General features: G+C 69.2%; 49 protein-coding genes and 1 tRNA gene (1 of these 50 only partly in view). 24 read left to right on the forward strand and 26 right to left on the reverse strand.

Annotated elements, in window-relative coordinates:
• The 4 genes in view from DDE23_RS22205 to DDE23_RS22220 are tightly spaced (at most 14 nt apart) and all read left to right on the forward strand, a layout consistent with a single transcriptional unit that may run on beyond the window.
• Positions 1–196: the 3' end of an ABC transporter ATP-binding protein gene (locus tag DDE23_RS22205; protein WP_107751784.1), read on the forward strand. The gene continues 518 nt to the left of window position 1, outside the view; the window shows 196 of its 714 coding nt (coding positions 519–714); its start codon lies off the left edge, out of view; the stop codon is at positions 194–196.
• Positions 196–900, forward strand: coding sequence for an ABC transporter ATP-binding protein (locus DDE23_RS22210; RefSeq protein WP_337589840.1), 705 nt, complete (start codon positions 196–198; stop codon positions 898–900). Before DDE23_RS22205 ends, DDE23_RS22210 begins: the two co-directional genes overlap by 1 nt.
• Positions 897–1,760: a branched-chain amino acid ABC transporter permease gene (locus tag DDE23_RS22215; protein ID WP_107751785.1), complete on the forward strand. Its 864-nt coding sequence runs from the start codon at positions 897–899 to the stop codon at positions 1,758–1,760. Before DDE23_RS22210 ends, DDE23_RS22215 begins: the two co-directional genes overlap by 4 nt.
• A 14-nt stretch (positions 1,761–1,774) precedes the next feature.
• Positions 1,775–2,842, forward strand: coding sequence for a branched-chain amino acid ABC transporter permease (locus DDE23_RS22220; protein WP_107751786.1), 1,068 nt, complete (start codon positions 1,775–1,777; stop codon positions 2,840–2,842).
• A gap of 16 nt (positions 2,843–2,858) precedes the next feature.
• On the opposite strand, the gene DDE23_RS22225 is transcribed toward DDE23_RS22220, so the two are convergent.
• Both DDE23_RS22225 and DDE23_RS22230 read right to left on the reverse strand, forming a co-directional pair.
• Complete coding sequence (locus tag DDE23_RS22225) at positions 2,859–3,923, reverse strand: maleylacetate reductase (RefSeq protein WP_107751787.1); 1,065 nt, start codon at positions 3,921–3,923, stop codon at positions 2,859–2,861.
• 136 nt (positions 3,924–4,059) lie between these two features.
• Positions 4,060–5,817: an FAD-dependent oxidoreductase gene (locus DDE23_RS22230; protein ID WP_107751788.1), complete on the reverse strand. Its 1,758-nt coding sequence runs from the start codon at positions 5,815–5,817 to the stop codon at positions 4,060–4,062.
• 224 nt (positions 5,818–6,041) lie between these two features.
• Here DDE23_RS22230 and DDE23_RS22235 point away from each other — a divergent pair, with 224 nt between their 5' ends.
• The gene (locus DDE23_RS22235) at positions 6,042–6,989 is read left to right on the forward strand and encodes a LysR family transcriptional regulator (protein WP_107751789.1); all 948 of its coding nucleotides are present in this window, start codon (positions 6,042–6,044) and stop codon (positions 6,987–6,989) included.
• Positions 6,990–6,992: 3 nt separating this feature from the next.
• Here the strand turns inward: DDE23_RS22235 and DDE23_RS22240 are convergent, their stop codons facing one another.
• The 9 genes from DDE23_RS22240 to DDE23_RS22280 all read right to left on the reverse strand — a co-directional run bounded on the left by DDE23_RS22240 (position 6,993) and on the right by DDE23_RS22280 (position 16,403).
• Complete coding sequence (locus tag DDE23_RS22240; RefSeq protein ID WP_107751790.1) at positions 6,993–7,325, reverse strand: hypothetical protein; 333 nt, start codon at positions 7,323–7,325, stop codon at positions 6,993–6,995.
• 7 nt (positions 7,326–7,332) lie between these two features.
• A complete protein-coding gene (locus DDE23_RS22245; protein WP_107751791.1) occupies positions 7,333–8,169 on the reverse strand; it encodes an intradiol ring-cleavage dioxygenase in 837 nt (278 codons plus the stop codon).
• 226 nt (positions 8,170–8,395) lie between these two features.
• Entirely contained in the window at positions 8,396–9,109 is a 714-nt protein-coding gene (locus DDE23_RS22250; protein WP_107751792.1) for a GntR family transcriptional regulator, read from the reverse strand.
• Positions 9,110–9,200: 91 nt separating this feature from the next.
• Positions 9,201–10,151 (reverse strand): LysR family transcriptional regulator, encoded by a 951-nt coding sequence (locus tag DDE23_RS22255; RefSeq protein ID WP_107751793.1) that lies wholly within the window; start codon positions 10,149–10,151, stop codon positions 9,201–9,203.
• Positions 10,152–10,243: 92 nt separating this feature from the next.
• On the reverse strand, positions 10,244–11,179 hold the full coding sequence (locus DDE23_RS22260; protein ID WP_157958102.1) for an NAD-dependent epimerase/dehydratase family protein: 936 nt from the start codon (positions 11,177–11,179) through the stop codon (positions 10,244–10,246).
• 10 nt (positions 11,180–11,189) lie between these two features.
• A complete protein-coding gene (locus DDE23_RS22265) occupies positions 11,190–12,005 on the reverse strand; it encodes an SDR family NAD(P)-dependent oxidoreductase (protein ID WP_107751795.1) in 816 nt (271 codons plus the stop codon).
• Positions 12,006–12,036: 31 nt separating this feature from the next.
• Positions 12,037–13,974: a TRAP transporter large permease gene (locus tag DDE23_RS22270; RefSeq protein WP_107751796.1), complete on the reverse strand. Its 1,938-nt coding sequence runs from the start codon at positions 13,972–13,974 to the stop codon at positions 12,037–12,039.
• Positions 13,975–14,102: 128 nt separating this feature from the next.
• Positions 14,103–15,128, reverse strand: coding sequence for a TRAP transporter substrate-binding protein DctP (gene dctP / locus DDE23_RS22275; RefSeq protein WP_157958103.1), 1,026 nt, complete (start codon positions 15,126–15,128; stop codon positions 14,103–14,105).
• 96 nt (positions 15,129–15,224) lie between these two features.
• Positions 15,225–16,403: a cytochrome P450 gene (locus DDE23_RS22280; RefSeq protein WP_107751798.1), complete on the reverse strand. Its 1,179-nt coding sequence runs from the start codon at positions 16,401–16,403 to the stop codon at positions 15,225–15,227.
• 423 nt (positions 16,404–16,826) lie between these two features.
• Here DDE23_RS22280 and DDE23_RS22285 point away from each other — a divergent pair, with 423 nt between their 5' ends.
• Both DDE23_RS22285 and DDE23_RS22290 read left to right on the forward strand, forming a co-directional pair.
• The gene (locus DDE23_RS22285; RefSeq protein ID WP_107751799.1) at positions 16,827–18,191 is read left to right on the forward strand and encodes an MmgE/PrpD family protein; all 1,365 of its coding nucleotides are present in this window, start codon (positions 16,827–16,829) and stop codon (positions 18,189–18,191) included.
• Positions 18,188–19,510, forward strand: coding sequence for an MmgE/PrpD family protein (locus DDE23_RS22290; RefSeq protein ID WP_107751800.1), 1,323 nt, complete (start codon positions 18,188–18,190; stop codon positions 19,508–19,510). The genes DDE23_RS22285 and DDE23_RS22290 overlap by 4 nt, the downstream gene beginning before the upstream one ends.
• Positions 19,511–19,542: 32 nt before the next feature.
• Here DDE23_RS22290 and DDE23_RS22295 read toward each other — a convergent pair whose 3' ends face one another.
• Both DDE23_RS22295 and DDE23_RS22300 read right to left on the reverse strand, forming a co-directional pair.
• Positions 19,543–20,727: an FAD-dependent oxidoreductase gene (locus DDE23_RS22295; protein ID WP_107751801.1), complete on the reverse strand. Its 1,185-nt coding sequence runs from the start codon at positions 20,725–20,727 to the stop codon at positions 19,543–19,545.
• A gap of 113 nt (positions 20,728–20,840) precedes the next feature.
• Positions 20,841–21,512, reverse strand: coding sequence for a TetR/AcrR family transcriptional regulator (locus tag DDE23_RS22300; protein WP_107751802.1), 672 nt, complete (start codon positions 21,510–21,512; stop codon positions 20,841–20,843).
• 167 nt (positions 21,513–21,679) lie between these two features.
• Between DDE23_RS22300 and DDE23_RS22305 the strand changes: the two genes are divergently transcribed.
• Positions 21,680–22,147, forward strand: coding sequence for a DUF6326 family protein (locus tag DDE23_RS22305; protein ID WP_107751803.1), 468 nt, complete (start codon positions 21,680–21,682; stop codon positions 22,145–22,147).
• On the opposite strand, the gene DDE23_RS22310 is transcribed toward DDE23_RS22305, so the two are convergent.
• The 5 genes from DDE23_RS22310 to ribB all read right to left on the reverse strand — a co-directional run bounded on the left by DDE23_RS22310 (position 22,122) and on the right by ribB (position 27,638).
• A complete protein-coding gene (locus DDE23_RS22310; RefSeq protein ID WP_107751804.1) occupies positions 22,122–23,102 on the reverse strand; it encodes an ABC transporter permease in 981 nt (326 codons plus the stop codon). The two genes, DDE23_RS22305 and DDE23_RS22310, sit on opposite strands and share 26 nt — an antisense overlap.
• A complete protein-coding gene (locus tag DDE23_RS22315) occupies positions 23,099–24,655 on the reverse strand; it encodes a sugar ABC transporter ATP-binding protein (protein WP_107751805.1) in 1,557 nt (518 codons plus the stop codon). The genes DDE23_RS22310 and DDE23_RS22315 overlap by 4 nt, the downstream gene beginning before the upstream one ends.
• A 76-nt stretch (positions 24,656–24,731) precedes the next feature.
• Positions 24,732–25,751: a sugar ABC transporter substrate-binding protein gene (locus DDE23_RS22320; RefSeq protein WP_107751806.1), complete on the reverse strand. Its 1,020-nt coding sequence runs from the start codon at positions 25,749–25,751 to the stop codon at positions 24,732–24,734.
• Positions 25,752–25,849: 98 nt separating this feature from the next.
• Entirely contained in the window at positions 25,850–26,944 is a 1,095-nt protein-coding gene (locus tag DDE23_RS22325; protein WP_107751807.1) for an LLM class flavin-dependent oxidoreductase, read from the reverse strand.
• Between the two features lie 46 nt (positions 26,945–26,990).
• Positions 26,991–27,638 (reverse strand): 3,4-dihydroxy-2-butanone-4-phosphate synthase, encoded by a 648-nt coding sequence (gene ribB, locus DDE23_RS22330; protein WP_107751808.1) that lies wholly within the window; start codon positions 27,636–27,638, stop codon positions 26,991–26,993.
• Between the two features lie 242 nt (positions 27,639–27,880).
• Here ribB and DDE23_RS22335 point away from each other — a divergent pair, with 242 nt between their 5' ends.
• The 5 genes from DDE23_RS22335 to DDE23_RS22355 all read left to right on the forward strand — a co-directional run bounded on the left by DDE23_RS22335 (position 27,881) and on the right by DDE23_RS22355 (position 31,882).
• Positions 27,881–28,390, forward strand: coding sequence for an NADPH-dependent FMN reductase (locus DDE23_RS22335; protein ID WP_107751809.1), 510 nt, complete (start codon positions 27,881–27,883; stop codon positions 28,388–28,390).
• Entirely contained in the window at positions 28,387–28,944 is a 558-nt protein-coding gene (locus DDE23_RS22340) for a flavin reductase family protein (protein WP_107751810.1), read from the forward strand. Before DDE23_RS22335 ends, DDE23_RS22340 begins: the two co-directional genes overlap by 4 nt.
• Positions 28,945–29,043: 99 nt before the next feature.
• Positions 29,044–29,463 (forward strand): RidA family protein, encoded by a 420-nt coding sequence (locus DDE23_RS22345; RefSeq protein ID WP_107751811.1) that lies wholly within the window; start codon positions 29,044–29,046, stop codon positions 29,461–29,463.
• The gene (locus DDE23_RS22350; RefSeq protein ID WP_107751812.1) at positions 29,456–30,337 is read left to right on the forward strand and encodes an alpha/beta hydrolase; all 882 of its coding nucleotides are present in this window, start codon (positions 29,456–29,458) and stop codon (positions 30,335–30,337) included. Before DDE23_RS22345 ends, DDE23_RS22350 begins: the two co-directional genes overlap by 8 nt.
• 483 nt (positions 30,338–30,820) lie before the next feature.
• Entirely contained in the window at positions 30,821–31,882 is a 1,062-nt protein-coding gene (locus tag DDE23_RS22355; RefSeq protein WP_107751813.1) for an AraC family transcriptional regulator, read from the forward strand.
• A gap of 296 nt (positions 31,883–32,178) precedes the next feature.
• Here DDE23_RS22355 and DDE23_RS22360 read toward each other — a convergent pair.
• A tRNA-Met gene (locus DDE23_RS22360) sits at positions 32,179–32,255 on the reverse strand.
• Between the two features lie 152 nt (positions 32,256–32,407).
• Here DDE23_RS22360 and selD point away from each other — a divergent pair.
• Both selD and doeB read left to right on the forward strand, forming a co-directional pair.
• Entirely contained in the window at positions 32,408–34,570 is a 2,163-nt protein-coding gene (gene selD, locus DDE23_RS22365) for a selenide, water dikinase SelD (protein ID WP_107751814.1), read from the forward strand.
• 460 nt (positions 34,571–35,030) lie between these two features.
• The gene (doeB, locus tag DDE23_RS22370; RefSeq protein WP_107751815.1) at positions 35,031–36,023 is read left to right on the forward strand and encodes a N(2)-acetyl-L-2,4-diaminobutanoate deacetylase DoeB; all 993 of its coding nucleotides are present in this window, start codon (positions 35,031–35,033) and stop codon (positions 36,021–36,023) included.
• Between the two features lie 82 nt (positions 36,024–36,105).
• Here the strand turns inward: doeB and DDE23_RS22375 are convergent, their stop codons facing one another.
• Together DDE23_RS22375 and DDE23_RS22380 are read right to left on the reverse strand one after the other, a co-directional pair.
• On the reverse strand, positions 36,106–36,543 hold the full coding sequence (locus DDE23_RS22375) for a hypothetical protein (RefSeq protein WP_420330177.1): 438 nt from the start codon (positions 36,541–36,543) through the stop codon (positions 36,106–36,108).
• Positions 36,544–36,653: 110 nt separating this feature from the next.
• Positions 36,654–37,700, reverse strand: coding sequence for an alkane 1-monooxygenase (locus DDE23_RS22380; RefSeq protein ID WP_157958104.1), 1,047 nt, complete (start codon positions 37,698–37,700; stop codon positions 36,654–36,656).
• A 148-nt stretch (positions 37,701–37,848) separates the two neighbouring features.
• On the opposite strand from DDE23_RS22380, the gene ftsY reads away from it, so the two are divergent.
• Both ftsY and DDE23_RS22390 read left to right on the forward strand, forming a co-directional pair.
• Entirely contained in the window at positions 37,849–38,883 is a 1,035-nt protein-coding gene (gene ftsY, locus DDE23_RS22385; protein WP_107751816.1) for a signal recognition particle-docking protein FtsY, read from the forward strand.
• An 81-nt stretch (positions 38,884–38,964) separates the two neighbouring features.
• Positions 38,965–39,864, forward strand: a complete 900-nt coding sequence (locus tag DDE23_RS22390) for a DMT family transporter (RefSeq protein ID WP_107751817.1) — start codon at positions 38,965–38,967, stop codon at positions 39,862–39,864.
• Between the two features lie 306 nt (positions 39,865–40,170).
• Here the strand turns inward: DDE23_RS22390 and DDE23_RS22395 are convergent, their stop codons facing one another.
• The 3 genes from DDE23_RS22395 to DDE23_RS22405 all read right to left on the reverse strand — a co-directional run bounded on the left by DDE23_RS22395 (position 40,171) and on the right by DDE23_RS22405 (position 43,443).
• Positions 40,171–41,166 (reverse strand): LLM class flavin-dependent oxidoreductase, encoded by a 996-nt coding sequence (locus DDE23_RS22395; protein ID WP_107751818.1) that lies wholly within the window; start codon positions 41,164–41,166, stop codon positions 40,171–40,173.
• 84 nt (positions 41,167–41,250) lie between these two features.
• Positions 41,251–42,177, reverse strand: coding sequence for an ornithine carbamoyltransferase (argF, locus tag DDE23_RS22400; protein WP_107751819.1), 927 nt, complete (start codon positions 42,175–42,177; stop codon positions 41,251–41,253).
• A 93-nt stretch (positions 42,178–42,270) separates the two neighbouring features.
• Positions 42,271–43,443 carry an aspartate aminotransferase family protein gene (locus tag DDE23_RS22405; RefSeq protein WP_107751820.1) on the reverse strand — a complete coding sequence of 391 codons (1,173 nt, stop codon included), beginning with the start codon at positions 43,441–43,443 and terminating at the stop codon, positions 42,271–42,273.
• Positions 43,444–43,890: 447 nt separating this feature from the next.
• Here DDE23_RS22405 and DDE23_RS22410 point away from each other — a divergent pair, with 447 nt between their 5' ends.
• The gene (locus DDE23_RS22410) at positions 43,891–44,508 is read left to right on the forward strand and encodes a hypothetical protein (RefSeq protein WP_107751821.1); all 618 of its coding nucleotides are present in this window, start codon (positions 43,891–43,893) and stop codon (positions 44,506–44,508) included.
• A gap of 11 nt (positions 44,509–44,519) precedes the next feature.
• Here DDE23_RS22410 and DDE23_RS22415 read toward each other — a convergent pair whose 3' ends face one another.
• Entirely contained in the window at positions 44,520–45,416 is an 897-nt protein-coding gene (locus DDE23_RS22415) for a DMT family transporter (RefSeq protein WP_107751822.1), read from the reverse strand.
• 353 nt (positions 45,417–45,769) lie between these two features.
• Positions 45,770–46,213 (reverse strand): Lrp/AsnC family transcriptional regulator, encoded by a 444-nt coding sequence (locus tag DDE23_RS22420; RefSeq protein ID WP_337589841.1) that lies wholly within the window; start codon positions 46,211–46,213, stop codon positions 45,770–45,772.
• Positions 46,214–46,328: 115 nt separating this feature from the next.
• On the opposite strand from DDE23_RS22420, the gene rocF reads away from it, so the two are divergent.
• From rocF to truB, 6 genes are all read left to right on the forward strand, one after another.
• Positions 46,329–47,261: an arginase gene (rocF, locus tag DDE23_RS22425; RefSeq protein WP_107751823.1), complete on the forward strand. Its 933-nt coding sequence runs from the start codon at positions 46,329–46,331 to the stop codon at positions 47,259–47,261.
• Positions 47,261–48,307 (forward strand): ornithine cyclodeaminase, encoded by a 1,047-nt coding sequence (locus tag DDE23_RS22430; protein ID WP_202863311.1) that lies wholly within the window; start codon positions 47,261–47,263, stop codon positions 48,305–48,307. Before rocF ends, DDE23_RS22430 begins: the two co-directional genes overlap by 1 nt.
• Positions 48,308–48,410: 103 nt before the next feature.
• The gene (locus DDE23_RS22435; protein WP_107751825.1) at positions 48,411–49,715 is read left to right on the forward strand and encodes a tetratricopeptide repeat protein; all 1,305 of its coding nucleotides are present in this window, start codon (positions 48,411–48,413) and stop codon (positions 49,713–49,715) included.
• A 98-nt stretch (positions 49,716–49,813) separates the two neighbouring features.
• On the forward strand, positions 49,814–50,818 hold the full coding sequence (locus DDE23_RS22440) for a tetratricopeptide repeat protein (RefSeq protein ID WP_107751826.1): 1,005 nt from the start codon (positions 49,814–49,816) through the stop codon (positions 50,816–50,818).
• A 25-nt stretch (positions 50,819–50,843) separates the two neighbouring features.
• Positions 50,844–51,950, forward strand: coding sequence for a tetratricopeptide repeat protein (locus DDE23_RS22445; RefSeq protein WP_107751827.1), 1,107 nt, complete (start codon positions 50,844–50,846; stop codon positions 51,948–51,950).
• A gap of 71 nt (positions 51,951–52,021) precedes the next feature.
• The gene (truB, locus tag DDE23_RS22450; protein ID WP_107751828.1) at positions 52,022–52,927 is read left to right on the forward strand and encodes a tRNA pseudouridine(55) synthase TruB; all 906 of its coding nucleotides are present in this window, start codon (positions 52,022–52,024) and stop codon (positions 52,925–52,927) included.
• Positions 52,928–53,692 lie beyond the last annotated feature (765 nt).

Consider the following 53,692-nt stretch of genomic DNA (forward strand, 5'->3'; position numbering starts at 1 on the left):
GCTGGTCGACACGATCCGCACCATCCATGCGGGCGGGACCACGATCATCTGGATCGAGCATGTGCTGCACGCGCTGACCTCGGTCGTCGAACGCCTCGCCGTCCTCGATTTCGGGCGGCTGATCGGCGTGGGCGAGCCCGAGGACATCATGGCGTCCCGCGAGGTGCGCGAAATCTATCTGGGGATCGAGGTCTGATGCTGCTGGAAACCCGTTCCCTCGACGCGGGCTATGGCCGGTTCCGGGCGCTGTTCGGCGTCGATATCCGGGTCGATGCCGGCGAATGCGTCGCCATCATCGGCGCGAATGGCGCCGGGAAATCCACGCTCATGCGTTCCATCGCCGGGGTCCTGCCCAACGCGCCCGAGATGATCCTGCATCAGGGCGAGCCCATCGGCGCGCTGAGTGCCGCCGCCATCCTGCAGCGCGGCATCGCCATGGTGCCCGAGGGGCGCAGGCTCTTCCCCTCGCTTTCGGTCGAGGAGAACCTGCTGATCGGCGGGCAGAAGCGGCGCGGCAACGGGCAATGGACGCTGGACAGTATCTATGCCCTGTTCCCGATCCTGCGCGAGAAACGCTCCATGCCGGGTACGGCGCTGTCGGGCGGGCAACAGCAGATGGTGGCCATCGGCCGGGCGCTGATGTCGAACCCCGAACTGCTGCTGTGCGACGAGATCAGCCTCGGCCTCGCCCCCGTTGTCATCCGCGACATCTACGCCGCCCTGCCCCGCATCCGCGAGACGGGCGCGGCGGTCATCGTCGTCGAACAGGACATCACCCAGGCGCTGCGCGTGGCCGACCGGGTCTATTGCCTGATGGAGGGGCGCGTCACCCTCAGCGGCACCCCGGCGGAGCTGACGCGCGAGGCGATCCACAGCGCCTATTTCGGAGGCCACGCATGATCTGGCTGGATACCATCGTGCAGGGGATCCTGCTGGGCGGGCTCTATGCCCTCTTCGCCACCGGGCTCAGCCTGGTCTTCGGCATCATGCGGCTGGTCAACCTCGCGCATGGCGACATGATCGTGCTGGCCGCCTACCTTATCCTCGTGCTGGTCACCGGGCTGGGTCTGTCGCCCTGGCTGGCGGTGCTGATCGCGGCGCCCCTGATGTTCGCCCTCGGCTGGCTGTTGCAACGCGTTGTGCTGAACCGGGTGCTGGGCCCCGATATCCTGCCGCCGCTGCTGGTCACCTTCGGGCTGTCGATCGCCATCCAGAACGCGCTCCTCGAGGGTTTCTCGGCCGACAGCCGCCGCATCCCGAACCCGGATCTCGAGGGCGCCTCGGTCGCGCTGGGGCCGGTCACCGTGGGGGTGATGCCGGTCCTCACCTTCGCCTCGGCGGTGCTGGTGATCGTGATCCTGAACCGGGTGATCTATGGCACGCCCTTGGGCCGGTCGTTCCGCGCCACCTCGGACGATCCGGTGACGGCGGGGCTGATGGGGATCGAGCCGATGAAGGTCTTCGCCGTCGCCACCGGCATCGCCATGATGGTCGTGACCGTCGCCGCGCTCTACCTCGGCACGCGGGCCAATTTCGACCCGGCCATCGGCCCCGCCCGGCTGATCTATGCCTTTCAGGCGGTAATCATCGGCGGGCTCGGCAGCCTCTGGGGGACGCTGGCGGGCGGCGTCATCATCGGCGTGGCGCAGACGCTGGGCGCCGCGGTCAATCCCGAATGGCAGATCCTCGCCGGGCATCTCGCCTTCCTTCTGGTGCTGCTGATCCGGCCGCGCGGGCTCTTCCCCCGCGCCCGAGACTGAAACGGAGCTTGCCGATGTCCTCCCCCTCCGCCCCCTGGCGCGCGACGACGCGGACCCGCACCGGAACTCTGGTGGCGCTGCTGGCCCTGGCGCTGATCGTCGCCGGGCTGGTGCTGCCCGCCTTCGCCTCGCGCCGGCTGATCCAGGACCTGTTCTATATCCTGACCATGCTGTCGCTGGCCCAGATCTGGAACCTGCTCGCGGGCTATGGCGGTCTGGTGTCGGTCGGACAACAGGCCTTTGTCGGGATCGGCGCCTATGCCCTCTTCGGCGGTGTGATCCTCGGCGGCATGGACCCGCTTCTGGCGATCCTGTTGGGCGGTGCCGCGGGCCTCGTGCTGGCGATCCCGATGGCTTTCTTCGCCTTCCGCCTGCACGGCGCCTATTTCGCCATCGGCACCTGGGTGATTGCCGAGACGACGCGGCTCCTGGTCGCGCAATGGAAGGCTTTGGGCGGCGGCACCGGCACCTCGCTGCCCCGCGCGGCGACCAGCGACATGATGGGCGTGGCGCAGGTGGCCGAGCTTTTCGGCGTCCGCGACGCGGCGGCGCGGGACATTCTGGCCTATTGGATCGCGCTGCTGCTGGCGGTGGCGCTGATCGCCGGGATCTACGCCCTGCTGCGCAGCCGTCTGGGTCTGGCCCTGATCGCGGTCCGCGACAATGCCGAGGCCGCGGGTTCGGTCGGCGTCGATGTGCGCTGGCTGAAATGGGCGGTGTTCCTGATCGCCTCGGTCGCGACCGGGCTCACCGGCGCGCTGATCTTCCTGCAGACCGCCCGCATCTCGCCCGACGCGGCCTTCGCCATCACCGACTGGACGGCCTATGTCATCTTCATCGTGGTGATCGGCGGGATCGGCACCATCGAGGGGCCGATCCTGGGGGTGCTGGTGTTCTTCGCCCTGCGCAGCACGCTGGCCGATTACGGATCGTGGTATCTGCTGACGCTGGGCCTGACCGCCATCGTGGCGATGATCTTCGCGCCGAAGGGCCTCTGGGGGCTGCTGTCGGCGCGGACCGGCTGGCACCTGTTCCCGATCCGCCACCGGCTGATCGGCCCGACCGAGGGGGGCGAGCGCTGAGCGCCCGCCCGCCCTGTCACGCGCCGGGGCGGGTGCCGTCCCAGGCCTGCTGCAACAGCGCGCGGATATCGGCGCGCTCGAAGGGGCGCGGGTTGGAATAGCGGTTTTCGACCGCCAGATCCGCCGCGCGGTCCAGATCCGCCTCCGTTATCCCCACCTCCTTCAGGCTGAGGGGCGAGCCCACCTCGCGCGCGAAATCCCACAGGCCGCCACCGGCCGAGCCACCGCCGAAAGCCTCGGCAATCGGCGCCAGCGCATCCGGCACCGCGACCTCGTTGAAGGCGGTGGTATAGGGCAGCAGGATCGCGTGCGTCTCGGCATGCGGCGTGTCGAAGGAACCGCCGAAGACATGCGCCAGCTTGTGGTGCAAGGCCATCGAGACATAGCCCAGCGCCGTCGAACAGCACCAGGCGGCGTAAAGCGCCCGGGCCCGCGCCGGTTGCGAGCGGGGATCTTCGATCAGCGCCGGGATGCCCGCCTTGAACGCCTGCATGGCATCGCGGCACATCAGCTCGATCACCGGCGAGCGGTCGGGGGCATAGAACGCCTCCATCGCGTGGGCAATCGCGTTCATCGCCGAGGTGACGGTCAGCCCGACCGGCAGGGTCAGGGTCAGGTCCACGTCATAGATCACGGTTTCCGGCCGGATCGCGGCGTCGCGGCGGGTGGTCTTCCGCCCGTCTGCCGTCTCGCCCAGAATATCGGTCATCTCGGAGCCCGCATAGGTCGTGGGGATCACCACCTGATCGGCCCCGGTGCGCAGCGCGATGGCCTTGCCGAGGCCGGTGGTCGACCCGCCGCCAAGGCTGACCACCGCCCCCGCGCCGCTTTTCTCGAAGGCGGCGATGGCCTTTTCGGTCACCTCGACCGGCGTGTGCATGGCGGCCCCGGCAAAGACCCCGACCGCGCGTCCGCCCAGCGCCTCGGCCAGTTTCTGCGCGTCGGCTTCCTGATGCGGGGTCGAGAGGACCAGCGCCTTGCCCTGCCCCAGCCGGTCGAGTTCATCCCCGGCCTGCGCCAGCGTGCCCGAGCCGAAGACGACCCGCGTCGTCATGCCGGGAAATACGAAGGAATCCATCATGATCTGTCCTTTCAGCCCCGAGGGGCGTGGGTTGCTGCCCGCCCGGCCTGCCCCACCAGAGGGCGCCAGACAGGCCAGCGCCCGCCCGCTGCGGTGAGGCGCGGACGGGCGGGATATGCGGTGCGCGCGGCGCCTGTCAGCGGGCCAGAACCTGCCGCAGCACGCGGAACAGGTCGCCCTCGGGATCCTCGGTCATCGCCGTCGCGCGCCAGGCGACATGCTGGTCGGGGCGCACCAGCAGACAGCCGCTGTCGCGGATCTCGCAGATCCGCGCCCAGTCGCCGCCATGGTCCACATAGGGCTGACGCGGGCCGATGACATGGGTCACGAGGTCGATCCCCAGCCGATCCGCGACCCTGGCCGCCGCGTCGGCCCAGGCCTCGCCGCCCAGACCGGTGAGGAGGGTGAACCGCCCCTTGCCGCAGAGGTCCAGCGTCGAGGTCTCGGCGCCGGTATCGCGCCGGTAGAGCCAGGCATGCGGCAGTCGCGCGCCGGGCCAGGTGGTCGGCTGGTAATAGAGGTCGGCGTCCAGCTCCAGCGCCGGCTCCATCTGCCCGTCGGTCACCACCGCCGAGGAGCGGTAGCGCTGGTTCATCTCCACCCCATGGGCGTCGAATTCGTATTTCTTGAAGGCGATGGCCTTGCGGATCGCCTCGCGCTGGGCCTCGGCCGCGGGCGTACCGTCGCAGCGCGCCTCGAGGTTGGCCTGCATCTGCGCCGGGTCCACCCCCTCGGCCATGCCGAGCGCGGCGAAGATCGGCCCGGTCTCGGCGATCGACTGGTTGGCGCGGGTGACGATCTGCTTGGCGATCGGCGCGCGCTCGGCGTCGTAGCTGTCCAAGAGCCGCTCACCCGCCTGCCCCTTCAGCACCATGGCCAGCTTCCACGCCAGGTTGAACGCATCCTGGATCGAGGTGTTCGACCCCAGCCCGTTCGACGGCGGATGCCGGTGGATCGCGTCGCCCATGCAGAAGACCCGGCCGTTCGAGACCCGGGTCGCGTAGTAATTGTTCACGGTCCAGGTGCTGACCGACAACAGCTCGATATCCAGGTCGGGATCGCCGATCAGCTGCCGCGCCACGCCGGTGGCGAATTCGGGCGTCACCTCGGGCTCGGGCCCGTTGATGTCATAGCCCCAGACGATCAGCCATTCGTTCCAGGGCCGCACCATCCGCACCAGCCCCATGCCGATGCCGCCGACATCCGCGCCGGGCTGCATCACCCAGTAGAGGACCGAGGGCCGGTGCGCGACATAGCGCGACAGATCCGCCCGGAACAGGATGTTCATCGAGCCGCCGACGCCCATCTTGCCCTCGAAGGGCAGCCCCGTCTGTTCGGCGACCAGCGATTTGCCGCCATCGGCGCCGATCAGGTACTTCGAACGGACGGTCAGTTCCTTGCCGGTCAGCCGGTCGCGCAACACGCTGGTCACGCCCTCGGCATCCTGCGTGTGGGACAGGTATTCGGTCGACATCCGCGCCTGCGTGCCGCGCGAACAGGCGGTCTTGAAGAGCAACGGCTCCATGAAGGTCTGCGGCAGGTCGTTCATCCTTGTGGGCGAGGCCATCTGATGCGCGGCGCGCGACAAGGGATGGTTGCCCCAGGCCTTCATCCGGCCGATTTCCTCGCCCGCGAGGCTTTCGCAGAAGATATTCTCGCCCATCAGCTCCTGATGCGTGGCGAAGAGATAGGCCTCGTCCTCGACCTCGCGCCCGAGGTCGCGCAGGACCTCCATGGTGCGCTGGTTGGTGATATGGGCGCGCGGCGTGTTGGCCAGCCAGCGGTAGCGGTTCACGGCCATCGTCTCGATGCCATAGCTCGACAAGAGCGCGGCCGAGGCCGCCCCCGCCGGGCCCGTCCCGATAATCAGCACATCCGTCGAAATATCGGCCATGAGCCCCTGTCCTTTCGCTTCTTCCTCTGCGCGGACGGCCCGCCCTGCCCCGGTTCAGGGGCGAAGAAAGGCCGCATCGGAGGCGGAGGCAGGCCACGCGGCCCGGCGCCCCCGGGGGCTCGGGCCTTTGCGCGGTCGGACTCCTCCCGTTCCGACAGACCAAAGGTAGACCGACAAGCAGACAATATTGATCGCATCCTGCCCAGCTTATATAGCTTGTCGGCATGAAACTCAGCGCCGAACACCTCGAAATCCTGGCCGTCATCGTCGATAAGGGGGGCCTGACCGAAGGCTCCGAGGCTTTGGGCAAGTCGCAGCCCTCGGTCTCGCGCAGCATGGCCCTGCTGGAACAGCGGGTCGGCATGCCCTTGTTCGAGCCGGGACGCCGCCCGCTCAGGCCCACGGAACTGGGTCTGAGCCTGGCCAAGGCGGGGGCACGGATCCGGGCCGCCGGGATCGAGGCCGGGCAGATGGTCCGCCGCTTCCAGCAGGGGCAGGCCGGGCGGCTCAGGGTCGGCGGCACGCCCGTGTTCATGGATGGCGTCGTCTCGGGCATCATCGCCGATTTCCAGTCGCGCAACGCCGATGTGCAGATCGAACAGGTCTATGGCTATCTCGACGCGCTGGCGACCAGCCTGCGCAACGGCACGCTGGATCTGGCGATCCTGCCGCTGCACCCGACGCAGGTCCCGCGCGAAATGACCTTCACGCCGCTGCTGGCCGGGCACAACGTCATCGCCTGCCGGGCCGGGCATCCGCTGACCCGGCGCAAGGGCCTGACCATGGCCGATATCGAGGATTTCAGCTGGATCGCGCCGCCCAGCGACAGCCCCCTTTACCGCGACCTGCAACGCGCGCTGCGCTCCATCGGGCGCGATGATTTTCAGGTCAGCTTCTCGGGCGGGACGCTGTCGTCGATCCTGGCCGTGCTTTCGGCCTCGGACGCGCTGACGGTCCTGCCCTATTCGGTGGCCTTCCTCGCCGGGCGGACGACGCCGCTGGAGATCCTGCCGGTGCGGATCGAACACCCCGACCGGCAGCTTGGCATCCTCACCGCCGCCGAGGGGCGCGAGGCGCGGACGCTGAAGGCCTTCGCGGGCTTTGTCGGGGACGAGCTGCACCGGCTGCAGAACCGCATGGATCACGAGCGGCAGGTCCGCCGCCGGGGCTGAGGCCTATTTCGTCGCCAGATAGGTGCCGCCGTCGAGCGCGGTGAAGCGCACCGCCGAATGCAGCCCGGTGGCCTGCCGCACCGCGTCGCGCAGCAGCCCCGCCACCTGCTCCATCCGGTCGCGGGTCCGGGCCGGGGCGGGCAGATAGCTCATCTCCAGATTGACGGGCGGCTGGTCGGCCAGGCCCGCCACCTCGATGGCGGCGAGCTGGCAGGCGGCTTTCTGCACGCCCAGGGTTTGCACCACGATGTCGCGCAGTTCCGCCATCAGCGCCGGCATCTGGCCGCGGGCCTCGGGATGGCGCTGCATGTCGACATAGAGCTTGATGTTCGGCATGGCGGGATCAGGCCGGGACCAGCACGAAATCGTAATCCGACCGCCAGAGCGTTTCGGCCCCCTCGAGCCGCTCATAGGGCGCGACGAGCGAGCTTTTCACGCCGAAAACCGCGTCCGAGGTGAGGTAGGTGTCGTCGCCGACAAAGGTATGCGTGACCAGCTTCTGAAAGCCCGGCGCGGTGACGAGGTAATGCATATGCGCGGGGCGGTAGGGGTGGCGGCCCAGCTGCCCCAGCATCTGGCCGACCGGGCCGTCATCGGGGATCGGATAGGCCACCGGCTTGATGCCGACGAAGGCATAGCGCCCGTCCGGGCCGGTATAGAAACGGCCGCGGTTGTTCCATTTCGGCTGGATGCCGGGCTGCTGCACGTCATAAAAGCCGTCCGCATTGTCGGACCAGACATCGACGCAGGCGCCCTCGACCGGGTTGCCGTCCAGATCGCGGACCTCGCCCTGAAACAGGCAGCTCTCGCCCTTGCCGTCGAGCGAGATGGTCTCGCCCATCTGCCGGACCGGCGCGTCGGCGACGTGGAACGGGCCGAACACCGTGTTCTCGGTCGCGCCCTTGGGGCGGCGGTTGTTGATCGCATCGACCAGCATCGAGAAGCCCAGCACGTCCGACAGCAGGATGAATTCCTGCCGCTCGTCCGAACACATCTGCCCGGTCCGGGTCAGGAAGCCGATGCCGTATTCCCATTCCTCCTGCGTCAGCGAGACATCGACGGCGAAGGCGTGCAGATGGCGCACCAGGCTTTCCATGACCTGCCGCAGGCGGGCGTCGGTCCCGGGCCCCATCCGGCTGTTGACGGTCTCGGCCGAACGGGATTCATCGAAATAGCTCATGGTCTCAGGGCCCCTGGACTGCGGCCCGGGCGTGGCGCCGGGCGTGGACGGATCCGACCCCGGCAGACCCGCGGGACAGGGCCCCTGCCCCGCCCCGGCACGCCACCGTGTCGTCCCGGCCCTTATCCGGGATCGCCCCCGTTCAGGTCAAATGCGCATCCCGTGCAGCAATATACCCTTGGGGTATATTGCACCGGGACGCGGCCCGACGGGCATGAGCGCAGGGTCAGGACGCGTCGGGCGCGGGCTCTTCCAGACGGCCCAGAGCGGCGATGGCGGCGTTGCGGACATGCAGCGTCACCGCCTCGCGCGCGGCGGGGGCGTCGCGGCGCTTGATCGCGTCGATCACCGCGCCCAGTTCCGCCAGGCTGTGCTCGGTCCGCCCGGGGGCGCTGAGGGACGCCGAACGCAACAGCGTGATCCGCGAATTCAGCATGCGCAGCGTGTCGCCCACCGCCTGATTGTCGGCGGCCTTGATGAGCACGTCGTAGAAATGGTTCTTCGCCACCAGCCGGTCCAGCACATCGGCGCTCTGCATCGCCACGCGCAGCTGGTCGAAAGCCGCGGCGAGCCCCGCCACGGCGGCGTCATCGGCCTCGGTCGCGACCAGCTCGGCCGCCAGCCCCTCGAGCAGGCTGCGCACGCGGTAGATGTCCTCGGCCTGCTTGCGCGAGAGCTTGGTCACCATCGGGCCGCGGTTGGCGTGAACCTCGATCAGGCCTTCGGTCTCCAGCTGGCGCAGGGATTCACGCACCAGGGTCCGGCTGACCCCGGCCATCTCGCACAATTCGCGCTCGCGCAGGCGCTGGCCGGGCTTGAAATGCCCCAGCGCAATCGCGTTGCGGATGCTGTCGGTCACCTGCTGGCGCAGGGGCGCCGCCACTCTCTCGACCAGAAACGTCACGTTCACTCCGGCTTTATCAACGTCGGCCTTCAGCATGACAGATCCCCTGACATGCATGACGGTAACACAATCCATAGCGCATGGTTGGCCAACATGAAAGGGAGCGTGGCGGGCCACCGCCCCGGGGTCAGCGGCCCCAGACCACGGCATTCTCGTGCCGCTGGATGATGTGGCGCAGGTCGTTGAAGGCGGCCATGATGTATTGCGCCAGCCGGTCGGCGGCGGGCGAGCGCGGCGCCCCGGCCAGCCGCAGGATCCCCAGCGAGCGGTTGGGTTGCGGAATGTCGAAGGGCAGCACGGTGACCCGGTTCTCCTTGCGCTGGGCGAAGACCACCGAGAAGGGCAGCACCGCCAGCGCGTCCGAGCCCGACAGGAAGCTGATGACGCTCATCAGCGAGCCGCCCGCGTAGCGGATGCTCAGGTCGGAGACGCCGATGCTCATGAGGATCATCTGCAGGTCCGACATCAGCGGCGAGCCGGGCAAGGGCGCGATCCAGGGATAGGCGGTCAGGTCCACCGCCTGCAGCCGGGTGCGGCGCATCAGCGGATGGCCGGGGCGGCAGGCGACGATGTTGCGCCCGGGCAGCAGTTCCACGAAGTCGAAGGCGGGGCCGGGATGCGCCGAGCCCACCGGCACGATGGCGAGGTCGATCATCCCCGCCTCCAGCGCGACGGTCATCTCCGGCAGGTTGCCATAGCTCTGCTCGACCGTGACCTCGGGCTCTTCGCCGTGGAAGCTGGCGATCATCTGGCTGATCATCGCATCCATGAAGAAGGGCACGCCCCCCACGCGCACCACGCCCCGCGCCCCGGTCACATAGCCGCGCACCGCATCGGTGGCATGGCGCGAGGCGGCAAGGATGGCGCGGCCGTGGATCGCCAGCTGCTCGCCCAGGGGCGTGGCCTTCAACGGCCGTCGCCCCCGCACGAAAAGCGGCTGTTCGACCCGGGCTTCCAGCATGCTCAGCGAGCGGCTGACCGCCGATTGCGTCATGCCCAGAAGCGCCGCGCCCTCGGACACGCTGCCGGTGTCGAGGACGGCCGCCAATTGCATCAGATGGCGCTCGTTCAGCTTCATGGGGCAATCTATAGGCTCCGCTCAGAGACCCGGCAATGCAGATTGTCCGACCGGCGGGCGATCGACCGGGGCCCCGCCGGGCAGAGGGGCGCTCAGGCGTATTGCGCATGCACCCGGTCGACCAGCGCGTCGCAATCGGCATCGGCGCGAAAGCCCAGCCGCACCGCCATCTCGGCCTTGAGCGGGGGTTGCCAGAACATCGCCTCGATCTTCGGATCGGGGGCAAAGGTCACGCGCTCGGTCACATCGGGGCCATAGCGCCGCGCCAGCGCCGCCACCAGATCGCCCATCCGCGCGGTCAGCGCGGGCAGCGCCCAATGCCGCCGCGCGGGCAGGGCCGAGGCCGGCAACCGCGCCGCCAGTTGCAGGTTGAAGACCATTTCCTGCCGCGAAATCAGCCAGCTGGTCATGTCGGGGCTGCAAGGCATGACGATCTCGCCCCCCTCGCGCGCGACATGGAAGACGTTGTTGAGAAAGGCCGAGGAGGTGCTGGAAAACCCCGGCGTCCGCGCCATCACCCCCGACAGCCGCAGCGACAGCCCGTCGACATGGCCGCGCCGGGTGAAATCGTCGAGCAGGATCTCGCTGACCAGCTTCTGCGCGGCATAGCTGCTGTTGGCGTTGGGCAGGGTGTAATCGTTCACCTCGGAGGGCACGGGCGAGCCGTAGACCGCCACCGAACTGGCGTTGACGATGCGGGCGCCCGGGGCCTTGTCGGTCGCGGTCTCCATCACCGTGAGGATGCTGTGCAGGTTGGCGTCGAGGCCCGCGTGCAGGTCAGGCTCGGCCACCATGCCCAGCGCCGCCGCCAGATGCCAGACGACATCGGCGCCGCCCGCCATCGCCTCGGCCATCAGCGAGCGGTCGCTGGCCGAGCCCTCCAAGAGCCGCACCCGGCCCCGGCCCTGCACCGGCTCCAGCTGCCGGTCGATCAGCACCAGCTCGTCCGTTTCGGCCATCAGGGGCGCCAGCGCGGCGACAAGGCCCCGCCCGACAAAGCCCTCGGCCCCGGTCACGATCATCTTCATGGTCTTCCTCTCACTCCTGCTCGAAGGCCGCCAGCAGCGCGCCCATCCGCCGTTCGATCCGGTCGCGCTGTTCGGGGTGGGTGATGGCATAGAGCGCCCCCTGACGCAGGGCCCGGACCACCGCCTCGGCCGCGTCCTCGGGCGGGCGCCAGGGGATCGCGTTGCGGTAATGCGCCATGGTCGAGACATCGACATCGGCCAGACCGCCCGGCGCGGCCTCGCCCTGCCGGTGGCGCATCGAGCGGCCGATGTTGGTGCGGATCGGCCCGGGACAGAGCAGCGTCGCGCCCACCTTCGCCCCGTCGCTGGCCAGTTCCAGCGCCAGCGTCTCGGTCAGGCCCGCCACGCCGTATTTCGCGGTGACATAGGCACCCAGCCCCTCGACCGGGCTGAGGCCCCCCATCGAGGCGGTGTTGACCACCCAGCCGCCCCGCGGATTGGCCTTCAGCAGCGGCAGGAAGACATGCAGGCCATGGATCACGCCCCAGAGGTTGACCTCGAGCATCCATTTCCAGTCCGCCAGCGTCAGATCCGCCAGCCGCCCGGCCGGGCCCACGCCCGCGTTGTTGCAGACCAGATCGACGCTGCCATGAGCGGTTAGCACCGCCTCGGCCAAGGCCTCGACCTCGGCGATGCGGCTCACGTCGGTCCTCACCGCCAGCGCGCCGATCTCGGCGGCGGCGGCCTCCAGCGCCACGGGGTCGATATCGGCGATGACCACATTCATTCCCTCGGCCCTCAGGCGCCGGGCGATGGCCAGTCCGATCCCCGAGGCCCCGCCGGTGACAACCGCCGTCCGGCCCTCAAAACTGCCGAATCCGGCCATGTCCCACTCCTTGTTTTCGATGGACCGCCGCTCAGGAGAGCAGCAGCAGGGGCAGCCCCGGCAGGGCGATCAGCAGCGCGACTTTCAGAAGGTCCGCCACGACAAAGGGGATCACGCCCCGGTACATCTCGGTCAGGCTGAGTTCCGGCGCGACCGAGCGCATCATGAACAGGTTGATGCCAAAAGGCGGGGTGATGACGCCGATCTCGACCACCACGACCATCATCACGCCCCACCAGATCAGGTCATAGCCCAGACCCTGCATCAGCGCCCCGGTGGTCGAGGCGGTGATCATCATGATGGTCATGCTGTCCATGATCGTGCCCAGAAGGATGAACAGCACCGCGATCAGCGACACGATCACCCAGGGCGCCAGCTGCGTGTCGAGCAGCATGCGCGACAGCTCCTGCGCCACCCCGGTCGAGGACATGAGGAAGGTCAGCGTCAGCGCCCCGATGATGAGGAAATAGATCATCGAGGTGGATTTGGTGGTGTCCGACGCGACCTGCAGGAAGTTCTGCCGCGTCAGCCGCCCGCGCAGCAGCGTCACCACCACTGCCAGGATCGCGCCCAGCGAGGCCGCTTCCGTCGCGGTGAAGACGCCGAAGAAGATCCCGCCGATGACCAGCCCGAAGAGGATGAAGGCCGGGATGCAGCGCAAGGCCGCCGCGCCGATCTCGCGCCGGTCCCAGGGCTCGCCGGCCGGACCCGCCGCGCCCAGCCGCACCGACAGCACGATGGCGACCATGTAGAGCGCGAGCGTCACGGCGGCAGGGATCAGGAGCGCCATGTAGAGGGACCCGATCGATTCCTCGACCAGGAGCGCATAGACCACGATGGCGGTCGAGGGCGGCGTGAGCTGCCCCAGCGTGCCACCCGCGGTGATCGTCCCGGCCGAAAGCGCCGGCGAATAGCCGCGCTTCTTCATCTCGGGGAAGGCGGCCGAGCCGATGGTGGCGACCGTGGCGATGGACGAGCCGGTCAGCGCCCCGAAACCCGCGCAGCCCGCCACCGTGGCCAGCGCCAGCCCACCCCGGAAGGGCGAGAAAAGCGCGTTGGCCAGCCGGTAGATGTCGCTCGCCATGCCACTGGTGACGGCGAAACTGCCCATCATCAGGAAGAAGGGGATGATCGCCAGGTCGGCCGAGGTGAGCAGGCCCACCGTTTCGGACCCCAGCACGCTGATCGCGGCGCCGCTGCCGAAAAAGCCCATGACACCGACCAGCGCGCAGAAGGTGAGCGCGGCGGCGACCGGCACGAAGAGCAGGATCATCACCCAGAGCGCGATGACCAGCCAGAGCGCGCTCATCATCATGTTGCTCAGGAAATAGGTCTGATGGGTCGCGGCGAGCCAATAGCCCAGCGCCAGAACCGCCACGCCCGCGACCAGCGCGGAAAGGCCTCCCGCCACCGGCGCCCCGGGGATCTCGCGCGCCTGAAGCGCGACATTGACCAGCGAGACGGGCAGCGAGACGACCAGCGCAAACAGGATCAGCGCGTAGGAATACCAATAGGGGATCTGGAACAGCAGCGATTGCGAGCCCGTCTGCCAGGCCATCTCGACCTGGCCCCAGATCGCCCAGGCCAGCGCCACCAGACAACCGGCAAAGATCGTGGCGCCGAGGCACCGGAGCCAGGCGACGACACGGGCCGGGAAGGTGTTGACCAGAAGGTCCATCTCCAGGATTGCCCGGGCCGCCAGACCGTTGGGCATCACCAGCGCGATGGCCGTGCACATCAGCGCGGCGTAGATCTCGTTCGAGCCGGGGATCGAGATCACGAAGAGGGTGCGCAGGATCACCACATCGACCGACATCGTCACGCCGACCACCAGGAATAGCCCGATGCCGATCACCGCCATCAGGCTGGTCAGCCCCGCCAGCCCCCGCGCCAGACGGTCAAGGCCGCCCGCGGTGACAGGGGCGGTCTCGGCCGCGGTGAGGGTCAGGTCTGCATTCTCTTGAGCCATCTGCCCAAGCCCCTTTCAACGGACGGGTTTCAACGGGCAGGCGGCCGGTCGCGCCGGCCCCTGCCCGATCTTGCTGTCGACAGGCAGAGGCCGGGGCGCGCAGGCTCGCGCATCCCGGCCCCCTCGGGTCACTCGGCCCGGCGATAGGCCGCCACACGCTCGCGGTAGGAGTCGAGGATCGCGGCGCCGTTGTCGGTGCTCTCGACCCAGTTGCGGATCGCGGGCTCGGTCGCCGCCTGCCAGATCGCCAGTTCCTCGGGCGAGAGGTCGGTCATCTCGACCGCGCCGACCAGCACCTGGCGCGACTCGGTGTCGATCTCGTCCATGGCCCGGCCGATGAAGACCGACAGGTCCAGCCCGGTGACCTCGGCCAGCGCCGCGCGGCCTTCGTCGGTCAGCCGGTCATAGGATTGACGGTTCATGATGACCGCGCCCGGCACCAGACCGAAGGCGAAGTTCTCGACCCCGTAGCTGACCACCTCGTTGAAATGGAAGGCGGCGACGGCGTTGATCGCCGTGGTCAGCCCCTCGACCACGCCGCGGTCCAGCGCCTGATAGACCTCGGTGATCGAGATCGAGGTCGGCGCCCCGCCCAGCGCCTCGATCACGTCCGAGGTGGCGCGGCCGGTGATGCGGATGCGGCGGCCCTGCAGATCGGCGGCGGCATGGACCGGGAAACGGGTAAAGAGCCGCGGCGCGGTGGCGGTGACGAAGCCCAAGAGCACGAATTGCTCGCTCAGCGCCGCGTCCAGCATGCCGTCCTCGTAGAGCCCCCAGAGCGCGGCCATCGCCGCCTCGGAACTGCTGGTCAGGTTCGGCAGGCCGATCACATCGGTCCGCGGGAAGGGCACGCCGATGGCGGGCATCTGGATGATGCCGATATCGGCCACGCCCGAGACCACGCGGTCCAGCATGTTGGTGTTGGTGGCGAAGGGCGGCGGGAAGGGCTGGATGGTGAATTGCCCGGCCGCAGCCTCGTTGGCGCGCTCGATGAACGGGGTGTAGACCTCGTTCATGTAGAGGTGGTTTTCCGGCAGCGCCGTCGCCATGCGCAGCACCGTCTGCGCCCCTGCCCCGCCGGTGGTGGCGGTCATCAGGCTCAGCGCGGTCAGCGCGCAGGCGCCGAAGCGCCCCAGTCTCGTTGTCACGTTCATTGGTCCCTCCCTGGATCCGTGATGTCGGACGGATTGCCCGGCCCCCCTCTGCGGGCCCTGGCGATCCGCCATCGTCGGCGTGCTGCGCCGCCCCGGTCAGGCCGGGATCAGGCGCAGCGGCACCCGGGCAAAGCCCGAGGCATTGTTGTTGATCTTGCGTTCGGCGGGGCCGGTCGGCTCGATCCGGCGGACACGCGACACCAGCGCGCCGATGATGGCCGAATATTCCATCCTGGACAGCGCCTGCCCGGCACAGGCATGAACCCCCGCGCCGAAAGCCATATGGCCCAGCACCTTGCGCCGGTCGACGCGGAAGGCGTCGGGATCGTCCCAGACCGCCGGATCGCGCCCCACCACGTTGAGGAAGGACGCCACCTTGTCCCCGGCCCTGAGCGGCACGCCCCACAGATCGGTATCGCGGGTCACGCCGCGGCCGACGGTGCGCGCAGGCGGCTCCATGCGCAGCGTTTCCTCGAAGGCGGTGCGCACCAGCTCCGGCGCCTCGCGCAGGCGGTCCCATTGGTCGGGGTTGTCGGCCAGCAGCTTCAAGCCGTTGCCGATGGCCAGGATCGTGGTGTCGAACCCGGCGCTGAAGATGATGACCACCAGCGTCTGCGCGTCTTCCAGCGACAGGATCCCCTCGTCGGCCATGCGGAAGATCTGGCCGCCCATGCTGTCGGGGCGGAAATTCTCGCGCCGCATCTGATGGGCGAACCATTCCAGCACATCGCCGCTGCGCGCCTTGCAATCGAGGAAGATCTGATTGCCCGGCACGTTGGAATTGAAGGCGAGGTCGGCCCAGGGCAGCAGCCGCGGCCGGTCCATGTCGATCACGCCCAGAATGTCGGGAAAGACCTTGAGCACGTAACGCGCGGCGATGTCCTCGACGCCGTCGACCTCGCCCATCGCCACGATCTCGTCGGCCATCGTCTCGGCCTCGGCGCGGAAATAGGCGTCGTATTCCTTCAGCGCAAGCGGCGAGAACAGGCTCATCATCGGCTTGCGGACCCGGCCGTGGTCGGGTGGATCCTCCTGCACCAGGGTCTTGCGGATGAACTCGCGCTCGCCGAAAGCCTTCACGGTCGAGGTGAAGACCTCCCATTCCTTGAACATGACCTGCGCCAGCGCATGGCGGCCGGTGACATAGACACCGTAAGGCTCCAGCCAGCAGACCGGCGCCTGTGCCAGCGCCTCGCTCATGATCTGCAGATTGTCGGGAATCGTCTCGTAGGTGAACGGATCGAGGGCGATCCGGGGCACATCCAGAAGCGTCATGGCTCCTCCTTCGCGCGGCCGGGGTCAAGCCCGGTGCGGCTTACGCATCGCCCCTTTGCCACCGCCTTCCTCCGCGGTGATGGCCGGGTCGAACCTGCATACTGTATAGCAATCATACAATCATAACTCAAGAACAATGGCCTTAGCCAAGAAATTCCCGCCCCTGCCAGCAATTCCTGTTTTATTTCAATCAGATGAAGGCGCCGTGGCGCGCAGGAGCCGCTGAGCGAGTTTAAGGTTGATTATGGTAGTATTGTATGATGATTCTGAAGCCAACCCCCGACTCGCAGCGATACCACCGCGGCCGACCCGCGAATCGCCGGACCGGGAGGTGCCTTTCCTGCGGCCCCGCGCCGCGCATCGACCGAACCGCGGCGCCGGGCCCTGCCCCGCCGCCCATCCACCGCGTCCGAGGAGACCCCCATGACCGCAACCGCAACGCCGCAGGGCGTGTCCCAGGCCCTGGCCGACCACCTCGCCACCCAGCGCCCCGAGGCGATCAGCGACCGCGACCGGCACGAGGCCCGCCGGGCGCTGGTCAATATCGTCGGCTGCGCGCTGGGCGGGGCCGAGCATGAGGCGGTCGAGATCGCCATCGCCGCCCGCGGCCCCTTCGGCGGGGCGCCGACCGCCCGGGCGCTGGGCCGCCGCGAGGGCTTCGACCCGCTGCTGGCCTCGCTGCTCAACGGCATCAGCTCGCATGTCCATGATTTCGACGACACCACGCCGTCGAACTACATCCACCCGACCTCGCCCGTGGCCTCGGCGCTCTTTTCCTATGCCAGCGCCAACCCGGTCAGCGGCGCGGATTTCCTGCATGCCTTCATCCTGGGATACGAGGCCGTCACCCGGATCGGCAACGCCACCTATCCCGCGCATTACCAGGCGGGCTGGCATTCCACCGGCTCGATCGGCGTTTTCGGCGCGGCGGCGGCGATCGGCCGGCTGATGGGCCTGAACCCCGAGCAGATGCGCCACGCGCTGGGGCTGGCCGCGACCCAGGCCGCCGGGATCCGCGATAATTTCGGCGCCATGGCGAAATCGCTGCATCCCGGCCGCTCGGCCGAGGCGGGCTATATGGCGGCGCTGCTGGCGGCGAAGGGCTTCACCGCCGGGCCGACCCCGCTGGAAGGCCCGCGCGGCTTTGCCCATGTCACGACCGGCACCTCGGGCACGTTCGATCTGTCGCTTGTCACCCGCGACCTCGGGCGCGACCCGCTGCTGCACGAGAATACCTACAAGCCCTTCCCCTGCGGCATCGTCGTGCATCCGACCATCGACGCCTGCCTGCAACTGGTCGCGGCGCATGACCTCACCCCCGCGATGATCGAGGCGGTCGAGCTGGACGTGGCGCCGCTGGTGCTGGACCTGTGCAACCAGAAGGACATCACCGTCGGGCTGCAGGGCAAGTTCTCGATCTACCACGCCGCCGGGATCGCGCTGGCCCGCCACCGCGCCGGACGCGAGGAATTCAGCGACGAGACGGTGAACGCCGCCGATGTGAAGGCGATGCGCGCCCGCGTCACGCCCCGCGCCTCGGACACGGTGCCCGAGGATGGGGTGCATGTGACGCTCCGGCTCAAGGACGGGCGGGTGCTGACCAAGGAATTGGACGCCTCCATCGGCAATATCCGCAGGCCCCTGTCCGACGACCAGTTGGCGCAGAAGTTCCGCGATCAGGCCGAGGTGCTGACGCCCGCCCGGACCGAGGCCCTGATCGGGGCGCTCTGGTCCCTCGACAGCGCGGCCGACATGGCCACGATCATCGACTTGGCCACGCCGGAATGAGCGCGCCCTCCCCCTCGGCGGCGCTGGCCCGCTTCGCCGCCGAGACCCCGACCCGGGCGATCCCGCCCGCGCTGCGCGACCTCGCCCGGCGCTCGGTCACCAGTGCGCTGGCCGCGGGCATCGCCGGGCGCCGCGACCCGGATGCGGCGGCGATGCTGCGGGTGCTGACCCGCCTGTCCGGCCCCGCGCGGGCCGGGGTGATCGCGGGCGGGCCGCGGCTGGACGTGACCCGGGCGGCCTTTGCCAATGCCATGCTCTGCAACCTTCTCGATTTCGACGACACCCATGCGCCGACCATCCTGCACCCGACCGCGCCCGTCCTCGGCGCGGTCATGGCGCTGGCCGAGGATCGGGGGACCGCCCCGGCCGAGGCGATGACCGCCTTCACCCTGGGCTGCGAAGTCGCGTGCCGTCTGGCCGATGCCATCTCGCCCGAGCATTACCGCCGCGGCTGGCACATCACCGCCACGACCGGCGCGCTGGGGGCGGCGCTGGCCTCGGCGCGTCTGCTGGGTCTGGACGCCGAGCGCAGCCTCTGGGCACTGGGCCATGCCACCGCGCAGGCCTCGGGCACGGTCGAGACACTGGGCACCATGGCCAAGAGCACCGGCGTCGGCAACGCGGCGCAAGCCGGGGTGCTGGCGGCGCTGATGGCGGCCGAGGGGGTGGCGGGGCCGGAAACGCCGCTGGAAGGCCCGCGCGGCTACCTGCGGCTGGTGACCGACCGGCCGGATCTGGAGGGGTTGGCGCGGGGCCTCGGACACGACTGGTCCTTCGCCCGCAACATGCCCAAGCCCTATCCCTGCGGCGTGGTGCTGAACCCGGTGATCGAGGCGGCGCTGGCGCTCAGGGCGGAGTTGGGCGATGCCCCCATCGCCCGGATCGAGATCGCCGGATGCCAGCTGCTCCTCGACCGCACCGACCGCCCGCTCGCCCGCCTGCCGCGCGACCTTCAGGTCTGCGCCCAGCATTGCGTCAGCGCGGCGCTGCTGCGCGGCCGCTTCGGCCCGGCCGAGGTCGATGCCGAGGCCGCCGGTGACCCGCGGATCGCCGCGCTCCGCGCCCGCCTCGGCCCCATGGTCGTGGATCCCGCGCTCACCGTCGACGGCGCCCGGGTGACGCTGTGGCTGGCGGACGGCCGCACCCTCTCGCGCACCGTGGTTGAGGCCGAGGGCAGCCCCGGCCGGCCCTTGGGCGATGCCGCGCTGGCCACGAAGCTGCGCGCGCAATGTGGCGATCCGGCCGAGGCCGAGGCCCTGCTGACGGCGCTGGCCGGGATCTGGACCGACGTGCCCCTCGCGGCCCTGACCGGCCGATAAGCAAAAAGGGGCGCCGCGGCGCCCCTTTTCTGTCAGCGGTCCATGTGGGTTTCCAGCGACTTGGTGAACCCGGCCATCTGCCGCACCACATCCGGCTCATCCGGCAGGCGGCGCAGGAAGGCCAGCCGCTCGTCCAGCCAGCTGTCCTGATAGGCGTGGAAGATCAGCCGCTTGTTGACCACCGCCTGCGGCGAGGCGCGTTCGATGAACATCTGGCGGCGACGGTCGGAATAGCTGTCCAGATGATCCTCGGACGCCCCTTCCAGCAGGATCGCCGTCATCACCTCCAAGAGGTGATAGACGTCGAAGAGGCCCGAGGTCAGCCCCAGCCCGCCCGTCGGGTTGGTGATATGCGCCGCATCCCCCGCCAGCACCACGCGGCCCACCCGCATGGTATCGGCGCAGCGCTGGTGCATCCGGTAGGGCGAATATTGCACCAGTTCGTAATCCTCGATCCCCGGGGCATAGGTGCGGTAGAAGGCATCCATCCGCTCGGGCACGCCATCGAGCGGCAGGGCTGCATCCTCCATCACCGTGATCCGCCACAGGTCGCTGTCGTCGATCCGTACGATGATCGCGCCATAGACCGGGTCCATGGTCAGGTTCGACAACAGGAATCCGTGCTGGCGGAAATCGTGGCGGACATTGGTGGCGATGAACCGCTCGGGATGGGTGATGCCGAAGAAATTGAGCTTGAGCAGCTTCTCGCGCACCGTGCTGCCGCCGCCATCGGCGCCGATCACCCAATCGTACCGCTCCTCGACCGGGCCCTGCGGCGTCTGCAGGGTCACGCTGACGCCCGAGGCATCCTGCGTCAGCCCGCTGATCCTGGTGCCGAACCGAACCGAGGTCCCGGGCAGGCGCTCCAGATGCTGCCAGGCGATGCGGGCCAGCTCGTTCTGGCCCAGATGCAGGTTGTAGGGATAGGGCGTGATCGGGTCGAGCGCCTCCAGCGACCAGTTGATCCGCTCATTGGTGCGAAACAGCCAATGCGAGAATTCCTGCTTCACGAAGCCGATCTTGCGCGCGTCGTCCAGCACGCCCAGCCGGTCCAGCCCCTCCAGCACCGACCAATGGTAGACCATGGCGCGGGGCGAATTGACGATCTCGGGCTCGGCCTCGACCAGCGAGACCCGGATACCGGCCCGGGCCAGCCCCAGCGCCGTCAGAAACCCGACCGGCCCGCCGCCCGCCACCAGAACATGCTTGTCGCTCATGCGTCCCCTCCCCTCGCACCCAGCTGCTGCCGGGGGCCGCCGCGAAGCAGCGCCCTCAGCGAGGAAAGTGATATGATTGTATGATCGTGTGTGTCAAGGCCCCGGACCGGGCGTCAGGCCAACCGCCTGTCCCGCTCGAGCGCGTCGAGGATCAGGTCGAGTCCATAGGCGAATTCCGCCGCCGGGTCATAGCCTTCCTGCAGCAGCACCGTCGCGGCCTCGGTCAGGCAGGGGTAATCCGTGGCGGAGAGCTGCGGCAGGAACACCGCCTCGGTCATCCCGGCGAAGTCCTCGGCCCCGGCGAAGGGCAGGCTCGCCTCCTGCAGGGCAAAGCCGTAGAGGTAGCTGTCCAGCAACCAATTGGCGTGGATCGCCCGGCGGACCGGAAACCCAGCCCGGCGCAGGACCTCCATCAGCGCCTCGCGGTGCCGCAGCGTGGCCGGGCCCGAGGCGGTGCGCGATTCCATCAGCCCGATGGCCCAAGAATGGCGGGCGAGCGCGGCGCGCGCCGACAGCGCCCATCCCCGCACCGCCGCCTGCCAGTCGGCTTGCGCCTCGGGCAGCGCGATCTCGGCGAAGACCAGATCGACCATGCCGTCCAGCAATTCCTCCTTGTCGCGGACGTGGTGATAGAGCGACATCGCCCCCGCCCCCAGCTCGCGCGCCAGTTTGCGCATGCTCAGCGCCTCGATCCCGGCCGCGTCGGCCAGCGCCAGCGCCCGGCGCAGCACCCGCTCCTTGCTGAGGGGTTCCTGCCCCCCGGCGCCCTCGGCCTCTGCGCTCACCGGCACCTCCCTGGCATGGCGATCTTGACAACCCGTACGGCGTACGGCAAATCGTACAGCGTACGGACGCGATACTCCACCGGTCCGTTTCCACCGACCGAACCACCCCTGTTACCCCACCCATCCCCCGTCCGCCACCGCGGGACGGGCCACAGAAGGACTGGCCGATGACCTCCTCAGCCCCGCTCGACGACCCGCAGATCCCGGTGAAGATCCAGCTCGCCGCCGCCTGGACCAGCTTCATGTTCCTCTATCTCTATGTCGATCACCTGGTCCTCTATAAGCCCGGTCATCTGCAACGGATCCTCGAAGGCTATGTCTGGGAATTCGAGGTCAGCCAGAGCTTCCTGGTCATGGCCTTCACCTCGGTCGCGATCCCGGCCTTCATGATCCTGGCCTCGCTGATCCTGAGCGCCCCGGCGGTCCGCATCACCTCGCTGGTCGTGGGGCTGGTCTACATCCCCTATTCGGCGGTCAACGCGGCGGGCGAGAGCTGGACGATCTTCTTCGGCCTCTCCATCGGGCTGGAGTTGCTGCTCCTGATCTTCATCCTGCGCACCGCCTGGACCTGGCCCCGCAGCGGCGTGGCCGACCCGGGCCTGCGGGGTCCTACTTCTGCCGTGCGGTCGCGCTGATGGCGACGGCCGCCAGGATGACAAGGCCCGTGGTGACCTCCTTGAAGAAAGGGTCGATGTTCAGGATGTTGAAGCCGTTGTTTATCAGCGCCAGCATGTAGACCCCGGCGACCGACCGCCAGATCGCGCCCTTGCCGCCATAGATGCTCGTGCCCCCGATGATGACGGCGGCGATCACCTCGAGTTCCATGCCGACGGCGATGCCCGCATTGCCCATGGACACCCGCGACACCGCAATGGCCGCGGCAAGGCCCGCAGCGAGACCGGAGAGCACGAAGGTAAGGGTGCGGATGCGGCGGGTGCGGATCCCCGACAGGATCGACGCCTCTTCGTTGCCGCCGACGGCATAGACATGCCGGCCGAACACGGTCCCGTTTAGCAGGACCATCAGCAGCCCGACCGCCACGACCAGAACCAGAATGGCAATGTGCACGCTGCCGATCGTCCCGCGTCCAAGCCAGGTAAAGGCCGCATCGCGGACCGGGATCAGCGTCCCCCCGGTGACAAGGATGGCGATGCCGCGGAACACCATCGCCGTCGCAAGGGTCGCCAGGAAGGAATGGATGCTGAGGTACGAGACCACGAGCCCGTTGAACAATCCCAGGGCCAGACCGACCACCGGCGCCGCGAGCAATCCCAGAACCGGATCGACATTGACCGCAACCCAGGCGGCGGACACCCCGCAGACAGCGAACATGGCCCCCACCGACAGATCGAAACCGCCGCAGATCACCACCATTGTCATGGCCGCGGCCATGATCGCCAGCGGCGCATTCTGGTTCAGGATGTTGAGCAGGTTGCGGGCGGTCAGGAAGGAGGGGCTCAGGCTGGACAGGGCGATCATCAGCAGGACGATCACGATGGCGACCGCGTTCCTCTGCACGAACCGCAGGACGGCACCGGCAGCAGGACGGGGCAAGGCGGGCTTCGGGCCGGTCAGGGTCGAGGGGGTCATGCTGTTTCGCGCTCCGCGTCAGAGGTGTCTTCGGTCTGGAACAGGTGCCGCAGCACGCGGTCCTTGTCCGTGTGGTCCGGGCGCACCTCGCCTGCGATGCGCCCGCGGCGCACCAGATAGGCGCGATGCGAAAGGCCGAGCACCTCGTCGATATCGGACGAGATGACCAGCACCGCCTTGCCAGCGCGGGCCAGTTCGGTGACGGCATCGTGGATGCGGCGCCGGGCGCCAAGATCGACGCCGCGGGTCGGCTCGTCGAGGATGACGACATCGGGATCGTTGAGGATCCATTTGCCGATCAGCGCCTTCTGCTGGTTCCCGCCGGAATAGGTCGAGATGTCGCCGTCCACCTGGGCGGGGTGGATCCCGAAATGGCCGATCAGACGCCGGGTCTCGGCGACTTCCGGCGCGCGTCGCAGCAAACCAAGGCGGACAAACCGCGACAGGCCGAGCAGGGTCATGTTGCCCCGCACCGGCTGGGTCATCGTCAAGCCCTGCTTGCGCCGGTCTTCGGGCACCATCGCGATGCCGCGCAGGACCGAGCGTTCGGGCGACCGGGCGTCATAGGGCCGCCCCCGAAGGAAGACCTGCCCGCCGGTGGCGCGATCAGCCCCGAAGATGGCCCGCGCGATCTCGGTCCGGCCGCTGCCGACCAGTCCGGCCAGCCCGACGATCTCGCCGGGATAGATCTGCAACGCGATGTCGCGGATGCCCGGCGCCGACAGGCCGACCACCTTCAGGAAGGGCGGGGCTGCCCGGTCCGCCGTCTCGGGCCGCGGCGGATAGGCCACCTCGGCCGCGCTGCGCCCCAGCATGCCCGACACCAGCGTCGCCTTCGTCTCGTCCCTTGCATCGCTCGTGCGCACGACCGCCCCGTCGCGCATGATGGTGATCCGGTCGCAGGTCTCCAGGATGTCCTCGAGGAAATGCGACACATAGATCACCGTCCGCCCCATGGCGCGCAGGCGCCGCATCGTGGCGTGCAGCCGGGCGATCTCGTTGGCTGTCAACGAGGCGGTCGGTTCGTCCATGACGACCACCCGCGCCTCGCGCGCGACGGCGCGCATGATCTCGATCTTCTGCTGATCGGCCACGCTGAGCCGATGCGCCGGAACATCCGGGTCCAGATCGAAGCCGCAGCTGTGCGCGATGGCGGCGAACCGCGCGGCCTCGTTGCGCCGGAGGAAGCCACCAAAGGTGTGCTCGATCCCCAGAAAGACGTTCTGCGCGACCGTCAGATGCGGCACGATCTGCAATTCCTGATGCATGATCGCGACGCCTCTGGACAGGGCCGCGACCGGGTCCCAGACCGCTGGCCTCTCGCCGAAAACCTCAAGGGAGCCATCGGAGGCGCTGTAATAGCCGCCCGCGATCTTGCCGACGGTGGACTTGCCCGCGCCGTTCTCGCCGACGATGCCGTGGATGTCGCCCTGCCGGAAGACCAGATCGACATTCCTCAGAACGTCAACCCCGCCAAAGGCCTTGCGGATGCCGACCAGTCTGACCGCGGGGGCGCCGGGGCCCCGGGTCACATTGTCCCTGTCTTGTGCCATGGGGAAGCTGCCATTTCTTGTGAAAAGACCGGGGGCTGCGGCCGGTCACCCGGCCGCGAAGGGTGTCGGCCGGGGTCTACTGCAGCCATTCCGCGTCGAAGTCGGGATGGGCATCCAGAATCTGGCGGTCGATGATGGTCGGCAGCGGCGCCAGTTCTTCCATGTTGTAGACCGGCGGCACGGTGTCGCCGTTCAGGCTGGCCATCGCCGCATCCACGGCGAACCGGCCCATGGTGTAGGGAAAGCCGCCGACCGTCGCGTCCCACCTGCCGTCGCGGATCGCCTCGATGGCGATCGAGGCCCCGCCAGCGCCCGACAGATAGACCGGGGCGACGTCGATCCCGGCGGCCTCGAGCGCGATTTCAACGCCGATCAGATGCTGGTCGGCCACCGACAGGACGGCGTGCACGTCCTGATTGGCCTGCAGCACGTCCTCCATGACGGCCAGCGCCGTGGAGGGATCGTAATTGCCCTCGGCCGTGGCGACCAGACGGATGTTCGGGTGCTGGTCCAGCACAGACGCATAGGCGTCAAAGCGCAGCTGGTCGAAGGGATAGACCATCCTGCCCACCATCACGACCACGTTGCAGGGGTCGATACCGGCGCAGTGCCGGGCCACGTCCTCGGCCTGCTGGACCGAGGTGCCGACGGTCGAGAAACCGATGGTCGTGACAACGCCGGGCACCTGAGGGTCGAGCCTGTCGAGATCCGGCCCGATCGGGAACATCATCGCGACAATGGGCACGCCGGCTGCGGCCATCTCGGCCGCGGCGCCGGCGATGCCGACCGAGTCGATGGGAAAGACCACGGCGGCATCGGCCTGATTGCCGGCCACGACATCCTCGAGCTGGCTGTATTGCAGTCCGGGGTTGAACTGGCCGTCATAGAGCGAGGTGCGCACCCCCAGCTCGGCCGCGCGGTCCTGCATGCCCTGGTACATCGCCTGGTTCAGACCGTTCTGCGAAATCGACGCGAAGAAGGCGATGGTCCGGTCCTGCGCCTGAACCGACGCCGCCGCGCCGAGGCCGAGCACGGCGGCAAGCAGGGTGGTCCGGGCCTTGGTGCCGCAGGGGCCGGGGAATCTGGTGGCGGTCATGGTGATGGTCTCTCTCTGTTGTCGGTTTGTTTGTGGTTTGCTGGTCCCGTCGCAGGCCCGAGGCGCTGCGCCGGGACAGATCGCGAATGCCGGTGCGCCTATCTCCCGCGGACGTTGCAGGCGACGCCGAAATCGGCCAGCCGGGGCAGCGTGCGCGTGCCCAACTGGTTCAGATGCGAGATGTAGTCGGGGACGATGATGAGGATGCCGTCCAGCTCCGCCGCCTCGACCCGTTCGGCAATCGTCTCGGCCAGGGTGTCATAGGCCCCGACCAAAGCGCCGGGCATCACCGATTTGTACTTGGGCCCGCCCAACGGGCTGAGGGACGAACTGCTGAGCTTGTCGAAACCCTTGGTGTTTTGCTCGTAGCCCCGTGCCAGATCGGCAAGCCCTTCAAGGTCGACACCGGCCTCGTAATGGTCCAGCAGCGCCTGCGCCTCGTCCCCGGTCTCGCCGGGAATGATCGTCATCAGGCCGTAGACCTTGAAATCGGGCCTGTTCAGCTTACGCGCCATGTCCTTGGCAGCCCGCGCCGAGTCCACGAACCGCGGATCGTCCCCGGCCATCATGAAGGCCACGTCGCAATTCTCGATCGCGAAGCGCAGACCGCGCGGTGATGCCCCGGCATTGATGATCGTCGGTCGGACCGCCGGCCGAGGGCTGAGGATGCCGCCGTCCGCCTCGAAATAGGGGCCCTTGTGGGTCACGCAGTCTTCGGCCCAGTACTTGCGGATGACCTGCACCCATTCTTCGGCCATGTCGTAGCGTTCGTCGTGATCCAGCGTGTCCCAGAACCCGAGCGGTTGCAGCTGGGTATAATTGCCGCCGGTGACCACGTTCAGGCCGATGCGCCCCTCGCTGATCTCGGACAGCGAGGCGACGATCTTGGCGATCGCGGCGGGCTTGTGGACCGAGACATGCGCCGTGCACCAGATCTTGATGCGGTCCGTCGCCTGGCTCAGCGCGCCCGCCGCCGCGATGGAATCGACCGTGTCGCCCCAGTAGCGATGCGGCCCCTGCGCGCCGCGCCAGTTCTGCGGACTGAGCACGAAGTCAAAGCCCAGGAACTCGGCCAGGCGCGTGACCTCAAGCGCGTGTTTATAGGATCCGGGGGTATGGGGCGCGTTGCGCGAATGGATCCATCCGCTGCGGACCGTCGGGATGAAAACGCCCGCTTCGATCTTTCTGGTCAAGGCTCTGCTCCTGTCTCTTCGGGAATGGGGTGGGAAATCTGTGGCATCAGGCCGTGGCCAGGGCGGACATCGACGGCCCGCCGCCTTCGGACGAGCGACCACGCCGGAAGGCCGCGATATCGCGGATATGCAGCAGCGCGAGGTCGTGGCGCCGGGCAAAGGCGTCGACCTGGCGACCCTTCATCACCGTGCCGTCGTCGTTGAACAGCTCGCAGATCACGCTGACCGGGCTCAGACCGGCCAGACGGCACAGGTCGACCGCCGCTTCCGTATGGCCCGGGCGTTCCAGCACGCCCCCGTTCCGGGCCACGAGCGGGAACATGTGGCCGGGACGCACGAAATCGGCGGCGGTCGCCGTCGGATCCGCAAGCATCCGTGCCGTCATGCACCGCTCGCTGGCCGCGATGCCGGTGGTCAGCCCCCGCCGCGCATCGACGCTGACGGTGAAGGCCGTCGCCAGCGGAGCGTCATTCGCGCTGACCATGGACGGCAGGTTCAGCCGTTCCGCCCGCTCGGCCGCCAGCGGCACGCAGACGATGCCGCAGCCGTGCCGAATGATGAATGCCATCTGCTCGACCGTGCAGAGCTCGGCGGCGACGACGAGGTCGGCCTCGTTCTCGCGGTCCGCATCGTCGGCGACGATCACGATCTGACCTGCGGCAAGGCGCGCGATGGCGTCGGAAATGGGGGGCATGGCGTTTCCCTTCGGATCTGTCTGACCGGACCGACACGGAGCCGGCCGGCGTGATCGGAAAAATCTGTGCGGGAAAAATGCGGCTGACTATCCGATTGCACCCCGGTGTTTATCCAGCCACGGGTCCGGGGGGCGGACGCCCGGGCCCGCCCGGCAGATCTGGATAGCGAGAGGCGGGAAGTGGATAGATTCCCCCGCCCTCCGCCTGTCGAATGGCGCGGCACATAGCCGGAGGAACCTTCATGTCCATCATCGTCGTCGTCGGAAACCCGCGGCCGGGATCGCGCACATTGGATGCCGCCAGTCTGCTGGCAACCGCCCTGTCGGGCGAAAAGCCGAGCCAGGTCATCGACGTCATCACCCTGGGCGCCGGGCTGCTCGAATGGGGAGATGACGCCGTCACCAGCGCCGTCGAAACCACCGCGAAGGCCCGGCTCGTCATCGTCGCCTCGCCGACGTTCAAGGCCACCTACTCCGGCCTTCTCAAGCTGTTCCTCGACCAGTTCGCCACCGGCGACGGGCTGCGTGGCGTCGTCGCGGTGCCCTTGATGCTGGGTGCCGGGCCCGCGCATGCCCTGGCGCCGGACCTTCTGCTGAAGCCGGTTCTGGTGGAACTGGGGGCGATCTGCCCGGCGCCGGGTCTCTATCTGTCCGACAAGACCTATGCCGGGGGCGAGCAGATCGACGCCTATGCGACCAGATGGGGGCCGGTGATCGCCGCCATGGTCCGCGCATCGGGTGCGCAATCATGACCCGGATCCCGCGGGCCGACCCGGCACCCCTGCCGCTGACTGCGGCCGAGGACCGCCGGACACTCCTGAGAACCGCCTACGGCCGCTTCCCCTCGGGGGTCGTCGCCATCGCGGCGATGGACGGCGACCGGCCGATCTGCATGGTAGCCAGCAGCTTTGTCGCGGTGTCCATGGAACCGGCGCTGGTGGCCTTCTGCGTGCAATGGACCTCGAAGACCTGGTCCCGGCTCAATCGCGCGCCCCGTCTGGGGATCAGCGTGCTGGGCGACGGGCAGGACGGCGCAGCGCGGCGCCTGGCGTCCCGGGATGAGAGCAAGTTCGACGGGATCGGCCATTGCGCGACCGCCGAAGGGGCCGTCTTCATCGAGGGTGCGGCGGCCTGGTTCGATTGTTCGATCGCCAACGTCCTCGATGCCGGTGACCATGGGTTCGTCCTGCTGACGCTCGACTCCCTGTCCCTGTCGCCCTCGGTCGAACCGCTGGTCTTCCACGCCAGCGAATTCCGGCGTCTCGGGGTCCGCAACCTGGATAGGACTGCCCTGAAATCCGGATAGCCACCCTGACCTCGGGCCGGTCAGATGATCGCGACACCCTGCGAAGGGCGCCGAACCGGTTGCCGCTTCGCCCGAACAGACAAGAGACAGAGCAGCCTCATGACCACCTCACCTATCCGAACAATCGCGGCCGAATGGGACTGGGAGGCCTCGCTGCCCCCGGCCCCCGCCGTTCGCGCCGGGGACACGATCTACCTCTCGGGGCAGATCGCGCTCGGGCCCGACGGGTCCCTGGTCGGGGTGAACGATCTTGCCGCCCAGGCCCGCCAGTGTTTTGCGAATATCCGGTCCATCCTGGCCCGCGACGGGGCGACGATGCAGCACGTGGTCAAGATGACCACCTATTTCGCCTGCCCTCTCACCGACGAGGTCACCGCAGAATACTGGCAGGTCCGCGAAGAGGTCTTTGGCACGCACCGCCCGGCCAGCACAGGTGTCTCGGTTTCGGCCCTGATCTATCCCGAGGTGATGCTCGAGATCGAGGCGATTGCCGTCCTCGCACCGGCCCGCCATGCTTGAGCCCGAGTTTGACCTCTTCTTCCCCGACCTCGCGCAGCGCCGCATCGAGTACAATGCCCGGGCGTCGGTGCCGGATTTCGACGCCTGCGTGCAGGAATATGCCGACCTCTCGGCCCGGGCCCGGGCCCTCTGTCCGGGGCTCTTCGACCTGAGCTACGGCCCTGCCAAGGCCGAAAAGATCGACCTTTTTCCGGTCCCCGGATCGCGTCAGCCCGGCCCGGTCTTCGTCTTCATCCATGGTGGATACTGGCGCTCGCAGTCAAAGACCGACGCGGCCCTGATGGCCCGGACCTTTACCGATGCCGGGATTGCGGTGGCCGTGCTGGAATACACGCTCCTGCCGATCGCGACCCTCGCCGAGGTGGTGCGGGAAATGCGCAGCGCCATCGCCTGGCTGTTCCGCAACGGGGCCGCCTATGGGATTGATCCGCACCGGATCCACCTGGGCGGCAGTTCGGCCGGGGCGCATCTGGTCGGCATGCTGCTGGCCGATGGCTGGCAGGATGAATTCTCGGTTCCCGCAGACGTGGTGGCCGGTGCCGTCGGCTTGAGCGGGCTCTATGACATCCGGCCGATCTGCGACATCGAGGCCAACGACTGGCTGCGGCTGGTGCCCGAACAGGCCGAACGGCTCAGCCCGCTGTTCCACATACCCGATCAGGCGCCGCCGCTTGTCCTGTCGGTCGGCGGGCTTGAGACCGAAGGCTTCAAGCGCCAGACCGCAGCCTATGCCGCCGCGTGGAAGGCCAAGGGCCACGACCTGACAATGGTTCCGGCACCCGCTCGGAACCACTTCAATCTGCTGGTCGACCTGTCCATTGCGGACGCTGCCCTGACCCGGGCGGTGTTCGAGATGATCGAAAGCCGAAAGTGACGAACCATCCGGGCGGCCTGATCGGCGGGTCAGGCCAGGGCCCGACAGCGCCCGGATCCGAAAGCCCCCGGATCCGGTTGCCTGCAGGGGGGACGGCTGTCCGCCCCATCGCACCCGCAACCCGGGCGTGGTGTGACCCTGCCGCGCCGATGACCGGCAGCACAGGGCGCAGGCACGCGACGTCCTCGCCTCAGCCGCGCTGCGCCGCGTGCATCGACGCAGGGAACCGCTGCACCCGATCGGGCCAAAACGTCCAAAGGGTAATCAAGGACTCGCCTTTCTGCTCTGTCCTGCCGGCGCCGGCCCCGGGTCTGTTGACAGGAAAAACCGATTCCGGAACACTGATTTCCGTCGAGCGTAGAACAGAGCGCAGGCCGGGGCGTAACGGGTACATGGCGATCCACCCCGCCCCGGCGGACAGAGGTCTGCCAGTGCTGGCTGTTGCGCCCGGACGTGCAGGTAACGGACACCGGAGGCACAGGTTTGAACGCGCGAAGGCTGATTGAGGTTTGCGAACGCGACGCCTCTCCGGTTTGCGACTTCATGGTGAACATGTGCGGGCCGCATTCCCTGGACTTCATGAACAGGAAGGACGTGGCGTTTTCGTATAGCGGAAGCGGCAATTCCAATTCGAACATCACCTTCGGATATCTGGCCTACGGGACCGAGACCCGGATTGGCATCGGTGCCGGCATTGGCCATTATTCGATCAGCCTGCCGCGCAGCGGTCGGCAGACCGTCGTCTCCGGCAGCCGCCGCTATCAGTCCGGCCCGCTGAAGGCGGTGATCCTGTCGCCCGGCGAGGATGTCGAGGTCGATCTGGATCGGGACTGGCGATCCGTCTTCGTCACCATCAACAAGCGGATCATGGACCTTGCCCTCGGACGGCTCATCGGGGCCCCGGTCACCGAGCGTCTGGTCTTCGATGTGGCGATGCCGACAAGCGACGCCGCGGCGTCGTCATGGTGGCGGATGGCCGAGCATTATCTTCGGGAACTCGCCGTCGAAGACAGCCTGCTGTGCGATCCAAGCGTCTACCGAGACTTCGAGCTGTCGTTGGTGCGCGCGCTGCTGATCCGGCATCCGAACAACTACTCGGACGAGATCCGTCGCAAGATCCCCGACATGATGCCGGGCTACCTGCGCAAATCGGTCAAACACATCGAGGATTCCTATCCCGAGCCGCTGCGGCTGGAGGATCTTGGCCGGATTGCCGGTGTCCCGACGGACCGGCTGACCACCGGCTTCCGGGAATTCCTCGGCGCGACCCCGATGCAATATCTCAAGAACGTCCGGCTGTTGAAAGCCCGCGAAATGCTGATGACCAGCGGGTCGCGGATGAATGTGTCAACGATTGCCTATGACGTCGGGTTCAATCACCTGGGTCGTTTCTCTGTCGACTACAAGGCGGCCTTCGGTGAGGCGCCAAGCCAGACCTCGGCGCTGGCAGCGGGCCGACAGGCGGCCTTGCCGACAGGGCCAAAGCCCCAAAACCCGACGCTCAATAGCCCGGACCCGCCTTCTGCAAGACGGAGCGGGGCATGATCCCGTCGCGCAACCGGAATGCCGACATCATCGCCCGGCGGGCCGGCCAACCCACCGGCAGGACGAGGGGCGATGTGATGCGGCGGGGGATCAGGTCGCGGGGTCCGGTTACGATGACTCGACACCCTGTCACCGCCCCCCATCGCGATCGTGGCGCAGGATACGTCATCCGTCCGACGGATCACGAGCCGTCACCGTCCTTAAAAGCCACGATCCGACGCGAGCACAAAGTCGCTTGCAACCACAGGCCCTACCCCCCAAGCAGGGACAGTCAGACGTTTTCCTGAGGGAAAATGTGGTAGCGGAGGAGGGACTTGAACCCCCGACACGCGGATTATGATTCCGCTGCTCTAACCAACTGAGCTACTCCGCCACGCTGCCTGTGAACGGATCATCGACCCGTACCGCTTGGCTGGCGGCTTCCTAGGATAGGCCACTGGCAGCGTCAAGAGGGAAATCGACGGCGCTTTGCCCCCTCGCCTCGGGGCTCTTGCCGGGCTAGGAACAGGGCAAAGCGGAGGCGCCATGCAGACCCTTCCCCAGACCCGCGATCTGGTCCTTGTCGGCGGCGGCCATGCCCATGCGCTGGTGCTGCTGCGCTGGGCCATGGCGCCGCTTGCAGGCGCCCGGCTCACCCTGATCGACCCCAACCCGACCGCGCCCTATACCGGCATGCTGCCCGGCCTCATCGCCGGACATTACCGCGCGGCCGAGCTGGACATGGATCTGGTGGCGCTGGCCCGGCACGCGAATGCACGGCTGATTCTGGGCCGCGCCACCGGGCTTGACCCCGAGGCGCGGCAGATCGAGGTCGCGGGCCGCCCGCCCGTCGCCTATGACGTCGCCTCGCTCGATATCGGCATCACCTCGGACCTGCCCGCCCTGCCGGGCTTTGCCGCCCATGCCACCGCCGCCAAGCCGCTGGGCGGCTATGCGGAACGCTGGGCCGCCTTCACCGACGCCCCGCCGCCCGAGCCCAGGCTCACCGTGCTGGGCGCGGGCGTCGGCGGGGTGGAACTGGCGCTGGCCATGCAGCACCGACTGCCCCGGGCCCGGGTCACTCTGGTCGACCGGGGCGAGGCGCTGCCGCATCTCGGCGCCGCCGCTCGCCGTCATCTGCTGGCGCTGCTTGCCGCCCGTGGCATCGCGGTCGAGACCGGGACCGAGGCGGTTGCGGTCGAGCCCGACGCGGTCAGGCTGGCCGATGGCCGCCGCCTGCCCTCGGATTTCACCCTCGGCGCGGCGGGCAGCAGGCCGCAGGACTGGCTGGCAGGGACCGGCCTCGCCCTGACCGGGGGCTATGTGACGGTCGACCCGATGCTGCGCTCGACCTCGCATCCCGAGGTCTTCGCCGCCGGGGATTGCGCGCATATGGCCGAAAGCCCGCGACCCAAGGCCGGGGTCTTTGCCGTGCGGCAGGCGCCGGTCCTTCACCACAACTTGCGCGCCGCGCTGTCGGGCGGGGCGATGCGCCCGTTCCAGCCGCAGCGCGATTACCTGAAGCTGATCTCGCTGGGCGAGCGCGAGGCGCTGGCCGACAAATGGGGCCTGCCGCTGCATGGCCGGGCGATGTGGCGGCTGAAGGACCGGATCGACCGCAAATTCATGCGGATGTTCCACACCTTGCCCGCCATGCCTGCACCCGCCCTGCCCGCCGAGCGCAGCCTGGGCCTGGCCGAGGCACTGGGCGAGAAACCGATGTGCGGCGGCTGTGGCGCCAAGGTCGGCCCCGAGGCGCTGCGCCGGGCGCTGAGCGCCCTGCCACCCGCCGCGACGCTGGCGCTGGGCGCGGGCGATGACGCGGCGGTGCTGGAACTGGGCGGGGTGCGGCAGGTGCTGGCGACCGACCATCTGCGCGCGGTGACCGAGGATCCCTGGCTGATGGCCCGCATCGCCGCGGTGCATGCGCTGGGCGATGTCTGGGCGATGGGGGCCCGGCCGCAGGCAGCGCTGATCAGCCTGATCCTGCCGCGGATGTCGGAGGATTTGCAGGGCCGGACCCTGGCCGAGATCATGGCGGGTCTGGGCAGCGTGCTGACCGACGCGGGCGCCGCCATCGCCGGAGGCCACACCACGCAGGGGGCGGAGCTGACCATCGGCCTGACGGTGACCGGGATCGCCGGCGAGCGGATCCTGACCAAGGGCGGCGCCCGGCCCGGCGAGGCGCTGATCGTGACGAAGCCGCTGGGCTCGGGGACGCTGCTGGCGGCCGAGATGCAGAAACGCGCGCCGGGACGGGCGGTGGCGGCGCTCTGGCCCTTCCTCACCCAGATGCAGGGCGCGGCGGCGGCGATCCTCTCGCCCCGGGCCAGCGCCATGACCGATGTCACGGGCTTCGGCCTGGCTGGTCACCTGGACGAGATGCTGCAGGCGGGGGGCGTGGCGGCCGAGATCGACCTTGCCTCGGTCCCCTTCTACGCGGGGGCCGAGGCCCTGGCGGAAGCGGGCGTGGCCTCGACCATCGCCCCCGCCAACCGCGCGGCGCTGCTGGGCCGGATCGCCGCGCCGCCGGGCGCCCGCACCGCCCTGCTCTACGATCCGCAGACGGCGGGCGGGCTGCTGGCCTCGGTGCCCATGGAGGATGCCCGGAGTCTGGTCGCGACCTTGCGCGGGGCGGGCTACACCGCCGCCGTGATCGGCCGGATCCGCGCCCCAGACGGCGGTCCTGCGCTGCAGGTCCACGGCTGAGGGTCCACGGCTGAGGGAGGGGTTTCGCCCTCGTCACCCGCTGCCGCGGGCTTCTCGGGCGACCGGCGGCGCCGCGTTCCGCGGCGCCGGAAAAGCCGGGGGGCGCTGCCCCCCGGACCCCCCGGGATATTTGGAGAACAAAGATGAGCAGGGCCGGCTTGCGGAACGGATCGGCGGCAGGCCGCATCGGCGGGGAACCGGTCACGGGGCATAGGGCGGCGGGCGGGATCGGGGGACTTGGCCGGGAGCGGGCTGCGCAGGATTGGGTATCTGGTTCCGGTCGCGGCGGCAGTCGTCAGGAAGCCTCACTTCGAGCCGCAGCATGGGGCTCGGCCCGAGGGTTCTCGGGCGCCTAGGAGCGGCCCTCTCCGCTTGACAGGGGTCGGCGATGCCCTACGGGATGCCGCGTTTTTCTGGCCAGGCGCGCATCGGCGCGGCAGGATGGGGGAGGAGGTGCCCGATGCCCGACAATCCGATCCGTCCGACCATTCCGCTCGATGCCCCCGGCAAGCGGCACGGCTTCCTGAAGCTGCCGCATTCGCGCAACGACAGCGCCTGGGGGGCGCAGATGATCCCGCTGACCGTGATCGGGGGCGCGCCGGGGCCGACGGCGCTGCTGACCGGGGCCAATCACGGCGACGAATACGAGGGGCCGATCGCCTTGCAGGCACTGGCGCACGAGCTGGAGCCCGGGGCGCTGACCGGGCGGCTCATCATCCTGCCTTTCTTCAACCACCCCGCCTTCCAGGCCGGGACCCGGGTCTCGCCGATCGACGGCGTTAACCTTAACCGCGCGTTTCCCGGGGCGCCCGATGGCAGCGTCACCCAGAAGATCGCCGATTACGTGGCGCGGCAGCTGGTGCCGCTGGCCGATCTGGTGGTCGATTTCCATTCGGGCGGCAAGACGCTGGATTTCCTGCCGCAGGCCTGCGCCCATGTGCTGGACGACAGCGCCCAGCAGGCGCGCTGCGTCGCCGCCGCCCGGGCCTTTGCCGCGCCCTATACCTTGATGCTGCGCGAGATCGACGCGGCCGGGATGTATGACAGCGAGGTCGAGGGCCAGGGCAAGACCTTCGTCACCACGGAACTGGGCGGCGGCGGCACGGCGACCGCGCGCTCGGCCCGGATCGCCCGGCGCGGGCTCAGGAACCTGCTGATCCACGCTGGTCACCTGCCGGGCGAGATCGAGGATCCGGGCACGGTCATGCTCGATATGCCGGGCGACGAATGCTACCACGCCGCGCCCTGTTCGGGGCTGGTCGAGCCGCTGGTCGATCTGGGCGAGGCGGTGCATCGTGGCATGGCGCTGGCGCGGATCTGGCCGGTGGAGCGTTCGGGCGGCGCGCCCGAGACGGTGCTGGCCCAGACCGAGGGCATCCTGGCAGCGCGGCATTTCCCCGGGCTGACCCAGATCGGCGACACGCTGGCGGTGGTTGCCGTGCCGCGCAGGTGAGTGTTCACTTTTCCAACATTAGCCAGAAAAAAGGGCGGGCATAACGCGCCCGCCCTGTCACTCTCCCAACAAAAACTGAATGTCAGACGCCCACGCCCGGACCCAGGCATCCCAGCGGCGCCTGGCTTTGTTCGACCTCGTAGAGCTCGGTCGAGGGGCCATCGAGCCCCTGGAACACCGCCCTCAGCCCGTCGCCCTCGGCGAAGAAGCGCCAGCATTGTTCGTCGGCGGGCGCGTTGTCATAGACGAAGCAGATATTGCCCGCGCGCTCGTACCAGCTGCCGTCCTGGCATTCCTGGCCGATGAAGGTCCAGCGGACGCGGCGGTCGGGCAGGTATTGCTCGACGCCGTAAGGCGTGCCCTGGAATACATAGCTCAGCGTGCGGCCCAGCGTATAGGCGTCGAATTCCTCGGCGCTCATTGGCGCGGCGGCGGCACCGGGCGGCACCGGCGTTTCGGCCATCAGCGGCAGGGCGACGCTCAGCGCGGTGGCGAAGACCAGCAGATTGGCGCGGATCATGGCAAGGCTCCCTGACAAGTCCCGGGCACTCTGCCAGAGGCCTGCACAAAGGGCCAGCCGCCCCTCCGTCACGATGCCGCGAGTCCGCAGGCACAGGCGGAGATCGGCCCTCAGCCCTGCAGCAGGGCCTCGGCGCTGGGCAGGGGCGCCGCATCATGCTGCGCCAGAACCGCGGCCAGGCGCTTGTCCATCACCGCTTTCCACAGGGGCGGCACCAGCGCCAGCATGGCCATGGCGGGCAAGGGCGCGGGCAGCATGGCCGAGCCCTCGGGCACGGTGAGTTGCGGATAGGGCCGCGCGGGATGGGCGTGGTGGTCGGAATGGCGCGGCGCGTTCAGCGTCACCGCCGAGGAATACCAGCCGACCGAGTTCCAGGCGTGCCAGGGCCCGGCGGGTTCGAACTTGCCATTGGCCAGCCGCCGGCGCTTCAGCCCGTAATGCTGGACGTAATCGGCGACCAGCATCTGCGACTGGGTATGGGCGCAGAGCGCGACATAGATCAGCAGCCCCTTCAGCCCGAAGAGCGCGAAGGCCAGGACCAGCAGCGTGCCCTCCCCCGCCATGTAAAAGACGTAAGGGTTAACGCGCTTCCTGCCCGAGCGTCGGGTCATGGCCTTTTCCGCCCGGTAGCCGGTGATGAAGCTGCCGTACCAGGCCTTGGGCAGGAAGGACCAGAAGCCCACCCCCTTGTCGGCCGAGACCGGATCCTGCGGCGTCGCCACATAGGGGTGATGCACGAACCGATGGGCCGAGACGTGGTGGCCGAAGAGGAAGCCGATATAGACCGCCGTCCCCAGCCCGGTCATGAAGCGGTCCGAACGGTGGATCAGCTCATGCGAGGCGGGGTTGCCGATCTGGCCGTAGAACAGGCCGAAGCCCAGGATCCCCGCCACCCAATCCAGCCCGTGCAGATTGTAGGTCAGCGCCCAGACGCCCAGCGGCAGATGGGTCAGCTGCAGGAAGCCCAGCAGGATCAGCAGGTTGTCACCGACCGGCATCTCGCTGTCATCCGCCGGGTCGGGGAACTGGTCCACGGCGATCCACATCAGCCCGATGGAGACCGGCGCCAGCCAGATGGCCCAGCCGCCGTAAACGGCGCCCCAGGCCAGCAGCGCGGCGGGCAGAAGCGTGGCGAAGGTGAAGATGGTCAGACGCATGAGCAGGCCCAGAACACGAGAACAGAGCGCGAGAAGGGTTAACGGATACCCGCGGATTTGGGCAAGCATAAGGCAATGCGCCCCTTCCATCCATGCGACCGAGAGGCTACTTGCTGGAAAACCGCCCAGAAACCGGCCCGGAGGCCCCATGTCCTTCTTCGGAAAGCTCAAGGAACGCATGTTCCGCTCCTCCTCGAAGCTCGACGAGGGGCTGGATGCGCTGGTCGCCGCCGAGCCCGCGCCCGAGGCGCCGGATGCGCCGATCCCCTCGCCCGCGCCGATCGTTGCGCCCGATGGCTCGAAACCGGGGCTCCTGTCGCGGCTGACCGGACGGCAGGACGCGCCGCGCCGGGTGCTGGACGACGCCTTTGTCGAAGAGCTGGAAGATCTGCTGGTGCAGGCCGATCTGGGCGTGGATACCGCGCTGAAGGTCACCGCCAATATCGCCGCCGGGCGCTTCGGCCGCCGCGTCACCACCGCCGAGATCAAGGAGGCGCTCGCCGCCGAGATCGCCCGCATCATGGAACCCGTCGCCCGCCCCCTGCCGCTCTACGCGAAAAAACCGCAGGTGGTGCTGGTGGTGGGGGTCAATGGCGCGGGCAAGACCACGACCATCGGCAAGCTCGCCAGCCAGTTCCGCGCCGCGGGCAAATCGGTGATCATCGCCGCGGGCGACACTTTTCGCGCGGCGGCGGTGGAACAGCTCCAGGTCTGGGGCCAACGCGCGGGCGTCCCGGTGATGACCGCGCCCGAGGGGTCGGACCCGGCCTCGCTGGCCTTCGACGCGCTGACCCGGGCGCAGGCCGAGGGCGCGGACCTCTTGATGATCGACACCGCGGGCCGCCTGCAGAACCGCGCCGACCTGATGGAGGAGCTGGCCAAGATCGTCCGCGTCCTGCGCAAGAAGGACCCGTCCGCGCCGCATAACACGCTCCTGGTGCTGGACGCGACCACCGGCCAGAACGCCCTGACCCAGGTCGAGGTCTTCCGCCAGATGGCCAATGTCTCGGGGCTTATCATGACCAAGCTCGACGGCACGGCGCGGGGCGGGGTGCTGGTGGCGCTGGCCGACCGGTTCGGCCTGCCGATCCACGCGATCGGCGTGGGCGAACAGATCGAGGATCTGGACGCCTTCGACCCGCAGGATTTCGCCGCGGCGCTCACCGGAACCGAAAGCCGCTGACCCTTTCACTTTGTCACAAATACGCCGGGGGGTCCGGGGGGCAGCGCCCCCCGTGCCCGGCCCGCCACGGAGAACGCCGCCATGAGCGACTGGCTGATCGCCCAGGAAGGCACGCAGACCGGCCTCTATCTGTCGATGGCCCTGGCCCTCTCGGCCGCGGTGCTGCACGCGATCTTCGGCGCCCTGCAGAAGGGGCGGCACGATCCCTGGCTGTCGCGCGCCGGGATCGACGTCTTCGCCTTCCTGATGGCGCTGCCGGTCGCGCTGTTCGTCGTCCCCTGGCCCGAACCGCATATGGTCCCGATCCTCGCCGGGGTCTTCGTCATCCATGTCGCCTACAAGATCCTGCAGGCGATGACCTATACCCGCGGCGCCTATACCGTGGTCTATCCGGTGGTGCGGGGCACGGGTCCTCTGTTCACCGTGATCGGCGCCTGGCTGATCTTCGGCGAGACCTTCAACCTCTGGCAATGGCTGGGGGTGGCGGTTCTGCTGGGCGGGATCTACGGGCTCGCCCTCTATAACCTGCGCAAGATCACCGAGGGCCGCGACCGGCTGGTCCCGGCGCTGGGTTTCGCCGTGGCGACCGGGGCGATGGTGGCGCTCTACACCACGTTTGATGCCTATGGCATCCGCTCGACGGCCGACCCGTTCACCTTCCTCGCCTGGTTCTTCGTCATCGACAGCGTCTTCATGCCGCTGGTGAGTGCCCGGAGGATGCTCGCCCTGCCCCGGGCCGAACTCGCCTCGCTTCTGCGGCGCGGTTTCGTCGGCGCGCTGGTCGCCTTTTGCAGCTTCGGCGGCATCATGCTGGCGACGCGGCTGGGGCCGGTCGGACAGGCGGCGGTGCTGCGCGAGACCTCGACGGTATTCGCGGCGCTGATCGGCTGGCTGATGCTGGGCGAAAGCACCGGGCCGCGGCGGGTGGCGCTGATGGGGCTGATCGCGGCGGGGGCGATCATCGTGCAACTGGCGGCGTGAGGGGTGGGTTGAAAACCCACCCTACGGGGCGCGCGCGCGGTGCGTGCAAGCACGCACCCTACGGCGAGTGGCACAAGTACCTGTTCCGCCCGGCGGCACGCCGGGCAGCGCCCGCACCGCCCCCCCGGGGCGGGCGCTTCTCGCCCACCCCGGCGGTTCGGGCGCCGCCCTTGTCACTTGGTGGCAAGGCCCGGGTTCGATGCCTGCGCGCGACCACCTTACGGGGCCTCGGGCTGGAGCGTAGGGTGCGTGCTTGCACGCACCATCGCCGTAGGGTGGGTTTTCAACCCACCCTTGCGCGGCGCGTCACGCCGGGACCGACAACCCCTGCAACACCTCGGCCGCGATCTCGAAGGACCGCACCCGCTTCTCCGGGTCGTGGATCGCGCCGGTGAGGATCAGCTCATCCGGCTGCGTCCGGGCGATCATCTCGCGGAACCGCCGTTCCAGCGTCTCGGCCCCGCCGGTGGCCGAGAAGCCCAGCGCCCCCTCGACCTGCCGCATCAGCGCGGGCGGAACCTCGCCCGCCACATCCCGCACCGGCCGCGGCAGTTTCCCCGGCTGGCCCGAGCGCAGCCGGGCGAAGGCCAAGAGCTGCGAGGAGCGCAGGAAATAGGCCTCGTCATCCGTCTCGGCCGCAAAACACCCGGCCGCGACGATGGCATGGGGGCGTTTCAGATATTCCGAGGGCCGGAAGCTCGAGCGGTAGATCGCCAGCGCCTCGTCCAGCGCCGCGGGCGCGAAATGCGAGGCGAAGGCATAGGGCAGGCCCAGATAGGCCGCCAATTGCGCGCCATAGAGGCTGGAGCCGAGGATGGTGAGCGGCACGCCGGTCCCGGTTCCGGGCACCGCCTGCACCCGCCCGCCCTCGTTGGCGCCGAAATAGCCCAGAAGCTCCACCACATCCTGCGGGAAGGTGTCCTCGGCCTGCATGTTGCGCCTGAGCGCGCGCATGGTCAGCTGGTCGGTCCCCGGCGCGCGACCAAGGCCCAGGTCGATGCGCCCGGGATAGAGCGTCGCCAGCGTGCCGAAGGCCTCGGCCACCATCAGGGGCGAGTGGTTCGGCAGCATGATGCCGCCGGCGCCGACGCGAATGGTCGAGGTCGCGCCCGCCACATGGCCGATGACCACGGCGGTGGCGGCGCTGGCGATGCCGACCATGTTGTGATGTTCGGCCAGCCAGAAGCGGTGATAGCCCAGCCGTTCGGCGGCGCGGGCCAGATCGACACTGCCTTTCAGCGCGTCGGCGGCAGTGCCGCCTTCGGGAACCGAGGCCAGGTCGAGGATCGAGAAATGCTGCACGGGTGTAACTCCTTTCCCCCTACCTAAGCCGACCGGCGGGCCGCGCAAGGGTCAGGGGCGCCGGGTCACCCGGTCAGCGGAAGATCACACCCCGAGGCACCAGCGCATGATCGCCTTCTGCGCGTGCAGCCGGTTCTCGGCCTCGTCCCAGATCACCGAATGCGGCCCGTCCATCACCGCCGAGGTCACCTCGTCCTCGCGATGCGCCGGCAGGCAATGCATGAACAGCGCATCGGGCCTGGCCACGGCCATCAGCGCCTCGTTCACCTGATAGGGGCGCAGCTGGTTGTGGCGGCGCTCCTTGGTGGACTGGCTGTCATGCATCGAGACCCAGGTATCGGTCACCACCAGATCGGCGCCCTCGACCGCAGCGGCCGGGTCGCGCATGATCCGCACCTCCGAGCCCTTGTCGCGGGCGAACCGCACCCAGGCATCCTCGGGGTCCAGCGTCTGGGGTCCGGTGAAGGTGAAGTCGAAGCCGAACTGCCCGGCCGCCTGCAGGAACGAGGCGCAGACATTGTTGCCGTCGCCCGCCCAGACCACCTTTTTGCCGGCGATCGGGCCGCGGTGTTCCTCGAAGGTCAGGACATCGGCCATGATCTGGCAGGGATGGGTGCGGTTGGTCAGCCCGTTGATCACCGGCACGCTGGCGTATTCCGCCATCTCCTGGATCACCGATTCATCGAAGGTCCGCAGCATGATGAGATCGACATAGCGGCTGAGCACCCGGGCGGTGTCGGCGATGGTCTCGCCATGGCCGAGCTGCATCTCGCTGCCCGACAGCACCATGGTCTGCCCGCCCATCTGCCTGACACCCACGTCGAAACTGACGCGGGTCCGGGTCGAGGGCTTTTCGAAGATCAGCGCCACCATGCGGCCCTTCAGCGGCTGCTGGTCGTCGGGCTCGCCCTTGTGGCGGCCCTGGCGGGCCTGTTTCATGGCGGCGGCGCTGTCGATGATGGCGCGCAGCTCGGCGGCGTCGGTGGTATGGATATCGAGGAAATGGTTCATGGGACTGGACTTTCTGAACCCGGAGGGAGGGGGCGCTGCCCCCTCTTGGCCTGCGGCCAATTCACCCCCGGCGTATTTGGAGCAGCGTGATGATCACTTGCCCTCGTAGGCGGTGGCCGCGGCATCGAGACGGGCGACCGCCTCGGTGATATCCGCGTCGGGGATGTTCAGCGCAGGCAGCAGGCGCAGCACGTTGTCCGCCGCGGGCACCACCAGCACGCCCGCCTCGCGCGCGGCGGCGGCCAGCTCGGCCGCAGGCTTCTTGCACTTCAGCCCCAGCATCAGCCCCATGCCGCGCACCGCCTCGAACGTGTCGGGATGGGCCGCGACCAGCCCTTCCAGCCGCTGGCGCAGCAGGCCCGCCTTGCGGCTGACGTCGTCAAGGAAAGCCGCGTCAGACACGATCTGGCTGACTTTCAGCCCCACGGCGCAGGCCAGGGGGTTGCCGCCATAGGTCGAGCCATGCGTGCCCGCCACCATGCCCGAGGCCGCGTTTTCCGTGGCCAGCAGCGCACCCAGCGGGAAGCCGCCGCCGATGCCCTTGGCGACCATCATGATGTCGGGCGCCACACCCGCCCATTCATGGGCGAAGAGCTTGCCGGTCCGGCCCATGCCGCATTGCACCTCGTCGAGGATCAGGAGCGCCCCGGTCCGGTCGCAGGCCTCGCGCAGCGCGCGCAGCTGGTCCTCCGGCATCGGGCGGATACCGCCCTCGCCCTGCACCGGCTCGACCATCACGGCGCAGACGCTCTCGTCCATGGCGGCCTCGAACGCCGCCATGTCGCCCCAGGGCAGGTGCCTGAACCCGGGCATCAGCGGCCCGAAGCCCTTGACCATCTTCTCGCCGCCCGAGGCGGCGATGGCGGCGGTCGAGCGGCCGTGGAAAGCGCCCTCGAAGGTCAGGATCGTCTCGCGCGGGGCGCCTTTTTCGTAATGGTATTTCCGCGCCATCTTGATGGCGAGCTCGGCGGTCTCGGTGCCGGAATTGGTGAAGAAGACCGTGTCGGCAAAGGTCAGGTCGACCAGAAGATCGGCCAACGCCTGTTGCTCGGGGATCTTGTAGAGGTTCGAGACATGCCAGAGCTTGCCCGCCTGCTCGGTCAGCGCCGAGACCAGCTCGGGATTGGCGTGGCCCAGCGCATTGACGGCAATCCCCGCCCCCATGTCGAGGAATCGGCGTCCATCCGCCTCGATCAGCCACGAGCCTTCGCCCTTCACGAAGGAAAGCGGCGTGCGGTTATAGGTCGGCAGAACGGTCGAAATCATGGGAATGCCCTTGGATGCGAAGGCCCATTCGTGCCGAAGGCAACGGGCCAAGTCAATGCGGGTTCGGAGGGGGGACTGCGGCCGACGGGCGCGCAGCAATGATCGTCAGACGCGTGTCAGCGTCGGCGTCGCAGCGAGAAAGAGGCGCTTTGGTCGATCATCCCCGCCCGATAGCGCGGGGCGCGGGTTTTGTCGAGGGGGCAGTTGCACAGGGGCCGCAAAACATCGGGCAAGCGCCCCGCCGCCAGGCGCGGTCCGGCCCGCGCCGCCGCCCGCGGCCCCACCCAAAGGCACAGGCCCCTTGCCGCCCCCCCTCGCGTTAAGTATCCCAGTCTCAGGATCCCACGATGCCCGCAGGCCCCATGCCCCCCAATCCCAGCCCTCCGCCGCGTGACCGCGTCCTGCCCGCGCAGGTGCCCGGGGGCCGATGGTGGAGTGGCTGAGCCGATGCGACGCGCCCTCCTCCCCCTGCTCCTTGCGCTCGTGCTGCCGCTCTCCGGCTGTTTCGAGACCGCGCCGCTGACCGAAGCGGCGAGCCGCGCGCTCCAGCCGACCTCGGGTCCGGCCGAGCTGCGGGTGCTGGACGGGGCGGTGGCCGTGGCAGGCCCGGCGGGCTATTGCATCGACGCCGAGGCAACGCGCGAAAGCGATATCGAGGCCTTCGTCCTGCTGGTGCGCTGCCGCTACACGCTGCGCCCCTCGCCGGTGCTGAGCGCCACGGTGACCGGGCTGAGTTCCGATGGCAACCCGGATACCTTCCGTCGCCTCACCGGCTTCCTGCAAAGCGCCCCGGGCCGGGCGCAGCTGTCCCGCTCGGGCGATCCCAGCGATGTCGAGGTGCTGGAGGCGACCTTCGCCGAAGGCGTGGTCTGGCTGCTGATCCATGACACCGGCAACCCCAATTCCTTTGACGAGACCTATTGGCGCGCCATCCTGCCGGTCGCCGGGCGGATCGTCACCCTCTCGGTGCTGGCCGCCGCCGACCACCCGTACGAGCGCGACAGCGGGCTGGGGATCCTGCGCGGCTTCGTCATGCGGATGCGGGCGGTGAACGCGCGGGGCTGAGGCCCCGGCGCTCAGGCCACCAGCACGATGCCGAGGATCGACAGCGCCAGAAGCGCCATCCCCGCCACTTCCAGCGGCCGCGGCCGCTCGCGGAAGAAAAGCGCGGAGACCAGGATCGAATAGAGCAACTCGACCTGCCCGAGGCTGCGGACATAGGCCGCGTTCTGCAAGGCGAAGGCCACGAACCAGCCGAGGCTGCCCAGCACGCCCGTCACCCCGACCAGCGCCGTCGCCCGCCATGAGGCCAGCACGCGCCCGACCTCGCCCGGCTCGCGCCAGCCGAGCCAGAGCGCCATGGCCAGCGCCTGAAAACTGGTCGCCATGGCCAGGGCGGCGGTGGCGCGGAACAGCGCGTCCTGATGCGCCACCTCCAGCGTGGCACCGCGGTAGCCGATGGCCGACAGGCCGAACAGCGCCCCCGCCAGCACGCCCAGCATCGTGGCGCGATTCAGGATGCCGCCCTGCCGCCAGCCCTCGGGCGGGCGCGAGATCAGGATGACCCCGGCAACACCCACCAGAATCGCCAGCAGGCCCGCCGCCGAAACCCCCTCGCCCAGGACCAAAGCCGAGAAGGCCGCGACCTGCACCGTCTCGGTCTTGGTGAAGGCGATGCCCACGGCGAAGGACCGCTCGGAAAAGAGGGCGACGGTGCAGAAGGTGGCGACGATCTGGCCCAGCCCGCCCAGCATGGCGAAGATCCAGAAGCGCGGCCCGGGCAGCGGCACCGGCTGCGGATCGAGGGCGAGCAGCAGCGCCAGCCCCGCAAGCGCCAGCGGCGCGGCGAAGAGAAAGCGCGAGAAGGTGGCGCCGCCGGTGCTGAGCCCCAGCCCCTTCAGCCGCTTTTGCAGCGTGAAGCGCAAGGTCTGGACGGCGGCGGCGGCGAGGGTGACGAGGACCCAGAGTTCCATGGCATTCTTCCCGGCGAAGTCAGCGCCCCTGATACGCCCGGCCTCTGTTCCGCACCAGCCCCGGCGCCGCGCGGAGCATGCGGGGGGCCAGCCCCCTCGACTCCCGGCCGCGCCACGGGCGCGGCGTTCGCGGCTGGAACGCGCCACTGGCGCGTTCCCGTGACGCCGCTCACCCCCCGCCAAAGGGGACCCTCGGGCCCCCTTTGGAAACCCCCGAGGATATTTGGAGAACAAAGATGAAGGTTAAGAGCGCGTTAAGCCGCAATCTTCGTTCTTCAAATATCCTCGGGGGGTGAATTGGCCGTCAGGCCAAGAGGGGGGCAGAAAGCCCCCCTGCCCGGTCCCCGCAGGCGCTAGCGCACCGAGGTCGCGCGGCGGGTCGACATCAGCAGATGCGTCTCGGATTGCGTCACCGCCTCCAGCTTGCGGATCCGTGACAGGGTCTCGTCGAGATGGGTCAGCGAATCCGTGGCCAGATCGACGATCACGTCCCAGCGCCCGCTGGTCGCATGCACCGCCTGTACCGCGGGCATCGCCAGCATGCGGCCGACGGCGCGGTCGGTGCCCGGCCCCTCGATCGCCACCATCATCAGCGCCCGCACCGGGCTTTCCGCCAGATCGCCCCGGGTCAGCGCCGTGAAACCGGCGATCTCGCCCGTCTCGATCAGCCGGGTCAGCCGGGCGCGGACCGTGTTGCGGCTGATGCCCAGTTCCGCCGCCAGCGCCGCCAGCCCCAGCCGTCCGTCGCGCTTCAGCGCGGCCAGGATCCTGTGGTCCGTCTCGTCCAGGCTGACCATTCCGCCCCCTCCATTTGCGCATTTCGCTCAATACACCGCCCGGAATGCGCATCCTGTCAAGCAGAACTCCGGCCGTTCTGCGCTATACTCATCCCACCAGAGCCGCGAGGATCCCATGACCCAGACCCATTGCCTGCTGATCGGCGCCCCCGTCGATACCGGCCAACGCCGTCCCGGCTGCCTGATGGGCCCGGCCGCCTATCGCACCGCGGGCCTGGCGCCCGCGCTCGAGGCGCTGGGCCATCGCGTCACCGATCTGGGCGACGCCGCCTGCACCCCGGTGCCCGCCACCGTCACCAACCCCGCCGTCCACCACCTGCCCGAAACCCTCGGCTGGGCGCGATCGCTGGCGGCGATGGGCGAGGCGGCGATGGCCGAGGGCATGCCGATCTTCCTCGGCGGCGACCATTCGCTGTCCCTGGGTTCGGTCGCCGGGGTGGCGGCGGCGGCGCAGGCGCGGGGACGGCCGCTCTTCGTTCTCTGGCTTGACGCGCACAGCGATTTCCACACCACCGCCACCACGGAATCGGGCAATCTGCACGGCACCCCGGTGGCCTATTTGGCGGGCCGCGATTTCGAGGCCTTTCCGCCCTTCCCGGCCCCGGTCCCGCCGGAAAACATCTGCCTTTTCGGCATCCGCTCGGTCGATGCGGCCGAACACGCGGCGCTGCTGGAGCATGAGATCGCCATCAACGACATGCGCGTTCTGGACGAGCGCGGCGTCGTCGCCCCCCTGCGCGAATTCCTGGCGCTGGTCGAGGAAGCGGACGGCCTGCTGCATGTCTCGCTCGACGTCGATTTCCTGGATCCGGTCGTCGCCCCCGCCGTCGGCACCACCGTCCCCGGCGGCGCCACCTTCCGCGAGGCGCATCTGGTGATGGAACTGCTGCACGAATCCGGGCGCGTCACCTCGCTGGATCTGGTGGAGCTGAATCCGTTCCTCGATGAGCGCGGGCGCACCGCGCATCTGATGGTGGATCTGGTCGCCTCGCTGATGGGCAAGAAGGTCTTCGACCGGCCGACGCGGGCCTATCGGGGGCAGGTATGATGCGCGATCTTCCCCAACCCTCGGCCCAGGCGCTGGTGCCCTTCGTCTCGGTGGCCGAGATGATGGCCATCGTCCACCGCATCGGTCTGGAACCGGCGCTGGTCGACCTCACCGCAAGGATCAAGGCCGATTTCCGGCGCTGGCGGCTCTTTGACAAGACCCCGCGCGTGGCCGCCCATTCCCCGATCGGCGTGATCGAATTGATGCCGACCTCGGACGGCCAACGCTATGCCTTCAAATACGTGAACGGCCATCCCGGCAACACAAGGGCGGGTTTGCAGACTGTCACCGCCTTCGGGGTCCTGTCCGAGGTGGCGACGGGTTATCCGCTGCTGATCTCGGAAATGACGCTGCTGACCGCGCTGCGCACGGCGGCGACCTCGGCGCTGGCGACCAAGGCGCTGGCCCGGCCCGACGCCAAGGTGCTGGCCCTGATCGGCAACGGCGCGCAGGCGGAATTCCAGGCGCTGGCGCTGAGGGCGGTCTGCGGCATCGCGCAGGTCCGGCTTCATGACACCGACCCCGGCGCCATCCGCAAATGCGCGCGGAACCTGCGCGCGGCGGGGCTGGAGGTCACCGCCTGCGACAGCGCCGAGGCGGCGATCCAGGGCGCGGACGTCATCACCACCTGCACCGCCGACAAGCGCAATGCCACGATCCTGCACGACAACATGATCGGCGCCGGGGTGCATATCAACGCGATCGGCGGCGATTGCCCGGGCAAGACGGAACTGGCGCCCGCCCTGCTGTCCCGCACCAGAACCTTCGTGGAATACGAACCGCAGACGCGGGTCGAGGGCGAGATCCAGCAGGTCGCGCCCGACTATCCGGTGACCGAGCTCTGGCAGGTGCTGACCGGCGATTGCCCCGGGCGCACGGACCCCGCGCAGATCACGCTTTTCGACGGCGTGGGCTTCGCCATCGAGGATTTCGCGGCGCTGGGCTGGCTCTACGATCAGCTGCGCCCGGAAACGCCGCGGCTCGACGTGATCGCCGACCCTGACGACCCGCGCGATCTTTACGGGATGGTGATGCGGGCGCGGTGAAATCCTGCGGTCACGGGCGGCATTCGTGCTAGGCTGCAGGGGCCTCCGGCGCGACGGGCGCCCGGGCCGGGGCATCGGCATTCGGCGCCCTTGCGGTTTGTCCATGAAGCGTTTTGCCTGCCTGACCCTTGCCGCCCTCCTCCTCGCCCCTGCTGCCAGCGCGCAGAGCGTGACGGAATGCGACCGGCTCGCCGGGTATCTGCCGGTGCCGCGCGCGCCCGACCTGCCCGGCGTGGTCGAGGTCACCGCCCCCGCCGAGGCCGTTGCCGCCTGCGAAGCCGCGCGGCGCGGCGATCCCGACCCGTTCCTCGCTTTCCTGCTGGCCCGGGCGCTGGAGGCCGCCGATCCCCAGGACCCACGCCTGCCCGCGCTGATCGCCGAGGGCGCCGCGGCCTCGGCCCCCTTCGCCGCCAGCCGTCTGGGGTTGTTGTACCAGCAAGGCCACGGCGGCCTGCCGCAGGACGAGGGCCGCGCCCGGGCGCTCTTTGAGGAAAGCTGCGCCGCCTTTCCCGACCCACGCGCGCTGGCGGGCTGCAACAACCTCGCGGCGGCGATGGTGGGGGACGACGAACTGCCCGCCGCCGTCTCCCTGTTCGAGCGGACCTGCGACGCGGGCTTCGGCCGGGCCTGCGCCAATCTCGCCGACCGGATCGAGGAGGGGCGCGCGCCGGGCTATGACCCGCTCAGGATGCAGCCCCTGCGCGAACGCGCCTGCGACTTGTCTGAGCCCTGGGCCTGCATTCATGCGGGCTACGAGCTGACCCAGACCAACCCGCCCGAGACGCTGGGCGCCCTGCGCCGCTTCGAGGTCGCCTGCGATCTGGGCCTGGCGGATGGCTGCTACCGGGCGGGCGCGGTGATGCGTGACGCGACCGACATGGCATTCGGCTGGCGCGTCCGGCAGGAGGCCTTCGGGCGGGGCTGCGACGGCGGCGTGGCCGAATCCTGCTACGAGGTGGCCATCGGTCTGATCTATGGCGAGGATGGCACCGGCAGCCTGGCCGATCCCGGCGAACAGGCGCAGGGCGTGACCATGCTCGACCGGCTCTGCACCGAGCGCGATCCCTGGGCCTGTTCGGATCTCGGCTATCTCTATGCCGAGGGGATTGCGGTGACCCGCGACCCGGCGCGCTCGGCCGAGCTGGGGGCACGGGCCTGTGCGCTGGGCTCGGCGGTCGGCTGCAACAACCTCGCGGTGCATCTGGCAACCGCCGATGGCGTGGCGCTGAACCTGCCGCAGGCGGCGCGCTATTACGAACAGGGCTGCGCCGGTGGCTCGGGTCTGGCCTGCCGCAACCTCGGCGACATGCTGGCGGGCGACGAACTCGGCCCGCCCGATCCGGCCCGGGCGCAGGCCGCCTTCCTCAAGGGCTGCGCGCTGGGCGAGGCCGAGGCCTGCACGCGCTGAGCCGCGGACCCGGGGCGCAATTCCCTTTTCGCCCCGGCCGCCCGCGTGTTAGCCTTGGCCCAAGACCCAGACGGGACAGGCGACGAGGGACCTGCACGATGAACCGATGGTCGGCCCTGGGGGTCGCTCTGGCTTTCCTGCTGCCCGCGCCGCTCTGGGCTCAGGTGACCGATTGTGACCGGCTCGCCGGCTTCTCGCAGCTGCCGCGGATCGAGGGCGCGGCCGGCCCCTATGTCGTCCACGACCCCGCCGCCGCCGTCACCGCCTGCGAGGCCGCCCGTGCCGCCCAGCCGGACGAACCCTTCTTCGCCGTCCTTCTGGCCCGCGCCCGCCTTGCCGCCAATCCCGAGGACCGCACTGTCGTCGAATTGCTGGCCGGTGTGGTCGAACAGATCTCCCCCCTCGCCGCCTCGGAACTGGGTCGGCTCTACGAGATGGGGCTGGCCGGGCTGCCGATCGGCGACCGGCAGGCGCGCGATTTCTACCGCCTCGCCTGCGATACCTGGCCCGACCGGCTGGCCGCCCCCGGCTGCACCCGCCGCGCGGTCATGATGATCGAGGGCCGCGGCGGACCGGCCGACGAGACCGGCGGCTTCGCGCTGCTCGACAACCTCTGCCGCGGCGGCTGGGGCGGGGCCTGCACGCAGCAGGCCTTCCAGACCGACCTGCGCGGCACCGGCGATTTCGACACGCTGGGCCTGGAAATCGCCCGCCTCTTCGAGGCCGGCTGCGACGCGGGCGACCTCTTGGCCTGCAGCCAGTTCGGCTTCCGGCTGGAACTGGGCGAGGGCGTGGAGCTCGACGTCTCCCGCGCGCAGGACCTCTACCGCCGCGCCTGTACCGGGGGCGAGCCGCAGGGCTGCTCGTATCTGGGCGAGATCTACCGCTCGGGCCTCGGCGTGCAGCCCGACCCCGATCAGGCCGCGCATTTCTTCACCCTGGGCTGCGAGGGCAACGACCCCTATGCCTGCGTCACCCTCGGCGACATCCTGTCCGAGGGCCGCGGCGTGGAACGCGACGTCCCCCGGGCCATCGTCGCACTGGAACGCGCCTGCGGTCTGGGCGACCCCGAGGCCTGCGACATGGCCGACGTCCTGCGCTGAGGCCCCCACCCCGGAGTGTCCGACGATGAAACCCCTGCTGGCCCTCGCCGTCCTGACGATCCTGCTGGCCGGCCCGGCGCCGGGCCAGACCCAGCCCACCGACTGCGACCGCCTGGCGGGCATGCGCTTTGCCCCGCGCCTCCCCGGGGCGGGCGGCGCCGATATCATCACCCGCGGCCCTGAAGCCGTCGCCGCCTGCGAGGCTGCGGCCGCCCTGCACCCCGCGGATCCCCATATCGCCCTGCAACTGGGCCGCGCCTATCTGGCGGTCGATCCCGCCGATCCCCGGGTGCGGGACCTCTTCGCCTCGGCGCTGGGGGCCCTGCCCGCGCTCGCCCGCCTGCGCCTCGGCACGCTCCATGACCATGGCTGGTCCGGCCTGCCGCAGGACGTGCCGCAGGCACTCGCGCTCCACGAGGAAGCCTGCGCGATGACCGGCCAGCAGGGCGCGCTGGTCGCCTGCAACAACGTCGCGCTGGTGCTGCTGGAAGGCAGCGATGCCGCGCAATACCCCCGCGCCATCGCCCTGATGGAGGCGGGATGCGCCGCGGGCGATCCCTTCTCCTGCGAGAACCTCGGCTATGAAGTCGAGACCGGCGCGCATGTGCCCCGCGACCTGCAGCGCGCCGCCGCCCTCTACCGGCAGGCCTGCGAGGCGGGATCCCCGCTTGGCTGTTCCAACCTCGGCAATGCGGTTTCCGAAGGCTTCGACGGCCCGCCCGACCTGCCGCTGGCGCAACGCCTGTTCCGCCGCGCCTGCGACCTTGGCGAAATGCTGGGCTGCTCGAACCTCGGCTGGGCGCTCTGGCAGGGCTATGACGGCCCGGAAGACCCCGAAGCCGCCCTGCCGCTCTTCGAGCAGGCCTGCGCGGCCGGGGTCGGCGTCGGCTGCGGCAACCTCGGCGATTTTCACCATGACGGCATCGTCGTCGCCCGGGACGTCACCGAATCGGCCCGGCTCTACGGTCTGGGCTGCGACCACGGCGACGGCTGGTCCTGCCTGCAACTGGGCCTCCAGCTGAGGGGCGGCAGCGGCGTGCCGCAGGACGATCCCCGCGGTCAGGCGCTGATCCGCCGGGGCTGCGCGCTGGGCGACAGCGACGCCTGCGCCCTGGCCGCCTCCCTGCCCTGAGGCGCCGGCGGCTCTTGCCACAGCCCCCCCGAACCGCTATCCGCCGCGCCTGATCCCCAGGAGGCACCATCATGGCACGCAAGGGCAAGGGCCGCCCCGTCAACGGCTGGCTGATCGTCGACAAACCGGCTGGCGTGACCTCGACCTCGATCGTGGGCAAGGTGCGCTGGGCGCTCGACGCGCAGAAGGCGGGCCATGCCGGCACCCTCGATCCGGCGGCAACCGGCGTGCTGGCCGTCGCGCTGGGCGAGGCGACCAAGACCGTCCCCTATGTCACCGACGCCACCAAGGGCTACCGTTTCCTGGTGCGCTGGGGCGTGGCCACCGACACCGACGATGCCGAGGGTCAGGCGATCGAAACCCGCGACACCCGCCCGACCGAGAGCGAGATCGAGGCCGCCCTGCCCGCCTTCCGCGGCCTGATCCAGCAGGTCCCGCCGCAATATTCGGCGGTGAAGGTCGAGGGCGAGCGCGCCTATGACATCGCCCGCAGTGGCGAGGCGATGGACCTCGCCGCCCGGCCGCTCGAGGTGGAAAAGCTGGTGCTGCTGCGCCGCCCCGACGCCGATACCGCCGAATTCGAGATGGTCTGCGGCAAGGGCGGCTATGTCCGCGCCATCGCCCGCGACCTCGGCCGGGCGCTGGGCTGCCTCGGCCATGTCGTCTGGCTCCGGCGCGACTGGTCGGGCCCGTTCCGCGCCGAGGACGGCATCGGCCTGACCGAGATCGACGCTCTGGCCCGTACGCCCGAGCTGGACGCGCGCCTCCTGCCCCTTGAAATCGCCCTCGCGGGCCTGCCCGAACTGCCGCTCTCGCCCGAGGGCGCGGTGCGGCTGAAGAATGGCAACCCGGGCCGGGTGCTGTCTTCCCGCGCCGAACCCGGCGACACCGCCTGGGCCAGTTTCGAGGGCAAGCCGGTGGCCGTCGGCACCTATCTGGGCGGCGAATTGCACCCCAACCGCGTATTCAACCTCTGAGCGGGCCTTCGTTTCAGGGATCCGGGCCCCGCGCGGCGCGGCGCGCGGCGACCTGAAAGCGCCCCACCTGTCCCGCCCCCTTGGTCGTTCCCAGGATTGCCGTGTGGTTTTCGAAGCGCATGCCGCTCATGGCGGGGGCGCGACGGTCTGCCGCCGGTCCCTCCCGGCCTGCGCGCCCCCGGCCTCTCCCCCGAGAACCCGATGCCGCCCAAACTCCGCCCCAAACTCCGGCGCCTGCGCGGGGATGCGGAACCTGCCCCCCCACGGCTCGACCGCCCCCCCTCGCGCCGTCCCGACCCTCCCGTCGCCCCACCTCGTTCTGCAAAAGAGCGCCGTCGCGGTTCTGCCAGCGGTGAATCGCCCCTTGCAGGGGGATCTCCGCGTCGGGAAACGCGCCAAGCCAGCGCGCCAGTCAGGAACACCCCCGCGCGCCCCTGCCCGGGGCCGCCCCTCTGCGCAGCCGGCGACCCGCCCCCGAAGCAGGCCCCCTCCGACCCATGCGTCACCCGCCCCGGCCCGCCCCCCAAAGTCCCGGCCCAGACGTCCCCGCGCGCCCCCTTCCCCGGAACCCGACCGCCCTCCCTGTCATCCCGACGGCAAGCGCGTCCTGCCCGCGCCCCGTGACCGCCCGCCCCCTGCCCCGCTGTCCAAAGCAACCCCGCTGCGCTCTTCCCCAGGCGGAAGACGCCTCCCCATCCCCCCGCCCGCCCTTCGTCTTTGTTCCAGAAATATCCTCGGGGTTTCCAAAGGGGGGCGTGCCCCCCT

This window comes from Pararhodobacter aggregans, assembly GCF_003075525.1.
GTDB classification, from domain to species: Bacteria; Pseudomonadota; Alphaproteobacteria; order Rhodobacterales; family Rhodobacteraceae; genus Pararhodobacter; species Pararhodobacter aggregans.

What these genes read in the sequence shown, in the direction of transcription:
- DDE23_RS22350 (WP_107751812.1), top strand. Translation starts at nt 29,456, where the DNA reads ATGCTTGAGCCCGAGTTTGACCTCTTCTTCCCCGACCTCGCGCAGCGC.
- DDE23_RS22415 (WP_107751822.1), bottom strand. Translation starts at nt 45,416, where the DNA reads ATGGAACTCTGGGTCCTCGTCACCCTCGCCGCCGCCGCCGTCCAGACC.
- DDE23_RS22290 (WP_107751800.1), top strand. Translation starts at nt 18,188, where the DNA reads ATGAGCGCGCCCTCCCCCTCGGCGGCGCTGGCCCGCTTCGCCGCCGAG.
- DDE23_RS22220 (WP_107751786.1), top strand. Translation starts at nt 1,775, where the DNA reads ATGTCCTCCCCCTCCGCCCCCTGGCGCGCGACGACGCGGACCCGCACC.
- DDE23_RS22335 (WP_107751809.1), top strand. Translation starts at nt 27,881, where the DNA reads ATGTCCATCATCGTCGTCGTCGGAAACCCGCGGCCGGGATCGCGCACA.
- doeB (WP_107751815.1), top strand. Translation starts at nt 35,031, where the DNA reads ATGCCCGACAATCCGATCCGTCCGACCATTCCGCTCGATGCCCCCGGC.
- DDE23_RS22430 (WP_202863311.1), top strand. Translation starts at nt 47,261, where the DNA reads ATGCGCGATCTTCCCCAACCCTCGGCCCAGGCGCTGGTGCCCTTCGTC.
- DDE23_RS22310 (WP_107751804.1), bottom strand. Translation starts at nt 23,102, where the DNA reads ATGACCCCCTCGACCCTGACCGGCCCGAAGCCCGCCTTGCCCCGTCCT.
- DDE23_RS22260 (WP_157958102.1), bottom strand. Translation starts at nt 11,179, where the DNA reads ATGAAGATGATCGTGACCGGGGCCGAGGGCTTTGTCGGGCGGGGCCTT.
- DDE23_RS22380 (WP_157958104.1), bottom strand. Translation starts at nt 37,700, where the DNA reads ATGCGTCTGACCATCTTCACCTTCGCCACGCTTCTGCCCGCCGCGCTG.
- DDE23_RS22345 (WP_107751811.1), top strand. Translation starts at nt 29,044, where the DNA reads ATGACCACCTCACCTATCCGAACAATCGCGGCCGAATGGGACTGGGAG.
- DDE23_RS22245 (WP_107751791.1), bottom strand. Translation starts at nt 8,169, where the DNA reads ATGAGCTATTTCGATGAATCCCGTTCGGCCGAGACCGTCAACAGCCGG.
- DDE23_RS22250 (WP_107751792.1), bottom strand. Translation starts at nt 9,109, where the DNA reads ATGCTGAAGGCCGACGTTGATAAAGCCGGAGTGAACGTGACGTTTCTG.
- DDE23_RS22255 (WP_107751793.1), bottom strand. Translation starts at nt 10,151, where the DNA reads ATGAAGCTGAACGAGCGCCATCTGATGCAATTGGCGGCCGTCCTCGAC.
- DDE23_RS22405 (WP_107751820.1), bottom strand. Translation starts at nt 43,443, where the DNA reads ATGATTTCGACCGTTCTGCCGACCTATAACCGCACGCCGCTTTCCTTC.
- DDE23_RS22305 (WP_107751803.1), top strand. Translation starts at nt 21,680, where the DNA reads ATGACCTCCTCAGCCCCGCTCGACGACCCGCAGATCCCGGTGAAGATC.
- DDE23_RS22375 (WP_420330177.1), bottom strand. Translation starts at nt 36,543, where the DNA reads ATGATCCGCGCCAATCTGCTGGTCTTCGCCACCGCGCTGAGCGTCGCC.
- DDE23_RS22235 (WP_107751789.1), top strand. Translation starts at nt 6,042, where the DNA reads ATGAAACTCAGCGCCGAACACCTCGAAATCCTGGCCGTCATCGTCGAT.
- ftsY (WP_107751816.1), top strand. Translation starts at nt 37,849, where the DNA reads ATGTCCTTCTTCGGAAAGCTCAAGGAACGCATGTTCCGCTCCTCCTCG.
- DDE23_RS22285 (WP_107751799.1), top strand. Translation starts at nt 16,827, where the DNA reads ATGACCGCAACCGCAACGCCGCAGGGCGTGTCCCAGGCCCTGGCCGAC.
- DDE23_RS22295 (WP_107751801.1), bottom strand. Translation starts at nt 20,727, where the DNA reads ATGAGCGACAAGCATGTTCTGGTGGCGGGCGGCGGGCCGGTCGGGTTT.
- DDE23_RS22280 (WP_107751798.1), bottom strand. Translation starts at nt 16,403, where the DNA reads ATGACGCTTCTGGATGTGCCCCGGATCGCCCTCGATCCGTTCACCTAC.
- DDE23_RS22445 (WP_107751827.1), top strand. Translation starts at nt 50,844, where the DNA reads ATGAAACCCCTGCTGGCCCTCGCCGTCCTGACGATCCTGCTGGCCGGC.
- DDE23_RS22390 (WP_107751817.1), top strand. Translation starts at nt 38,965, where the DNA reads ATGAGCGACTGGCTGATCGCCCAGGAAGGCACGCAGACCGGCCTCTAT.
- DDE23_RS22265 (WP_107751795.1), bottom strand. Translation starts at nt 12,005, where the DNA reads ATGGCCGGATTCGGCAGTTTTGAGGGCCGGACGGCGGTTGTCACCGGC.
- dctP (WP_157958103.1), bottom strand. Translation starts at nt 15,128, where the DNA reads ATGAACGTGACAACGAGACTGGGGCGCTTCGGCGCCTGCGCGCTGACC.
- DDE23_RS22215 (WP_107751785.1), top strand. Translation starts at nt 897, where the DNA reads ATGATCTGGCTGGATACCATCGTGCAGGGGATCCTGCTGGGCGGGCTC.
- DDE23_RS22210 (WP_337589840.1), top strand. Translation starts at nt 196, where the DNA reads ATGCTGCTGGAAACCCGTTCCCTCGACGCGGGCTATGGCCGGTTCCGG.
- rocF (WP_107751823.1), top strand. Translation starts at nt 46,329, where the DNA reads ATGACCCAGACCCATTGCCTGCTGATCGGCGCCCCCGTCGATACCGGC.
- DDE23_RS22340 (WP_107751810.1), top strand. Translation starts at nt 28,387, where the DNA reads ATGACCCGGATCCCGCGGGCCGACCCGGCACCCCTGCCGCTGACTGCG.
- DDE23_RS22270 (WP_107751796.1), bottom strand. Translation starts at nt 13,974, where the DNA reads ATGGCTCAAGAGAATGCAGACCTGACCCTCACCGCGGCCGAGACCGCC.
- DDE23_RS22230 (WP_107751788.1), bottom strand. Translation starts at nt 5,817, where the DNA reads ATGGCCGATATTTCGACGGATGTGCTGATTATCGGGACGGGCCCGGCG.
- DDE23_RS22315 (WP_107751805.1), bottom strand. Translation starts at nt 24,655, where the DNA reads ATGGCACAAGACAGGGACAATGTGACCCGGGGCCCCGGCGCCCCCGCG.
- selD (WP_107751814.1), top strand. Translation starts at nt 32,408, where the DNA reads ATGCAGACCCTTCCCCAGACCCGCGATCTGGTCCTTGTCGGCGGCGGC.
- ribB (WP_107751808.1), bottom strand. Translation starts at nt 27,638, where the DNA reads ATGCCCCCCATTTCCGACGCCATCGCGCGCCTTGCCGCAGGTCAGATC.
- DDE23_RS22240 (WP_107751790.1), bottom strand. Translation starts at nt 7,325, where the DNA reads ATGCCGAACATCAAGCTCTATGTCGACATGCAGCGCCATCCCGAGGCC.
- DDE23_RS22320 (WP_107751806.1), bottom strand. Translation starts at nt 25,751, where the DNA reads ATGACCGCCACCAGATTCCCCGGCCCCTGCGGCACCAAGGCCCGGACC.
- DDE23_RS22420 (WP_337589841.1), bottom strand. Translation starts at nt 46,213, where the DNA reads ATGGTCAGCCTGGACGAGACGGACCACAGGATCCTGGCCGCGCTGAAG.
- argF (WP_107751819.1), bottom strand. Translation starts at nt 42,177, where the DNA reads ATGAACCATTTCCTCGATATCCATACCACCGACGCCGCCGAGCTGCGC.
- DDE23_RS22440 (WP_107751826.1), top strand. Translation starts at nt 49,814, where the DNA reads ATGAACCGATGGTCGGCCCTGGGGGTCGCTCTGGCTTTCCTGCTGCCC.
- DDE23_RS22225 (WP_107751787.1), bottom strand. Translation starts at nt 3,923, where the DNA reads ATGATGGATTCCTTCGTATTTCCCGGCATGACGACGCGGGTCGTCTTC.
- DDE23_RS22435 (WP_107751825.1), top strand. Translation starts at nt 48,411, where the DNA reads ATGAAGCGTTTTGCCTGCCTGACCCTTGCCGCCCTCCTCCTCGCCCCT.
- DDE23_RS22410 (WP_107751821.1), top strand. Translation starts at nt 43,891, where the DNA reads ATGCGACGCGCCCTCCTCCCCCTGCTCCTTGCGCTCGTGCTGCCGCTC.
- truB (WP_107751828.1), top strand. Translation starts at nt 52,022, where the DNA reads ATGGCACGCAAGGGCAAGGGCCGCCCCGTCAACGGCTGGCTGATCGTC.